This window comes from Burkholderia sp. BE17 (assembly GCF_009362305.1).
Taxonomy (GTDB): domain Bacteria; phylum Pseudomonadota; class Gammaproteobacteria; order Burkholderiales; family Burkholderiaceae; genus Burkholderia; species Burkholderia pyrrocinia_C.
Window position 1 is genome coordinate 1 of sequence record NZ_WHNU01000026.1, and the last position, 56,981, is coordinate 56,981.

The following is a 56,981-nucleotide window of genomic DNA, read 5'->3' on the forward strand; positions in this document are numbered from 1 at the left end:
GTTCAACGGGGGCTGGGGTGCGGTTGGGGCACCGTGTCGCCTGGGCGGGACGGCAGGGTAGGCCGGTTGCCGGCACAAAAAAGGGACGGTTAAACGTCCTTTGGCTGCCGTGTATGCCGAGGCGACGGGCATCCTACCAGTTCGGCGTTGTGGACGCAGTCAAGAATTGTCGGGGATAGGGAGCCGCAGGGGGAACGTCGGATGGCCCTTCCGTCGACCGTCGTGGCCTGCGGCCGGTCAGCTATCGACACAAACAGCATTCGAGTGTTTCCGCTGCGATCGACCTGTGCCCGGCGTACGCACCGGTTCGCTGTCGGTGGCTCGACAACCCGCGACGCTCGCCCGGCCGGAAACGAAAACACCGGCCGAGCGACAGCCGACGATCGTAAGGTATCCGTCGGCCGATTGCATTAATAAACGCCGTTACGCACCTGCGATTTTCCGGCGCCGGGTTTTTACGATTGCGTCGTAAATGGCCACGATCGTTTCTGAAAATTAAACGGATCAATCACCACTTCCGCTGCCGGATTTTTTTGATAATTCCGCTCGCCTTCTCCTTGCGAAAACCAATTCCATCTGCTTTATTTACTCATACCAAATCAGGATAAAACGCTATCGGGGTATCACGGCCACTTTGCCAGGCATTCGTGCCTGCCGAATCGGCATCGATTCACCACGGCATCCCTACGATCTGAAGGCGCAGCCCCTTTTCAGAGGGCGTGTTGCGCCTGTTGCGCGTGTCCACGCCACCCACGGAGGCGATCAGGTGACCACGCGGGCTCGCCTATGGCCCGCTGATTAATGCTTTCAAAATACCAGGCGATATTTGAATAAAGCGAATTCGATTGAACGCGAGTTTCAATGGTTTATGAATTACCTGCTTACGTTCAAAACATGGCGGCCAAACCGTAACGCTACCCACGAAGGAGGCTGGACACATCATGAATAACGCAGCTGGAGTCAGAGTTCGTCCGTCGATCGAATCGTTGCAAGTCGAATATCGGAAAGGCAACAAAAAGCCGCTGGAAGACCTGATGCGCGCGTGGAAAGGCATCAAGGAATTGCCGCCCGACGATCCGAACTCGTTCTTCATGATCGGCGGCTTCCACGGCGAACCGTTCCGCGGCGCCGGCTGGGGATCGGCGTCTTACTGGGGCGGCTATTGCAACCACGGAAACGTGCTGTTCCCTACCTGGCACCGTGCTTACCTGCTGCGGCTGGAGCAGGCGCTGCAGAGCATCCCCGGTTGCGGGCAGGTGATGCTGCCGTTCTGGGACGAAACCAGCGAAGAGTCGCTGACGAACGGCATTCCGTGGGCACTGACCGACCCGGACTTCGAGCTCGACGGAAAAAAGATTCCTAACCCGCTGGCCTCCTTCACGTTCAACCGGGCGATCACCGACAACATCAACGGCGACGATCCGAACTACAGCAAGCCGCTGCCCTACGTCACGGTTCGCTACCCGCTATCGGGGCTCGTGGGTACCGACAAGGACCGCGCCGCTACCGAGAAACACAACGCGAAGTTCCCCAACGCCCAGGAGAACGTCACGTTGCTGAACCGGAACATCGTGGACTGGCTCACGTCGTACATCATCGTGAAGGGCAAGGTGGTGCCTACCAACGTGAAGAGCAAGTACGAGCAGTGCCTGGACGCGCCGAACTACACGGTGTTTTCCAACACGACGTCCGCGGCCCAGTGGAACGAAAATCTTCCGGCCGGCGCGATTCCCGTCGTCCCGCTCGAGTCGCCGCACAACAAGATTCACCTTGCCGTCGGCGGGTTCGACGTGCCGCACGGCCCGAACAAGGGCGATTTCTCGCCCATTCCGGGCGCCAACGGCGACATGGGCGAAAACGACACGGCGGGCCTCGACCCGATCTTCTATTTCCACCACTGCTTCATCGATCGCGTGTTCTGGCTGTGGCAGAAGCGGCATGGCTTCACGCAGCACCTCGACGTCATCGCCGAGTATCCGGGCACCAACTCCGTCGACTCGCAGGGGCCGACGCCGGGCACGGTGCCGAACTCGTGGCTCACGCTCCAATCGCCGCTCGATCCGTTCAAGAAGAGCGAGAACGGCAAGGAACGCGCGTATACGTCGCTCGACTGCATCAACATCGAGGAGCAGCTCGGCTACACGTACGGCCCCGGTTCGCTGGACAACCTGCCGAAGGCCTCGCTGGCGGCGGCGACCGTGCCGGCCGGCAACAGCAGCAAGGTCGTGCGCGTCTCCGGGCTGAATCGTGCGCCGATTGCCGGGTCGTTCCTCGTGTCCGCGTACGTCAACGTGGACGGCGAGCGGCACCTGCTCGACACGGAGGCCGTGCTGAGCCGCTGGAGCGTGCAGTACTGCGCAAACTGCCAGACGCACCTCGAAGTGAAGGCGTTCTTTCCGCTGAGCCAGTTCGCGGAAAGTGCGGTGGAGGGTGCTCAGTACGAGGTCGAGGTTCATACGCGTGACGGCGTACGCCATCAGACGCAACCCGCTTCACCTCCCGCTTCGCAGGCCGTCGCCGGCGCGGTTCCGCAAGCCGCACCGAAACTGTTCCGGGTCGAGGTCCGGTAACCGCCGCGCGTGACGAACCGGCGCCATCGCCTGGCGCCGGTTCACCCCGGTACTTCGACAACGTGGACATGAAGGGGAGACGCGGGCATGAGCTACACACCCGAAACCGGGAGTCTGGTGGGCCGGTGGACCTATCGCAGTTTCCTGAACGATCCAGACCCGGCCACCGCATTCAACGATCTTGAATTCGGCCTCGGCACGATCGAGATCGCGCAAGCGCCGGCGGGCATTTTCCAGGGGCGCATTTTCGGCCCGGGATGGGAGCTGCAGCTCAACGGCTGGATCAGCTACGGGAATCCCGGCACCGTACGATTCCAGGGGCGCGGCGTGGTCGGCGGCGAGGAATGGGTATACGACTATGTCGGGTACGTGAGCGCACCCTGGCCCAATGGCATCGATCAGCGTCCGGCGCTGACCGGTTCGATCGTCCGTACGGTTCCGCATGCGAGCGGCAGCGGCGGCGTCGCGCCGGCCGGTGTGGTGTGCTCGTGGTATGCGGTGATGAGAGATCCCGCGTGAACGGCCATGACATCTCCGACTGCACCGCCGGCTGACACGGCCCGGCGTCCGGCAAGGGTGACGGACGCGATCCGCGCATGCGCCGGGATCGGGCCCGCGCGAACGGCCATTCTTTCGATATCCGAACGAGTGCGCGGCGGGATGGCGTTCGCGATCCTCGGTTACCTGGCCTGCGACTTGCCGACCAGGCTGCATGGCGCCCCTTCCAGCTGGACATGGAATGGCATCGGTGCGATCGCGTGCGGCATTGCCGGCTATTCGACGAGAAGCGGATCGCCGGGCAGGTGTGCGCGTCGGTCGATGCTCGGGTGCATGGCCGCCGTCGGCGCGGGATTGACGCTCGATGCGATGCGATCCCCCGTCGATGCCATTCTCGACATCTGCGGTGGAACGCTCGATGCCGGCGCCATGTGGAATACGCTCGTGCTCCATCTCCAATGGTTTCCGATGTCGATGCTGGCCATGCTGGCGCTGTTGATTCTGCGCGAGGCCGACCGCAAGGACAGGCATCGCCGCAGCACGGTACGCATGCTGGTTCGGGCTCCGGTTCGGGTCGCGCTTGGATTTGCGGGGATGTTGCTCGTCATGGCACTCGGCATGACCGCGATCAAGGCATCGGCGTTCAGTCTGGGGCTGCGTTGGGATACGAGCGGCGTGGCTGTTTCGATGCTCGTCAGCATGCTGGCGTTCTACGCACTGAGCGATCGGGCCGCGCTCGGAGAGGGGGCGCTGAAAGATCGCTTACGAAATAAAAACGGCCAGATTATTTAGGATGACCAAAATAGCTTGGAGAACGTATCGGGCGGAACATGATCGTGGCGTAGGTCGATTGCAATAAGAAAGACCACGCATTCGGCGGCGAGCGAATGGAGCGCAACGGCATCGGCCGGCATGCGCGGGGCAACTGCTTGCCCGCGCATTACCGCATCGGACGTTGCGTCGTACGCGTTGTGGCGTTCGCGCAGGCTCCAGGCAACGAGCGTGTACACGAGAGGAACGGCGCGCCGTCGTACCGGGCGCCGATTGCCGCACGGGCGGCGTCAAGATGTAACGGGGAACATCATGAGCATTTCAGCGCGCGACGAACAGAATCAACCGGTCGACATGTGGTTTGCCTACAAGGTGCCGAAACTCACCGGCGGCCAGAACAGCGCGGGCGCCACCGGCTACGAATACGCGTATTACGACCGCACGGTGGGCACGTTCACCAAATCGCCGAACCTGATGAACGACAAGCAGGGCGCACTGTTCTACACGCTCGATGCGGTGTTCGGCAACCCGGCCGCGACGTTTGGCTGGGTTCTCTACAACGACGAGATGCCGGCCGACGCCGATCGCAGCAACAACGATACGCTCGGCCACACGAAGGGCATCATCGCGTTCGACACGGCAACGGACTCCGCCTTCTGGCTGCTTCATTCCTGGCCGAAGTATGCGAGCCCGGCCGAACCCGGCGTGCCGACGCCGTTGTACGGACAGACGTTCATGTGCCTGAGCCTCGATCTCGGCACGGCCGGCAAGCTGGCCGCCCAGATGGCGCTGAACCAGCAGCCGCAGGTTTACCTGCCGCGTACCGCGAACCTGCCGGCGGACCATCCGCTGACCGTGCTGACCAAGCCGCTCAGCGTGTCGACGCCCAGCGATTCGAGCGTGGTGCCGCTGAGCACGCGCGGCGGCGCGTCGTTCAAGGTGATCGCGAAGAACCGCAAGTGGGGCAAGGATTTCTGGAACGATCTCGTCGGCCCCACGCTCGGCGCCGACATGGACGTCGAGACCTGGATCCGCGGCAAGATCCCGCCGATCCTCGACAGCGACGGCGTGCACAAGACCTTCGACGTCAAGTACATCGATCTGCGCAAGCTCGGCGCGCCATGGGCCTGGCCGGAAACCCAGGACCACGCGAAGTGGGGCATCACCACGACCGACAACTGGGTGTGCGTCGGCGACATCAACCGGATGGTGTCGCAGGAGAAGCGCGGCGGCGGCACGATCGCGCTCCAGGATCCGGTGCTGTGGAAAGCGCTGTCGCAGACGGACACGATCATTCCGCCGCCCGGCAAAACCAGCGCACAGGCGCTCGAGATGATCCAGGCAACGCATACCGCGCCGGCGTCGTAGCGCTCGTGCGCGTCGTCAGCCCCGATCGCCCCGTTCGGATCGACCCGCTTTCCCCTTCTTCCCGGAGTGTCGCCATGAATGCGAATGCCTTGCCGGATACGCTCGCTTCGACCCTGACCCGCCACACCGACATCGCACCGGAAGTCGTGCCGCGCACGAGTCCGAGCCTGCCGCCCGTCGACTGGCGGAAGATCGGCCAGTCGGCGCCGGTGCGCATCGCATCGGGCGCACGCACGCCGTACGATCCGCTGCCGCGCGCCGACATCGTGATCCTGACGTGGACGAGCGCCGAATGGTTCGCGCTCGATCACGTGTTCGTGAACAGCGACACCGTCGGCGATGCGTCGCAATACGGCTGGCGCGACGGCTGGCTGCCATACTGCCGCGGGGCGTCCGGCTATTCCGCCGACACGCAGTCGGGCACGCTATGGGGGCTGTTCCAGATGGTGCGGATCGTCGACCGGTCGGGGCGGCCCTGGAACGTGCTGCTGTTCAAGTCGAATGCGCATCTGGCGCATTCGCCGTGGCTGGACGGTCTCGCGGCGATGGTCCGCTGCATCGTCGAGGATGCGCGGCCGGATCGCATCTACACGATCGGCACGGCCGGCGGGGCGCGCACCGATCAGCGGCTCGGCGATACGGTCGTCGCCAACGCGACGTTGCTCGAGTTGCAACGGCCGCAGAACACGGCGAGCCCCGACGACGGCAACATGGCGCGCTGCCCGACCTGGTACCCGTCGACGGCGCTGCTCGGCGACGTGGAACGCGAACTGCTGTTCCGGATGGATCAGGTCGTGACGCAGCAGTCGCTGCAAGGCCTGTTCGACCAGTTGAAGGCACTGCATCCGAACGATCCGGGGTTGAGCGAACTGACGCTCGACGATCTGCTCAACGACGCGTTGCGGCCGGCGTGCCTGAATGCGCCGGCGGTCCTGCCGCTCAAGGACACGCCGCTGCTCACGACGGATTTCTATTACATCGCGGAGGGCCGGCGCGCCGACGCCTATGCGTGCCTGGAAATGGACGACGCCATCATCGCGCAGGAAGCGAACCGGCTCGGCGTGCGCTTTGCCTGCGTACGCAACATCTCGGACCCGGTCGTGCCGAAACACACCCGGCACGGCAAGACGATCGCCGATGCCACCCGCGCCGACTGGTCGGGGCTGATCTACACCACGTTCGGCATGCTGACCAGTTACAACGGCGCGCTCGCCACGTGGGCGACGATCGCGGGCGAAGGATCGGCGGTCTACAACCCGAGCCGCGACCATGTGCCGCACGACGCGCAGGATCCGCTCGAAGTCCAGCTGGCATTCCAGGTGCGCGCGTGCGGGACCTGCTCGTTCTTCTGGCCCGAGGATCTGAAGCAGCGCACCTACGGCCCGTATACGGCATTCGATTTCGACGTCAATGTGCCGTACGCGGCGAGCGCCGGCTACAACGGTGCGTCGCGCTGGGTGCAGGGGCGCACGCGGCCGCCCGCGTTTCCGAACGGCGAGGTGATCGACGGCTGCCGCAAGGCGCCGATCATGACGATCGGCATCAATCCGAACCTGACCGCGTTCCTGCCGGGCCAGACGGGGGCCGCATGGTGCTATCCGGATTTCTCGTCCGACGACGACACCAGCGCGTGGGCGAAGTATGCGTGGTACTACCGCTACCGGAGCGTCTACCAGGAAAAGCTGGATCTCGATTTCGTGCGGCGCTTCATGCTGCCCGAAGGCCAGGTCGTCGCACCGCGCGGCGGGGTGGTGACGGCGGCGACCCGCGTCGACGCGAGCGCGGCCTGGACCGTCACGGTGCGCTACGACGGCGATGCGGCCGATACGGTGGTCGCCGTGCCCGGCAAGCGGGGCGAGTTTCCGTACGTGCTGCTGTTCGATCCGTATCCGCCGCGCAACCGCTTCGACAAAGGCGACGTGCTGGTCGCGCAGGTGTCGGTGCCTGAAGGCATCCAGGTCGAGGTGCTGCAGCAGCCCCAGGGCTACTACATGCAGTTCGTCCCGGTGCTCGACCAGTTCGAGGGCGTGCTGCGGCATGCGGGGCATCCGACTGCGTCGCTGCGCGTCGGCGAGGATGTCTGCCAGCTGGACATGGTCGCGTGCGCGTCGCCGCACTGGAACGCCGGTTTTCTCGGCGGCAGCCCCGCGAGCATCGCGACCATCGTCGACAACTGCGTGAGCCGCAACGCGTGGGCGATCAAGCAGATGGTGCAGACGCGGCCAGCGGTGCTCTACGTGGTCAGCCAGTCGAGCTGGAACATGTTCTACTCGGCATTCGGCGCGCATGTGAAGCGCGACCCGCCGATCTCGACGCATCCGGTCGACAAGGATTTCACGCTGCTGCGCGAAACGACCGATCCCGAGCATCCGGCCTATATCGACTTCGACGTGACGATCGACGGCCAGCGTTACCAGAGCCGCACGCGGCTCGTCATCACGCCGCACTTCTCGTACAACAGCAATTTCCTGTCGCAGTACCGGCTGAGCCCGGGTGACTGGGCGGCGTTCGCGCAGGCGCAGCCGGCTTGCGTCGCCGCGCTGGTGCCGGCCAACGGCTTCACGGTCACGCCGCCCGATCCGCGCTACCCGGACGACTACGTCGCGATCCAACTGCCGGCCAACGCCGATGCGGCGGCAGCGGCGCGGGTCTGGCTCGCGCATCGGTATCCGGACGCCTACCGCACGCTCGCGCCGTACTACGTCGAACCGCATGCGCAGATGGCCTCGGTGCTGGCGGATCTGTACGCGCACGGCCAGCTCGCCTGGCAGGACACCGCGACCGGCGGTTACCTGGGGCGCACGCAAGGATCGTGTCAGTTCTGCGTGAACCGGCACTGGCAGTTCCCGAACGAATGCCGCTACGGCAAGAACCGTGAGACGCCGCCGCCGGCCGGCTGGCTCGCGAAGGTCGCCGACTCGATCGTCAGGACCGGCAAGCCGGAGGTGCCCTTCGCCGCCGCCGCGCTGCGCCCGGACGGGCCCGTCGCCGTTTGAGAATCAGGAGAACCGCTATGAGCGAACAGGATCTTGCCGCCCCCCGGATGGTCGCGCCCGACGCGGTGCGGGTATGGCGCGGCTTCCGGCTGCCGTCGCTGGCACTCGGCCAGTTCATGAACAAGCTCGGCACGGTGTTCGTGCCGGCCACCGTGAAGATGCAGATCGACGCGGGCCTGTGCTCGTACGCGCCGACCGTGCCGGCCGGGCTGCCGGGCAAACCCGATTCGGTGCCCGACGAGACCGCGATCCTGTTCTGGGAATCGCAGTCGACGTACTGGAACGGCTTCACCCGGCTCGCGGTGCGGACCTACACGCTCACGCACGGCGGGGTGTATCTGACACAGGACAACCAGAGCCGTGCCGACTTCCCGGTCCGGTTCGCCGGCTCGCTCACGGTCGACCAGCCGGTCTATCTGTTCGACCAGCCGGCCGACTGGATGCACGGCGCGGTCCGGCACGTGGTGGCGGCGCGCCCGGCCGCGGTCGATCCCGCATCGTTCCGTGCGTCGGTCGCGAAGGCGCTGGCCGAGATCGGCAAGAGCGTGCAGCTCGATGGGGCGATCGCGTGCGTCGGCACCGACTATCTCGTGTACTGGGAGCTGGGACCGGTGGCGGTGGGCGCCGCACAGGGCGCCACCGGCATACCGCTGCTGCAGCCGTTGCTGACCGGCTGGAACGAGACGTTTGCACCGGCGCCGACCTTCCTGCCGATCGGTTTGTGGGATGAATGGGCGGGCATGGACGTGCGCGCCGGCAGCAGTTTCAATCTCCAGTTCGAGCGGGAGGCGCGCGTATGAACACGCCCGAGGAAACCTTTCCGGTCGCGCCGGACGCGGTCTATGTGTGGCGCGGGTTCCGGTCTCCCGCGCTCGGCTACGCGCAGTTCGCGCAATTTCTCGGCAGCGTGTTCGTACCCGCATGCGCGCTGCTGCAACCGCCGGTCGGCCTGCGCGCCTACCTGCCGACGATGGTGCCGCAAGCCGGCAAACCGCCCGCCGTGCCCGACCAGACCGCGCTGATGTTCTGGGCCACCCCGCAATCGCACGATCGCGCGACGAAGGCGATCGCGGTGCGGATCTACCAGAACCTGCACGGCGACGTGTACGACATGGCGCGCAGCAAGCTGCCCGAGGTGCCGGCCGCATTGAGCGCCGCGAGCGGCGCATTGCAGGCCGAGCAGCCGTACTTCCTGCTCGACCGGCCGGCAGACTGGATGCTCGGGAGCGTCCAGCACCTGGTGGGCGCGCGGCGTGCGGACCTGAGCTCCGCGGACTTCCTCGCGGCGGCGTATGCGTGGGCGGCGGCATTGCATGCGCATCCGCCCGAAGGCATCGACGGCGCGCTGGTGTGCTGCGGCAACGATTACGCGGTTGCCTGGGTGCATGGCCCGGGTGCGCACGTGGAGCCCGGTGCGGCACTCGACGGGCTCGCCGCGCTGACGACGCCGGTGCTGCGGACAGCCGCACGGCCGCTCGCGCTGCCGGCGGGGCTGTGGGACGACTGGCCGGGCCTGGATCTGACGCAGGACAGCAGCATCAACCTGCAGTTTGCGCGGCCGCGCGCATCGCGCGCCGCGCCGCGCGAACCGGAGGCGTGATGAAGCCGATCGAGCATTTCGAGGCGCCGCATCTCGCGCTGTGGAAGTCGTGCGTGGCCGAGGTGCTCGCGAATGCGCCCGGCGCGGAACGCAATCGGGCCGCCGCGATCGATTGCGGGCATCCGCTCGTCGACGCCACCGACCGCTATTGCCGCGCGATGCACGACAACCTGCCGCTCGACCCGCCGGCGGCGGACAGCGACGACGAAGCGGCGGTGCAAACCTATCTGTCGTACCTGCATCACCGGCGTGCGCATGCGCGCATCGCCGGTGCGGCCGACATCGAGCGCGACCTGGAACGGCAGACGCAGCAGTACAAATTCGGCAATCCGCTGTGGCAGCAGATGTATGTGCAGTACTACAAGTACTACTGGCAATACCCGTTCCACAAGGGCGGCGAGCCGCAGTACCGGTCATGGCAGGCGCCCGGTCCCGGCAACGGCGACCTCGGCTACGGCGTGATCGAGTGGCGGCTGCCGCCGCGCGCGCGGATCGCGATCGTCGGCGACATCGGCACCGGTACGGATGTCGCCGCCGCGGTGCTGGTCGCCGCGCTGAAGTTCGAGCCCGACGCGATCCTGCATCTCGGCGATGTCTATTTCTCCGGCACGCACTTCGAGACCGAGCACCGGCTGGTCGGCTTGGTGCGCGACGTGCTGCGCAGCGAAAAGCAGCGCGTGCCGTTCTTTACGGTGCCGGGCAACCACGAGTACTTCACCGGCGCGGTCGCGTACCTGCAGGCGCTCGATTCCGGTGCGTTGGTCGACCGGCCCTCGCAGCGGCAAGCCACCAGCTATTTCTGTCTGCGCAGCGCCGACGACGGCTGGCAGTTTCTCGGGCTCGACACCGGCTATCACGGGCACTACATGAACGTCGCGGCCTCGGCGCAGCAGGCGACGCTCGCGCGGCTGCACATCGGCCCGGTCGAGACCTCGGGCGCGTCGGCGAGCCCGCACTGGCCCGCCGACGTCAACCCGTATTTCCGTCACGCGTCGCTCGCCGACCTGCCGCGCCGGGACCCGACCGCGCCGGCCGATCAGGTGTTCGTGCGCCCCGACGAGCTCGCCTGGCATCTCGACAAGCTCGCGCATTTTCCCGGCCGCTCGATCCTGCTGTCGCATCACCAGCTGTATTCGGCGCTCGACGTATGCGGTATCGCGCAGCGGCCGCTGGCGGGATCGAATGCGCCGGATCCGGCCGACTTCAACCGCGCGTGGGTGGACACCGCGCTGTGGCGGCAGTTCGGCGCGACGTTCGGCGAACGGGTGGCCGCGTGGATCTGGGGCCACGAGCACAATCTCGGCATTTTCGCGGACGGCTATCGGCCGGCCGACTGGCCGACGGGCGAGGGCGATGCCACACGGATCTTCAAGCCGCTGCCCAAAGGGCGCTGCGCCGGACACAGCGCGATCCCCGTCCAGGCGAGCGAGGCGCCTTACGCGCAGAAATTCCCGGTTCCGCTGCAGCGGCCGGACCTGACGCTCGGCCTGACGGACGGCTGGTACAACCGCGGCTTCCAGCTGCTCGAACTGATGGGGGCCGGACAGCCGGCCCGGCTCAGCTATTTCCAGATCGAAGGCGCGGACCCCGCGCCCCTGCCGCTTTACGTCGAATCGATTGCCTGAGCCGGCGCGGCGCCGCTCGTCCGATCGTTCATTGCCAGAGGAGCGCATGCATATGAGCAGCATCTATTCGATCAGTCCGGTCAAGGGATCGGACCAGGTGGCGCTGGAACAGGTGTGGAGCAGCGCGCAGCTGCCTGCCGGCTACAGCAGCTTCACGGTGCTGCGGACCGGCGAGCGGACCCATTTGATCGCGTACGACAAGGCCACGCAGAGGACGGACGCCTACGCGTTGACCGGGCAGGCGCCGTGGGTGAGCGCCGTCGACGCGAAGCTCGACCTGTCGGGCGGGCCGTGGGACAACCTCGACACCTTCGTGCTGGGCAACGTTCACTACCTGCTCACGTACCGCGCCGACACCGGCACGTTCGGCTTCTTCACGGTCAAGGAGGGGCTCGCGACCTCGCCGCCGTATACGTTCGCACTGCCGCGCAACACGCCCACGCACAACTTCACCGACATCGCGCCGTATACGTCGCTCGGCCAGCAATATCTGCTCGGCTACGACGTGAACACCGGGCAGGTCGCCAACTTCAGCGTCGCCGTGACGCCGGTGTCGAAGGGCGGCGTGCCGCCGCTGCTCGCGCTTAACGTCTGGTATCACCAGTGGGCGAAAGGCTGGACGCAGTTCTCGTTCTTCCAGCTCGGCGGCGCCAACTTCTTCTTCAAGATCAACACGGCGAAGCTCAACGTCAACATCGATCACATCCAGGACAACCCCGCGCTCGGTACCGTCGAGGTCGGCAGTTATCTGCAGGATCAACTGCCCGACGCGCTGCGTATCAGCAGCGCGGCCTGCGTGCCGTGGGCGCATGGCGAGCCGTATCTGATCACGTACATCGCGCAGGACGGCACGACGGCCGTCTACCGGATCCACGCCGACTGCCTCGGCTGGACGCCGGTGGGCTCGACCGCGACACCGTCGGGCGCGGCCCGCGTCGTGCCGTACCGGCTCGGCGACACTTCCTACGCGCTGTTCTATTGACCATTGACGCCGACCGACAGGAGAAACGCCATGAACCCGAGCACCGTATCGCCGGCGGATCGCGATCTGGCCTGGATCAAGACCGCGCTACAGAGCGCCATCGAACTCGAATACTCGACCTTGCCGCTTTACCTGTCCGCGATGTTCTCGCTCGAAGTGCAGAACTATTCGGCGTACAACGCGATCCGCAGCGTCGTGATGGAAGAGATGGTGCACATGGCCATCGTGTCCAACCTGCTCGCCGCGCTGGGCGGCACGCCGCAATTTCGCGGCATCCGCATCGACTATCCGGTGCATGGCCTGCCGGGCGGCGCGGAGCCCGACCTGAAGGTCGGACTCGCGCAGTACTCGAAACCGCAACTGAAGAATTTCATGCGGATCGAGATGCCGGCGTTCCTGCTGAAGCAGCTCGGGCGGAGCGAGACCTATCCGACGATCGCGGCGTTCTACGCGGGCATCCGCGATGCGATCACCCGCAACGCCGACGCGGTGCGGGCCGCCGTGAAGGCGGGCGGCACGTCGAATCAGGTAGGCGACGATATCGGCTTCACGACGGTGAAGTACTCGCCCGATGCCGATCCCGTCGACGCGTTTTATGCGGGCATCGACGAAATCCTCCAGCAGGGCGAAGGGGCCTGCAAGGGCGACGTGCTGACGCCCGGCGCGTTCGAAGGAGAAAAGTCGCACTACGCCCGCTTCGCCGAGCTGTACTACGGCGCGTGCTATCAGGTGCCGGTGCCGCCGGTGCCGTTCGACCGGCAGACCGAGCCGCGATTCTTCGCCGGCACCGCGCTCGACGCGCCGGTGGTCGTCAACACGCTCGCGGTGCCGCGCGACGGCTACGCGGCACTGCTCGCGCTCGATCCGAACCAGGCTGCGGTGAGCGCCGACCTCGAGGCATTCGATACCGGGTTCTCGACGATTCTCGCGACGCTCGACGTCGTGTGGAACGGCCCCGCGGGCGGCTCGTGGAAGTCGCTCGGCGCGGCGGTGCACGGGATGGTGGATCTGCGGGTGTTGTCGTGCTTCAACATTCTGCGCCACCCGGTGCCGCCGGCCGCGCTCGCGCGGCTGGGCACGCTGTATCCGGACGAGTTCGCATTCCTGCGAAGCTATTCCGATCTGTCGAAGCCGGTGTTTTACGGCCCGCGTTTCCGTAACGTGAACCCGCCGGTGTAGGCGGTGGCGCGTGGCGCGGATCATGCGCGCCGTGCCGGCGGGCGTGGCTTGCCATCCGCGCAGCGGGTAAGGCGGGCGCCCGCCATGGTGGCCGGCCGGCGCCGCCAGTCGCCCCGTCCACACCCAGCTTTTTGCTCATCAACACCAACAAAAATCATCATTTCGCCGCCGGCGGTGTGTCAGCAGAATGTCTCCATTCCAACTCGTGCGACAGCAAGAACGTCGCATCGAGCCGCACTTCAGAAGGAGACAGCCGTGGCAGTCGAAACAACCTCAATCGATACGCTCGTCGTCGGCGCCGGGCAGGCCGGCGTGGCCATGAGCGAGCACCTGGGCAAGCTGGGCGTGCCGCATCTCGTGCTGGAGCGCAGCCGCATCGCCGAACGCTGGCGCACGGGGCGCTGGGATTCGCTGGTCGCGAACGGCCCCGCGTGGCACGACCGCTTCCCGGGGCTCGAATTCGACGGCCTCGATCCCGATGCGTTCGCATCGAAAGACCAGGTCGCGGACTACTTCGAAGCGTATGCGCGGAAATTCAACGCGCCGATCCGCACCGGCGTCGAGGTGAAGCGGGTCGTGCGCAATGCGGGCAAGCCGGGTTTCGTCGTCGAGACGTCCGACGGCACGATCGAGGCGAACCGCGTGGTCGTCGCGACGGGGCCGTTCCAGCGCCCGGTGATTCCGCCGATCGCGCCGGACGACGCGCGTCTCGTGCAGCTCCATTCCGCCGACTATCGCAACCCTGGCCAGCTCCCGCAGGGGGCGGTGCTGGTGGTCGGCGCGGGTTCGTCGGGCGTGCAGATCGCCGACGAACTGCAGCGCGCAGGCCGGCAGGTGTACCTGTCGGTCGGCCCGCACGATCGCCCGCCGCGCGCGTATCGCGGCCGTGACTTCTGCTGGTGGCTCGGCGTGCTCGGCGAATGGGACAAGGAAGTCGCGACGCCCGGCCGCGAACACGTGACGATCGCGGTGAGCGGCGCGCGCGGCGGCCATACGGTCGATTTCCGCAAGCTGGCGAACCAGGGCGTGACGCTCGTCGGGCTGACGAAGTCGTTCAACGGCGGTGTGGTCGCATTCGAACGCGACCTCGCACTCAATCTCGCGCGCGGCGACGAGAACTACCTGTCGCTGCTCGACGCGGCCGACGCCTATGCGGCACGCAACGGCCTCGACCTGCCGGAAGAACCCGAAGCCCGCCGCATCCTGCCGGACCCCGAATGCGTCGCGCATCCGATCCTCGCGCTCGACCTCGCCGGCGCAGGCATCACGTCGATTGTCTGGGCGACGGGCTATGCGGTCGACTACGGCTGGCTGAAGGTCGACGCGTTCGCCGATAACGGCAAGCCGCAGCACCAGCGCGGCGTGTCGAAGGAGCCGGGCATCTATTTCCTCGGGCTGCCGTGGCTGTCGCGGCGCGGCTCCAGCTTCATCTGGGGCGTGTGGCACGACGCGCGGCACATCGCCGATCACATCGCGACGCAGCGCACCTACCTCGAATACCACGACGCATCGCAGCGCCGCGCGACATCGCGCCCGGAGCAGGACGGCGCCGCGGCGCACGCCGACGCGCAGCCGCTTGCCGACGCGGTGAACTGACCGACACATGCTGCCTGCCGCGCCGCGTTCGCGTCCGGCGCGGCGGCGTGACCATTGACGACTGAAGGATTTCTATGAGCCAACCCACTCATACCCGTATCCGCATGTTCAACACCAAGGATACCTACCCGAATCAGACGCTCGACAACGACCTGTGCCAGGCCGTGCGGGCCGGCAATACCGTCTACGTGCGCGGCCAGGTCGGCACCGATTTCGACGGCAACCTGATCGGCCTCGGCGACGCGCGCGCGCAGGCCGGGCAGGCGATGAAGAACGTCAAGCAGTTGCTGGAGGAAGCCGGCAGCGACATCACGCACATCGTGAAGACGACGACTTACCTGATCGATCCGCGTTACCGCGAGCCCGTGTACCAGGAAGTCGGCAAGTGGCTGAAGGGCGTGTATCCGATTTCGACGGGGCTCGTCGTGTCGGCGCTCGGCCAGCCGCAGTGGCTGATGGAGATCGACGTGATCGCGGTGATCCCGGACAACTGGCAGCCGAACCGCGCACCGGAGACGACATGACTTTCTCCATCGTCGGGCGCTGCCCGGAGACGGGCCAGCTCGGGATCGCGATCAGCTCGTCGAGCATCGCGGTGGGCGCGCGCTGCCCGTGGGTGCACGCGGGCGTGGGTGCCGTCGCGACGCAGAACATCACGCTGCCGGCGCTCGGCCCGCAGATTCTCTATCTCATCGAGCATGAACAACTCGCGCCCGCCGCGGCGCTCGACCGCGCGCTCAGCGCGAACGGCTGGAGCCAGTACCGGCAGGTCACGGTGATCGACGGGCAAGGGCAGACGGCGTGCTTCACCGGCAAGGAAGCGCTCGGCACGCATCACGCGGTCAAGGGCGAGCAATGCGTGGCGGCCGGCAATCTGCTGGCCGCGCCGGCCGTGATCGACGCGATGGTGGAAGCGTTCGAACAGGCACCCGGCCTGCTCGCCGAGCGCCTGCTGGCCGCGATGCACGCGGCGGTGGCAGCCGGCGGCGAGGCGGGCCCGGTTCATTCGGCCGCGCTGAAGGTGGCCGGCGACGTGACCTGGCCGGTGGTCGACCTGCGCGTCGACTGGGTCGATGCCAACCCGATCGGGCAGCTCGACGCGCTGTGGCGCGCGTATCGGCCGCAGATGCAGGACTACCAGACCCGCGCGCTGAACCCGACCGCCGCGCCGAGCTACGGAGTGCCGGGCGATGAGTGAAACGTCGAGCCGCGCGCTGCTCGAACGGTTGATCGCGTTCGCGACGGTCAGCCGCGATTCGAATCTCGAGATGATCGAGTTCATCCGCGACTATCTCGCGGGCTTCGGCGTCGACAGCGAACTGTTCTACAACGCTGAACGCACGAAGGCGAGCCTGTACGCGACGATCGGGCCGTGCGATCGCGGCGGCATCGCGCTGTCGGGCCACACCGACGTGGTGCCGGTCGACGGGCAGGCGTGGACGGTCGAGCCGTTCCGGCTGACCGAGCGCGACGGCCGCCTGTACGGCCGCGGCACGGCCGACATGAAGGGCTTCATCGCGTCGGTGCTCGCGGCCGTGCCGGCGTTCGTCGCGCGGCCGCTGAGCGTGCCCGTGCATCTCGCGTTCTCGTACGACGAGGAAGTCGGCTGTCTCGGCGTGCGGCCGATGCTCGCGGAACTAGCCGCGCGCGAGCACCGGCCGCGCCTGTGCCTGATCGGCGAGCCGACCGAACTGAAGCCGGTGCTAGGTCACAAGGGCAAGCTCGCGATGCGCTGCCACGTGAAGGGCGCCGCGTGCCACTCGGCGTACGCGCCGTCGGGCGTCAACGCGATCGACTATGCGGCGAAGCTGATCGGCCGGCTCGGCGAGATCGGCGCGGCGCTCGCGCGGCCCGAACGGCACGACAGCCGCTTCGATCCGCCGTTCTCGACCGTGCAGACGGGGTTGATCAAGGGCGGCCGCGCGCTGAACATCGTGCCGGCCGAATGCGAGTTCGATTTCGAGGTGCGTGCGTTGCCGGATTTCGATGCGCACGACGTGCCGAGGAAGCTGCAGGACTATGCGGAATCCGAACTGTTGCCGAGGATGCGCGCGGTGCAGCCCGATACCGATATTCAACTGCGGCCGCTGGGTGCGTACCCAGGGCTCGCGACCGCGCCGGACAGCGAGGCCGCGCGCCTGCTCGCGATGCTGAGCGGGTCCGATGCGTTCGGCACGGTCGCGTTCGGCACCGAGGGCGGGCTGTTCGGGCAGGCCGGCATTCCGACCGTGGTGTGCGGGCCCGGCAGCATGGATCAGGGGCACAAGCCCGACGAGTTCGTCACGCTCGAACAGCTGCACGGATGCGACGCGATGCTCGGCCGTCTGGTCGCGCATCTTTCCGCGGGCGCCTGAGCGGGCTGCCTGAACGGGCTGCCGACACGCACGCGCCCGTCCCGCGGCGCGTGCGTTTTCCGCTTCGTTATCGCGCCGATTCCGCGACGATCTGCGCGAGCCGCTCGCGGCAGAAATCGACGAACGACTGCGCCTGCTTGGTGAGCTGCCCACGTTTCAGCCGCGCGCTCACGAGCCCCGACGGGCTCACCGTTTCGCTGAGGCCGATCGTCACGACGCGCCGGCCGTCGTACGTGTATTCGGAATACGGACGCGTGACGAGCAGCGAAAAGCCGAACCCCTGGCCGACCATCCCGCGCACCATCTCGATCGACGGCGAGCCGAACACGATGTTCGGCGTCAGCCCGAGCTCATGAAACAGGCTGACGAAATACGTGCGGCTCGGCTGCACGTCGAGCAGGATCATCGGCTCGACACAGAGGTCGCGCAGCGACACGTGCGGCTGGCCCGCGAACCGGTGGTTCTCCGGCAGCAGCACGTACGGCTGCTGCGGCGGCATCAGCGGTTCGGTTTCGATCGTGCCGTCGAGATCGTGGTCGTACATCAGCGCGAGATCGAAGGTGCCGGACGTCAGGCCCTGCACGAGTTCCTGCTGGTCGCCGTCGCGCAGCCGGATGTTGACGCCCGGGTAGCGCTCGCGAAACCCGGCGATCAGTTGCGGCAGATAGAGCGGCGCGACCGTCTCGAAGCAGCCGATGTCGATCTGCCCGGTGATCACGTCGTTGTCGGCGAGCGCGTTCTGTTCGAATTCGTGCGCGATGCGCAGCAGCTCCTGCGCTTTCCGGTAGAAGCGCGTGCCGCTCGGCGTCAGCGACACACCCTGCGCGTGATGTCGGATGAACAGCTTCACGCCGAAGCTTTCCTCGAGCCCCTTGATCGCGCTGGAGATCGACGGCTGCGCGATGAAGAGCTGGCGCGACGCCTCGGCGACGCTGCCGGATTCGACGGTCGTCACGAAGTATTTCAGTTGCCGCAAAGTGTAGTGAGCCACAAGCACCTCTGATGCCCGGCCCCCGGCGTGCCGCCGCGGGGCGCATTCTGTCCATGGTTTCGCGTAGCACCTTACCTGAAGACCGCCGGCGCCAGAATTTCCGCTGCAGAGCTTTTTCGTATGTCCCGGAAATATTTTTAGTATTTCTCCGTCGCTGCATCGGTGGCGCACCATCGTCTCCAATCTGGATCGCAACGAGGCCGCACACATGGCGGCGGGACATGTCATCCGTCCCCGCATGCCGCGCATGGTCCGCTTCGGCCGACACCGCCGCGCGTGCACGCGGCGCGGCGTCGCTCGCGTATCCGGACCCGATTGCCGGCGCGCACCCCAGCGCGCGCCGGCCGAAACGGCAAGCGCGCATCGCCGCGCAGGACAGGAGACTTCACCATGACGAACGTGGACCGCAACGCGTCCCCGATGATAGAGAAACACACGATCGGCTACGTGCCGCCCGCGGAACGCCACGGCAAGGTGCGCGATCTGTTCACGCTCTGGTTCGGCGGCAATATCGCGCCGCTGCCGATCGTGACCGGCGCGCTCGGCGTGCAGCTTTTCCACCTGAACCTGATGTGGGGCATCGTCGCGATCGTCGTCGGCCAGGCGGTCGGCGGCGTGCTGATGGCGCTGCATTCCGCGCAGGGGCCGCAGATGGGCATCCCGCAGATGATCCAGAGCCGTGCGCAGTTCGGTTCGTGGGGCGCGTTGCTCGTCACGGTGATCGCGGCCGTGATGTACGTCGGCTTCTTCGCGTCGAACATCGTGCTTGCGGGCAAGTCGGTGCACGGCATCGCGGCGTCGGTGCCGGTGCCCGTCGGCATCGTGATCGGCGCGGTGGGCTCCGGGCTGATCGGCATCGTCGGCTACCGCTTCATCCATATCCTGAACCGCATCGGTACATGGGTGCTCGGTATCGGGATCATGGTCGGCTTCTGGATGATCCTCACGCACGTGACGACCGACGATTTCCTGACGCGCGGCGGCTTCGACTTCGCGGGCTGGCTCGCGACGGTGTCGCTGTCGGCGCTGTGGCAGATCGCGTTCGCGCCGTACGTATCGGACTACTCACGCTATCTGCCGGAGGATGTCGGCGTCGCGTCGACGTTCTGGGCGACCTACCTCGGCTGCACGATCGGCTCGACGCTCGCGTTCATCTTCGGCTCGGTCGCGGTGCTCGCGGTGCCGGCCGGCGCGGATACGATGGATGCGGTCAAGCAGGCGACCGGCCCGCTCGGCACGCTGATGCTCGTGCTGTTCCTGCTGAGCGTGATCAGCCACAACGCGCTGAACCTGTACGGCGCGGTGCTCGCGGTGATCACGTCGGTGCAGACGTTCGCATACAAGTGGATTCCGACTGCGAAAACCCGCGCCGCGGTGTCGGTCGTGATCTTCGTTGCGTGCTGCTACGCGGCGATCGGCGCGTCGACGAACTTCGTCGGCAACCTCGTCGATCTCGTGCTCGCGCTGCTGGTCGTGCTCGTGCCGTGGACGGCGATCAACCTGATCGACTTCTACGTGATCCACAAGGGCAACTACGACATCAAGTCGATCTTCATGGCGGACGGCGGCGTCTACGGCCGTTTCAATCCGCAGGCGCTGCTCGCGTATGCGATCGGCATCCTCGTGCAGATTCCGTTCATGAACACGCCGATGTATGCGGGCCCGATTCCCGCGCATCTCGGCGGCGCGGACCTGTCGTGGCTCGTGGGGCTGGTGCTGACGTCGCCGCTGTACTACTGGCTTGCATCGCGCGACAGCGCATATCGGCGCCGGCAGGGCGGTGCGCATCTGCCGCCGACTGCAGCGCAGTAAGCGAGGCGTTGTTCGAAGCGGAGCAGGAAGGGCGGGGCCACCGCCTCGGTGGCGATGCGGCGGCCCGTGGAAGCGTTTCGATATGACGAAGGCAGGCCCGCGGCGTGTGATGCGCCGCAAGCCTGCCCGCGCATCAGACGACCGCCGAGCGCGCGACGCGCACCGGCACCGACTTGTACGACGGCGTGCCGCTTTCCTTGTCGATGTAGTCGAGCGGCACGAGCACGTTCGCCTCCGGGTAGTACGCGCCGACCGACCCCGGCGCGATGTCGTACTCGATCGCGGTGATCTTCTCGAGACGCAGCGTCCGGCCCGACGCGGTGATCGTCTCGATGTCGACGAGGTCGCCGTGTTCGAGCCCGTACTTCGCGAGGTCCGCCGGGTTCATGAACAGCACGTCGCGCCGCCCGAACACGCCGCGATAGCGGTCGTCGAGCCCGTAGATCGTCGTGTTGTACTGATCGTGGCTGCGCAGCGTGATCAGCCGCAGCACCTGCTCGCCGCCGAGCACTTCCGCGTCTTCCGCGACGCCCTTGTACACCGAGAACATCGCCTTGCCGGTCGCCGTGGGCCACACGCGCTCGGTGGGCGGCAGCGGCAGCCGGAAGCCACCCGGCGTGCGGATGCGTTCGTTGAACACCTCGAAGCCGGACACCGTGCGGTCGATCAGGTCGCGGATGCGGTCGTAGTCGGCGATCAGGTCGAGCCACGCGACCTTGCTGTTCGGCAGCGTCGCATGCGCGATGCCCGCGATGATCGCGGGCTCCGAGCGCAACTGGTCGGACGCGGGCTTGAGCTTGCCGGCCGATGCGTGGACCATCGACATCGAATCCTCGACCGTGATCGATTGCCGGCCGCTCGCCTGCATGTCGAGCTCGGTGCGGCCGAGCACGGGCAGGATGAAGGTTTCCTTCCCGACCAGCAGGTGCGAACGGTTCAGCTTCGTGCCGAGGTGCACGCTCAGGTCGAGCTTCGCCATCGCCGGGAACGACAGCTCCGGATCGGGCAGCGCGACCGCGAAGTTGCCGCCGAGGCACAGCAGCGCCTTCGCGCTGCCGTCGACCATCGCCTGCATCGCCTGCACGGCGTCATGCCCATGATGCGCGGGCGGCGTGAAGCCGCACACGTCCTCGATCTTCTTCAGGAACTCGGCCGACGGCTTCTCGGTGATGCCGACCGTGCGGTTGCCCTGCACGTTCGAATGGCCGCGCAGCGGGCAGATGCCGGCGCCGGGCTTGCCGATGTTGCCGCGCATCAGCAGCAGGTCGGCAATCAGGCGTACGGTTGCCGTGCCCTTGTTGTGCTGCGTGACGCCCATCCCGTACGTGACGATCGTCGCGTTCGACTTCGCGTAGGCGAGCGCGACCTGTTCGAGCTGCGCCTGGCTGAGGCCGCTCGCGCGCTCGATGTCGTCCCACGACGTGACCTGCAGGTCGGCCGAGAACGCGTCGAAGCCGTTGGTGTGCTGCGCGATGAAGTCGCGGTCGAGCACGTCGCCGCGCTCGGCTTCGAGCTGCAGCAGCGCCTTCATGATGCCCTTCAGCGCGGCCGCGTCGCCGCCCGCGTCGAGCTGGTAGTACGTCGACGCGATCCGCGTCGAGCCGAACGACGCCATCTCGATCATGTCCTGCGGGTCCGCGAAGCGTTCGAGCGCGCGCTCGCGCAGCGGATTGAACACGATGATCGGCACGTTGCGCCGCGAGCACTCGTGCAGCGTGCCCATCATCCGCGGGTGGTTCGTGCCGGGGTTGTGGCCGATCGAGATGATCAGCTCGCAGTGGTCGAAATCCTCCAGCGACACGGTGCCCTTGCCGATGCCGATCGACTGCGGCAGGCCGACGCTGGTCGGCTCGTGGCACATGTTCGAGCAATCGGGGAAGTTGTTGGTGCCGAGTTCGCGTGCGAACAACTGGTACAGGTAGGCGGCTTCGTTCGACGCGCGCCCCGACGTATAGAACTCGACCTGCTCGGGCGGCAGCGCGCGCAGCACTTCGCCGATGCGAGCGAACGCGTCGCCCCAGTCGATCGCGCGGAACGTGTCGGTCGCGCGATCGTAGACGAGCGGATGCGTGAGCCGGCCCATGTTCTCCAGTTCGTAGTCCGACATGCGCAGCAGCGACGACACCGTGTTCGCCGCGAAAAACCCGGGCGTCACGCGCTTGGTCGTCGCTTCCCACGTGACGGCCTTCGCGCCGTTCTCGCAGAACTGGAACGTCGACTTGTGCTCCTTGTCGGGCCATGCGCAGCCGGGGCAGTCGAAACCGTCGGGCTGGTTGGTCCGCATCAGCACGATCGGCGCCTCGATGGTTTCCATCTGCGTGCGCACGGCCTCGGCTGTCGCGCGAAGCGCGCCCCAACCGCCGGCGGGCCCATCGTACTTCCTGATGCCTGGCACTTCGCGTCGATTTGTCATGAGAATCTCCATGAGCCGGGCCCGGTGCGGGCGGCTCGGGTTGCGCCGTGTCGCGGCGTGGGGCGGCTCCGTCCGGTGGACGGAGCCGGTCATGCGTGCCCCGCGGTGCAGGGCAGGCGGGGTTTCAGTGCGTGTCCGTTATCGCGCCGGACGACTTCTTGCCGGACTGCCTTGCGGTGGGCGACGGCCGGCCGGGCGTGGCAGATATCGCAAAGTGCGGGCATGGTGGTCTGGCTCCTGTCGGTGAAGGCGGGTCGAACGGTGAAGTCCCGATGCGGTGCGACGCTCGCGCTTCCCGACCGCGAACACGCGACGCGCGACGCGGCGGTGCGCGGTCCGCGCCCACGCTGTCGCGCAGCGCACGCCGGCGTGTCGCACGGTCGCGGTCGGGGCGGGAAGCGCGCGTGTTGCGAGGAGCCCACGGCATCGCTTCGACTGCGTTCAAAATAGCGAATCGGCGGGGGCCATCCAAGACACAGTTCCACGCCGGACCGACCGCGAATTGCACTCTCACATGCGCTGGCGCACCGGGGGCAAGGAGTACAGACGGGCGCGCACGCGGCGGCACGGGCGTGCGCGGCGAGCACCGCGTGCGGTGACTGGAGGCGGGGAGGAGCGGAACGCGAACGGATCGCCGTGCGACATCGGCGCGCAGGGCGCCGGTCGTCGGCAAACGGAGGGTGATGCGGGTTGGCAAGCGCCGCGGAAATGCCGCAGTGCGAGCGCGCGCGAACCGGTAATGGCCGGCCCCGCGCGCACCGCCGCCGATGCGTGCGCGGCGGCCGAACGAGAGGACGGATTGCACGGTACGGGCCGGACATGGCGCCCACCGTGGCGAACCGCGATCAGTCGGACAGTTTCATCGCGAGCCGCTGCCGCGCGATCTGCTTCACGTCCGTCGACAGTGCCGCATTCGGCAGACCATCGGCCCAGACGGAGAACGAATCCTCGATCAGGTTGCGCGTGTCGGGCGGCAACTCGGCCAGCATCAGCGACACGACGGTAAACAGCACGGCGGTGTCGCCGGCCTGGTTGCCCGCGTTCGCATCGACCGTCTGCTTCAGGCTGTCGACCGACGCTTGCAGCGCCTGCAGTGCATCATTCGTATCGCTCATGACATCCTCCATGCAAGATGGGCTCGATCGGCGACGAACGTGCGGCCGCGGCGCGGCCGGTCGCGCGACCCCCGGCGGGGCGGACATCGCGCGCAGGCAACGCTGTCAGGCCGCCGGATTGCCCTGCGGAGCCACGGCCACCGATGCTTCGCTTGTCAGCATCAGGAACGTGAACGTTTCGCGCAGGTACAGGCGGACGACCTTGTCGGTGTGGCTCGTGTAGCCGATCGATACGTCTTCCCCGAGGTGCAGCGCGTAATCGCCGCCGCGCATCGACAGCACGCAGCCGCCGCTGAGCGCCGGCGCCCAGATGATCTCGCCGCTGACGATCCGCTTGATGTGGCCGAGGACCGGATAACCCTGGTCGCGCGCTTCGCTGAGCGCGGTATACGCGTCCGAGCCGAGCACCACCGAGTACGGGCCGTCGACACCGGCGAGCCGCAGCGCCTCGAGCGCGTCGCTGATCGCATCCGGGTACGCGCCGACGTCCGCCGGCAGCGTGAGCTTGCGGTTCGACGTGCCTTCGCGGATGCCGACGATGCCGGCGGCCGGGTAGCCGTCGAAAATCGCGTTGTCCTCGGCGAACGCGAGCCGCTGCGCGGCATCCTTCGCCGGTTGCCAGTCGGCGTCGCGCGCGCCGCGCTCGACGCTGTCGATCGCATCGCGGCTCAGCTCGAACGGCACCGTCAGCTCGACGATCGTGCGGACTTCGCGCAGCCGTGCGCTCACGAGCTCGCGCGGCGCGGTGACCTCCACCAGGTGCCCGGTGCCGACGGCCGACAGCTCGGGGCCCGCGGGGCCGTCGACGTCGACGACGCGGCGGCCGGCCACCGATCGTTTGAAGGTGCGCGCCACTTCCTCCTCGATTTGTTCCCACGCGGACGACGAGATCGGGGCGAGTTCGCGGTGCAGGTTATTCATGGGCTTGGGTTCCTTTCAGCGAGCCGATTTTCAGCGAGCCGTCGCGCTGCGGTGCGGACGACGAGGATTCCGGTTGCGCGGCGTCGGCGGCCAGCGCCGCGCGATCGGCGAGCGCTTCGAGCAGGTCGGCCGACGGCACGAAGAACAGCGAGCCGGTGACCGCGCGGCTGTAGTCGAGCAGGCGGTCGTAGTTGCCTGGCGGGCGGCCGACGAACATGTTCTCGAGCATCTGCTCGATCGGCGCCGGCGTGCGCGCATAGCCGATGAAATAGGTGCCGAATTCGCCGGCGCCCGGGCGCCCGAACGGCATGTTGTCGCGCAGGATCTTCACTTCCTGGCCGTTCTCGTCGAGCGTGGTCAGCGAGCTGTGCGACGACGACGGCTTCACGTCCGGCGCGAGCTCGATGTCGGACAGCTTGGTGCGGCCGATGATGCGCTCCTGCGTCTCGACCGCGAGCGCGTTCCAGCCGGCCATGTCGTGCAGGTACTTCTGCACGATCACGTAGCTGCCGCCGGCGAATTCCGCGTCTTCATCGCCGATCACCGTGAAGTCGACCGCCTCGCGGCCTTCGGGGTTCTCGGTGCCGTCGACGAAGCCGATCATCGCGCGCTGGTCGAAATTGCGGAAGCCGTGCACCTCGTCGACGACCGTGACGGCTGCGCCGAGTGCGCCGAGCAGTTGCGTCGCGAGTTCGAAGCACAGGTCCATCGCTTCGGCGCGGATGTGCAGCAGGATGTCGCCGGGCGTCGCGACCGCGACGCGCTGCCCGGCGCCGAATTCGCGGAACGGATGCAGCGACGCGGGGCGCGGGGCGCCGAACAGCGCATCCCACGCGTCGGCGCCGAAGCCGCATACACACGTCAGGTTGCCGCCCGGCACGCGCTTGCCGACCGAGCGCACGAGCGCGGCGATGTCGCCGCACCATGAACGGATCGTGTCGGCGTGATCGGCGCCGGGATTGATCGTCGCCACGAGGAAGATCGCGCTGCGCGTGATCGGGCTGTGAACGGCCTGGGAGAGCGGGGGAGGTGTCTGCATCGCGGCCTGCCGGTCAGTCATGTCGGGGCGGACGGGCCGCGGCTGCCGCGGCGCGCGAAGGCGAACGGTTGGACTGTGTCATGCGACTGTTCTCTTTGTGACATGCGGATGAAGGATGTTGCGCGGGCATCGCGCAACGGGCCGCAGCGGCGGCGGACGGCCGCCCGGCGCGTGACCTGCGCGCACCGCGTAACGTCGTCGAGCATGCAATCTAGCAGCTTCGGCGGGTCTTTGCACTCGTATCGCCGATCTGTCATTCGAATGCGTCAAACGGGGCTGGAATTTGCGCGCTGGCCGTGCAGCTGTACTCCTGGCATGCGCGTCGCGGTCGACCAGCTTCGCGCGTGCGGTGTCGAACAGGTATGCGCGCGCTTCATCCGCGCGATCATCGCCGCGTCGAGCAGATGCTCGGTCGACGGGTACAGCGGGATCTGCCGGTTGACGATTGCGCGATGACCGGAATCGCGTCGCGCACGTAGCGCGGCGGATAGCCGTCGACGGGAGCGGGGTGGAACACGCACAGGACGGTGGTCATCGGGAGCGCTCCTGGTGACGGAATGAAGGCGGGGCGGCATGCCGATTGCGCGGGCCGCACGCATGCACGATTACGCGGCGGCCGCGTGTTGCGCCGCAACGTCGATGACGTTCCATGCCGGTCATGGATCGCATACAAGCTCAAGATGGTGTTTGCGTGCGCTGCGGGGCGCCTGCACCTGTTCTTTTGATGAGGGACGCCGATAATGGGATCGTCCTGACTCTGCGGGAGCGACATCATGTCCGGAAGCGACTCCTCGTCTTCACACCCCGATCTCGCGCAGGGTATCGCGCTCGACGACCTCGCCGACGGCGCGATGATCGAGGGCCATGTCGGCGATGCAGCGGTGCTGCTCGTGCGCCGCGCCGACGAACTGTTTGCCGTGGGCGCGCAATGCCCGCACTACGGCGCGCCGCTGGCCGACGGCCTGCTGGTCGGCGACACGATCCACTGCCCGTGGCACCACGCGGCGTTCTGCCTGCGCACCGGCGAGATGCTGCGCGCGCCGGCGCTCGACGGGCTGCCGTGCTGGCGCGTCGAACGCCGCGACGGCCGCGCCGTCGTGCTCGATGCGCGGCCGGCCGCCGCGCCGCCTGCGCTGAATGCGGCCGGGTTGCCCGCATCGGTGGTGATCGTCGGCGGCGGCGCCGCGGCGATCGCTGCCGCCGTGACGCTGCGGCAGGAAGGTTATCCGCATCCGGTCACGCTGCTGAGTGCCGATCGCGATCCGCCGTACGACCGGCCGAATCTGTCGAAGGACTATCTCGCGGGCACGGCCGACGCCGACTGGCTGCCGCTGCGTGCGCCGTCGTTCTATACCGACCATCAAATCGACGTGCGATGCGGCACGCGCGTCGCACGGATCGATCCCGCGCAGCATGCGGTCGAGCTGGCCGACGGCAGCCGCGTCGGATACGGCGCGCTGCTGCTTGCGACGGGCGCCGAGCCGAACCGGCTGACCGTGCCCGGTGCCGACTTGCCGCACGTGTGCGTGCTCCGCTCGCGCGCCGATTGCGACGCGCTGATCGGCAAGCTGAAAACGGCACGCCGCTGTGTCGTGGTCGGCGCGAGCTTCATCGGACTCGAAGTGACTGCCGCGTTGCGCACGCGCGGGCTCGACGTGCATGTCGTCGCGCCCGAAGCGCAACCGATGGCGCGCGTGGTGGGCGAAGCGCTCGGCAACACGATCAAGGCGCTGCACGAAGCGCACGGCGTCGTGTTTCATCTCGGTGCGACGCCCACGCGGATCGCACCGGACAGCGTGACGCTGTCGACCGGCGACGTGCTGCCGGCCGATGTCGTGGTGGTCGGTATCGGCGTTCATCCGAACGTCGCGCTCGCGCAGGACGCGGGACTTGCCGTCGAGCGCGGCGTGACGGTCGACCGTTTCCTGCAGACGAATGGGCCCGACATCTACGCGGCCGGCGACATCGCGCGCTGGCCCGATCCGCTGACGGGCGAGCGCATTCGCGTCGAGCACTGGGTCGTCGCCGAGCGGCAGGGCATCGTCGCGGCGCGCAACCTGCTCGGGCAGCAGCGGCCGTTCGATGCGGTGCCGTTCTTCTGGAGCCAGCATTACGACATGACGGTCAACTATGTCGGGCATGCGGAGCAATGGGATCGCGTCGAGATCGACGGCGACCTCGGCGCGCACGACTGCTCGATCGCGTACTGGCGCGGCGACACGCGGCTCGCGGTCGCGACGATCGGCCGCGATCTCGACAGCCTGAAGGCGGAAGCGGCACTCGAGCGGCAGATTGCCGCCGCGTGATAGCGGCCCGGCGATGTGCCGCGCGATGGCATGAGCATGCGCGGTCGCGGAGCGTGCTGAACCCGGTGCGCGACGCGCTGCCGCGCTCACTGATTCGGTGTGCTCGGCGATGGGGCTGCGCTTGCGTTGGTGGAGACGGTGGCGGCGCCGGCGGCAGCGCGGTTCGGCGCCGAAGCGCCGTTCGCCGCGCTGCGCTCGTGCTCAGGCAGCATGGCGAGACGGTTGTACAGCGTCTTCAGGCTGATGCCGAGCGCCTTCGCGGTGCGCGGCTTGTCGCCGTTGAAATGCCGCAACGACGCGACGATGAAGCGCTGCTGCGTGTGCGCGAGCGTCGTGCCGATATGCAGCGTCATCGCGTTGTGTCGCAGTTCCTCGCGCGGCGGCTGGCGGTGCGGCAACTGCAACTCGATCTGCTCGTCCGCGAGGATGAACGCGCGCTCGAGCGCGTTGCGCAACTCGCGCACGTTGCCCGGCCACGTATACGCGCGCAGCGCCTTCATCGCCTGGATCGATAGTCGCTTGCGCGTGCGGTGCCGCGCATTCAACCGCTCGACGATCTGCAGCGCGATATCGCCGACGTCGTCCTCGCGCTGCCTGAGCGCGGGCACGTGCAGCGCGACCGTCGCGATCCGGAAGAACAGGTCTTCGCGAAGGCGCCCGCTGCGCACGGCCTCGACGGGATCGTGATGCGTGGCCGCGACGATCCGCACGTCGAGCGGAATCGATTCGTGGCCGCCGACCCGCACGATCGTGTTCGATTCGAGCGTGCGCAGCAGCTTGACCTGCAACTCGGCCGGCATTTCCGCGATCTCGTCGAGGAACAGCGTGCCGCCGCATGCGGCTTCGAACATGCCCACATGCTGCGCGACCGCACCGGTGAAGCTGCCTTTCTCATGACCGAACAGATGCGATTCCGCGATGTCGTGCGGGATCGCGCCACAGTTGACGGGGACAAAAGGCCCGCGCCGCCGCGGGCTCAGGTCGTGCAACAGCCGTGCGACGATGTCCTTGCCGGCGCCGCTTTCGCCGACGATCAGCACGCTGGCGTGCGTGGTCGCGACACGCGACACCTTCAGTAAAAGGGCCTGGATCGTACGCGAGCGGCCGAAGAGCCGCGCGCCGTCATCGCCGGTTTTCGCCATGGCGCGATATCGGATCGGGAAGATTTGACCGAATATTGTCGAGGTCTGATGAAAAAACGACGTGGCATGCGTCGTTTTCCCGTAAGGAGCTTAGCTTTTGTACCAACGGCGCGACATTGAATCTGGCAATGCGGGCCACCGCGACAGATAGATTTATTCGATGAGCGACGAATGCGCAACCGCGGTCTTCTATACTTCGAAGCAGCGTTTTTCATTTCAGGACGGGCCGGTCCGCTCATTGGCTTGCAGGGCGGAAGGCGTCGCCATGTGCCGGCCGCGCGTGCTGCACCGCATATCCGTCGCGGTTCCGGCCAGCGCCTGCGCCGGGCCGCCTCACCAGGAGCCTCGATGCCCTATGTCCTGATCGTCGAAGACGATGCCGATACGCGCACGATGCTCGCGACGCTCGCTCGCACGCATCAGCTCGCATGCGATACGGCCGCGACGCTTGAAGAAGCGCGCACGCTCGTCACGACGAATACCCCCGATCTCGTGCTGTGCGATCTCGTGCTGCCGGACGGCAACGGCATGGATCTGTTCGACGCGTTGCCGAAACGATCGCACTGCGAAATGGTATTGACCACCGGCCACGCGAGCCTCGAAACCGCGATCGACGCGTTGCGGCGCGGCGCGACCGACTATCTCGTGAAGCCGCTGAACATGCAGCGGCTGAACAGCATCTTCGCGCGCGTGCCGCGCACGACCGCGCTGCACGAAGAGATTGCCGAACTGCGCTCGGAGCTAAAGCGCCTCGGGCGCTTCGGCCGCATGCTCGGCAGCTCGCCCGCGATGCAGGCCGTCTACGACGCGATCGGCCGCGTCGCGCGCACCGAGGCTTCCGTGCTGCTGACGGGCGAATCGGGCACCGGCAAGGAACTCGCCGCGCAGACGGTGCACGACCTGAGCCTGCGCCGCCGCGGCCCGTTTCTCGCGGTGAACTGTGGCGCGATCGCCGCGAACCTCGTCGAGAGCGAGATGTTCGGGCACGACCGCGGCAGCTTCACGGGCGCCGAGCGCCAGCACAAGGGCTTTTTCGAACGCGCGGATGGCGGCACGCTGTTTCTCGACGAGATCACCGAGATGCCGGTCGAATCGCAGGTCAAGCTGCTGCGCGTGCTGGAGACGGGGCGGCTCACGCGGCTCGGCTCGACCCGCGAGATCGACGTCGACGTGCGCATCGTCGCCGCGACGAACCGCGATCCGGAAGCCGCGATGGCGGACGGCAAGCTGCGGCCCGACCTGTTTCACCGGATCAACGTGTTTCCGATTTTGTTGCCGCCGCTGCGCGAGCGCGGCGACGACATTCCGATGCTCGCCGACGCGTTCCTGCAGCACTTCAACGAAGAGAGCGGCCGGCATCTGCGTTTCGCGCCGGCCGCGCGCGAGGCGCTGAAGACCTACGAATGGCCGGGCAACGTGCGCGAACTGCGCAACTTCGTGCAGCGCGCGAGCATCTTCAGCGATGCGGACGTGATCGACACGCTGCCGCCGCCGATCATGGACGAGCTGTCGAACATGGTCGATTCGCACGAGGATCGCGTGACCGTGCCGTTCGGCACGCCGCTCGAGGAAGTCGACCGGCGGCTGATCCTCGGCACGATCGCGCAATGCGGCGGCGTGAAGGCGCAGGCGGCCGAAGTGCTCGACGTCAGCCTGAAGACGATCTACAACCGGCTCGCACAACTGGAAGACGACGCGAACAAGCCGGATTCCTGATGCTGCTGCAACCGCGCTCATGCCCTCGTTTCCGTGTGGCGCGGCGCATCGTCGTTGCGCGGCGGGAGCGTGCCCGATGATCGATTTCTCGCGAACGCACGCCGGGAATTACGTAACGGCCGTGATGCTGGTCGCGATCGCGACCGTGCTGCAGGCGCTCGCGATCCGCTTCGGCGGCGTGAACCTGCCGCTCGTCCTTTATTACCCGCTGCTCGCGGGCGTCGCATGGGCCACCTCGTTCCTGTTCGGGATGGTGGCGACCGTGATCAGCGGCATGCTCGTGTGGACGCTGTTCCTGTCCGATCCGGCTGCCTATACGGAGCCGCTGCCCGAGCGGCTTGTCCGGCTCGGGACGCTCGTGCTGGTCGGCGCGCTCGTATGCGCGATCGCGTCGATGCTGCGGCACGCGCGATTCACGAACGAATACGCGCGCCGGCGCGAAGCGGCCGCGCATCGTCGGCTCGAAGCCGTGTTGCGGGCGCTGCCGCATGGCGTGATCGCAACCGATACGAACGGACGGCTCACGTACATGAACGCGGCCGCGGCCGCACTCGTCGGCTGCGCGCCGAACGATGCGACGGGCCGCGCCGCGCGCGACGTGCTGCGGGTGTTTGACAGCGCCGGCCGCCGGGTGCCGGCGACGCCGCTCGAGCGCGCGCTCGGCGGCGCGTGCATCGTGTCCGACCGGCACTGGCTGCATGCGGACGGCCGCGAGCCGGTGCCGATCGTCGAGGTCGCGTCGCCGATCGCCGATGCCGACGGCAACGTCGACGGGGCCGTGCTGCTGTTGCGCGATGCCGGCGCGGAGCGTTCGCGCACCGAAGCGTCGCGGCTGCTGTGCGCGGTGATCGACGCCGCGCCGGACGCGATCGTCGGCATCGACGTCGACGGCCGCATCGTCAGCTGGAACCCGGCCGCGCGGCGCATGTTCGGCTACGACGAAGCCGACGCGCGCGGGCGCGCGTTCGAGACGCTGGTCGCGATGCGCTGGCTGAAACGCTGGCCGTTCTCCGAAGCGTTCGACGACGTGCACGAAGCGGTCGGCCCGATCGACCTGCTGTGCGTGCGACGCGACGGCCGGCGCTTTCGTGCGACCGTGGCGGCATGTCCGGTACGCGGCGACGCGCGTGCGCGCGTCGCACTGTCGCTCACGCTGCACGAAGCCGGCGTGCAGCGCCGGCGCGACCTGCGCGCGCTGCGCTCGCTGCAGGGCGCGCGCGATGAACGCGACCAGGCCGATACGTCGAACCGCCTGAAGGACGAACTGCTCGCAACGGTGTCGCACGAACTGCGTACGCCGCTGAACGTGATCTACGGCTGGATCGAGGTGCTGCGCAACTCGGGCGACAACGCGCTGCAGCAGCAGGCGATCGACGCGATCGACCGCAGCGCGCGCTCGCTCACGCGGATGGTCGGCGACATCCTCGACGCGTCGTCGCTCGCGACCGGCAAGCTGCGGCTCGACGCGATGCCGGTGGATGTCGTGCGGCTTTTCTCCGACTCGGTCGGCGCGTTCCAGACCGCGGCGGCGTCGGCCGGCATCGTGCTCGAGTTCGATTGCACGGCGTCCACCTGCATCGTGTCGGGCGATGCCGAGCGGCTGCGGCAGATGCTGTCGAACCTCGTGTCGAACGCGCTCAAGTTCACGCCGGCCGGCGGCGCCGTGACGGTTGCGCTCGCACGCGACGATGCGCATGCGGTGCTGACCGTGTCCGACACGGGGCAGGGTATCGCGGCGGAGTTCGTGCCGTTCGTGTTCGACATGTTCCGCCGCGCGGACGATTCGCCCGCGTCGCCGCGGCGCGGCCTCGGCCTGGGCCTGTCGATCGTGCGGCATATCGTCGAGCTGCACCGCGGCAGCGTGACCGTCGAGAGCCCCGGCCGCAATCGCGGCGCGACGTTTACGGTGACGCTGCCGGCCGGCTGGCAGCCGATGGGTGCGATGGCTTGGGGGATCACACCGGCAGGCGACCGTCGCGAGCCGCTTGTGCTGGACACGCAGCGCATCCTGATCGTCGACGACGATGCGACGACGCGCGCAAGCTTGACCGCCGCGTTGACCACGTTCGGCGCGACCGTCGCGATCGCGTCGTCGGGCCGGGAAGCGCTCGCGGTGGCCGCCGACATGCGGCCGACCGTCGTGCTGTCCGATCTCGCGATGCCGGCCGGCGACGGCTTCTGGCTGCTCGATGCGCTGCGGCGCAGCGCGATGAACGGCGACGGCGGGCTGCCTCACCTGCGCGTGCTGGCCGTGACCGCGCACGCGGGCCTCGCCGACGAACGCCGCGCGCTCAAGGCCGGGTTCGACGGCTATCTGTGCAAGCCCGTCGACGTACGCGAACTGGCGTACAAGATCGCGCAAGTGACGAAGCGCGACGGCTGATGGCGCGGATGCGGTAGCGCGCCGTCAGCCGAGGATTCTGCGGGTATCTCCTTTCCCGCGCCGGTGCGCGTTCGCCGATCGATGCGATTCCCTCATGATGTCGCCCCGATGCGGGCCGGCGAGCCGGTTCGCGCAGGCAGCCGCACGCGGTGCGCGACGCGTTCGCGCGGCCTGGCAGGAAAATCGGCATCCCGCGCATCGACGGCTCCCGTGTCGACGACACGGAACATGGAGCAACCGGCATGCCGCATGCAGTCGAGACGGGCGTGCAGTTTGCGACCGGCCCGCATCCGCTGGCAGGGAGAGACGCGATGCAACCCACCCCCGGCGAAGATCCGGCCGCCGACGACGCGCCGCGCCATGCGAGCGCGACGGCGATCGCCGCCAGGCATCGCGCGCGTTCTCCGTCGTGATCGATGCGCTGCGGCACCGCGCGTAACATGCGTCGGAGCCGGGCATCTCCCGGCTGGGTGCGCTTGCCCGAATCATGCAAAATACCCGGCATCTGAAATGCGGAGACGTGTCCCGTGGGAATCAACTTCGATTTGACCGATTTGCAGGCGTTTCGCGCGGTGGTGGAGCTGGGAAGCTTCCGAAAGGCCGCCGACGCGATCAGCATTTCGCAGCCCGCGCTGAGTCGCCGGATCGACAAACTCGAGGAAGCGCTCGGCGTGCGGTTGTTCGAGCGCACCACCCGCAGCGTTACGCTGACCACTGTCGGGCGGGTGTTCGCGCCGAGCGCCGAGCAACTGCTGGACGATCTCGACGTCGCGCTGCTCGGCATCCGCGACGTTTCGTCGAGCCGCCTCGGTCATGTGACGATCGCATGCGTGCCGTCGGTGGCGTACTACTTCCTGCCGAACGTGATCGCGAGCTATCATCGCCGCTTTCCGCGCATCAGGGTCAAGCTGCTGGATGCGAGCGCGAACGACGTGCTGGGCGCGGTCATCAGCGGCGAGGCGGATTTCGGCGTGAGTTTCATGGGCAGCCAGGAGCCGGAGATCGAGTTCAAAATGCTGCTGCAGGAACGGTTTGTTGCCGCGTGCCGGCGCGATCATCCGCTCGCGCGCAAGAAGCGCGTGACCTGGAACGAGCTTTACGAGTACGAGTATGTGTCGGTGGACAAGACTTCCGGCAACCGCCTGCTGCTCGACCAGGCATTGACGACCGTCGCGCCGCGGGCGCCGAGCGTATGCGAGACGCGCCACGTGACGACCCTGCTCGGGTTGATCGAAGCGGGGCTCGGCGTCGCCGCGGTACCGTCGATGGCGATGCCCGGACACGACCATCCCGTGCTCACGAGCGTGCCCCTCGTCGAACCGGTGGTCAAGCGCCGGGTGGGCATCGTGAAACGGCGCGGACGCGCGCTGACGCCGGCCGCGGAGGAGTTTCACCGGGCGATCGTCGACGCGAAACGCGGCGGTGCGGCAAGCGGCGACACATCCCGATGACGACGATCGGGCCTACGGCCGGAACATTGGGGAACACCGCATCGTGAAGCTGGCAAGACCGCTCCGTTCGCTCTACGTGCAGGTTCTGCTGGCGATGGTGCTCGGCGTGAGCGTCGGCCACTTCTGGCCGTCGGCGGGCGCGCTGCTCAAGCCGCTCAGCGACGCATTCGTCGGCCTCGTGCGGATGATGATCGCGCCGATCGTGTTTTGCACGATCGTCTCCGGCATCACGTCGCTGGCGAACGGCAAGGCCATCGGGCGCACGATCGTGCGCGCGCTGGCGCTGTTCTATCTGCTGACCGCCGCCGCACTCGCATTCGGGCTCGTCACCGCGTTCGTGCTGCGGCCCGGCGCCGGCATGCATGTCGACGTACGCCATCTCGATTCGAGCCTCCTCGTGCAATATGTACGGAATGCGCAACCGCACGGGCTCGTCGAGTTCGCGCTGAGCGTGATCCCGGACACGATGCTCGGCGCGTTCCGCACGGGCGAGGTGCTGCCGGTGCTGCTGCTGTCGCTGCTGTTCGGTTTTTCGCTGAACGCGTATCCGCAGGCCGGTCGGCCCGTGCTGGCGCTGATCGACGGCGTCGCGCAGATCGTCTTTCGCGTGCTCGCGATGATCATGCGGCTCGCTCCGCTCGGCGCATTCGGCGCGATGGCGTTCACGGTGGGCCGCTTCGGCATCGGCTCGGTCGGCTCGCTCGCGAGGCTGATCGCGTCTTTCTACGTAGCCTGTGCGCTGTTCGTCGCGCTGGTGCTTGCACCGCTCGCACGACTGCACGGTTTCGCGTTGTGGCGGCTGTTGCGCTACCTGCGCGAGGAATTGCTCATCGTCCTCGCGACCTCGTCCACGGAGCCGGTGTTGCCGCGGCTGATCGTCAAGCTGGAGTCGCTGGGGTGCGACAAGGGCGTCGTGGGGCTCGTGCTGCCGGCCGGCTACTCGTTCAATCTGGACGGCACCGCGATCTACCTGACGCTCGCGGCATTGTTCATCGCGCAGGCGTGCGACGTGCCGCTTTCCGCGCCGCAAATCGCGGCGATGCTCGCCGTCATGCTGCTTACGTCGAAGGGCGCGGCCGGCGTGTCCGGCAGCGGGCTCGTCGCGCTCGTCGCGACGCTCGCCGTGATGCCCGACCTGCCGGTTGCCGGGGTCGCGCTGCTGGTCGGCATCGATCGCTTCATGTCCGAGGCGCGCGCGCTGACGAGCGTGATCAGCAATGCGTGCGCGGTGATCTTCGTTTCGTCGTGGGAAGGCGCGTGCGATCGTGCGCGGCTCGCGCGGATGCTGAGCGCGGCCGAGCCGGTGAACCTGGACTGCGCCGATGATGCCGCGGACAACGCCGGGCGCGACGGGAAGGCTGTCTGATGCACGCCTTCCCGTGGTTCGTGCTCAATGTGCGGAGACGGAATCCAGTCCGGTCGACTTTACTTGCGCCTGCACGTCGGGCGACGCGAGATAGTCGAGGAGTGCCTTCGCTTCCTTTGGATGTTGGGCGCCGACGGGGATGCCGGCGGCGAAGCGTGTGACGGACTGCAACGATTCGGGAATCTTGCCGACGAAGGTCGCGCCCTGGACGGGCAGCAGTTCGCTCACCTGCTGGAAGCCGATTTCGTAGTCGCCGTTCGCGACCACGGACGCGACCGGAATCCGCGGGATCATCTTCGCCTTCGATTTCACCTGGTCGTCGATGCCGAGCTTCCTGAACAACTCCCGCTCGATGTAGACGCCGCTCGCGCTATCCGAGTAGGCGACCGACTTTGCATGCAGCAGAGCCTGCTTCAGGCCTTCGGCCGAGCTGATGTCGGGTTTCGCCGCGCCGTCGCGCACGACCATGCCGATGCGGGAATCGGCCAGCTCGACGCGCGACCCGGGGATCACCTTGCCTTGCTTGATCAGATCGTCGAGCGCGTAGCCGACCATGATCACCGCGTCGGCAGGCTCGCCGCGCGCGAGCCGGTTCGAAATCGCTTCGGGCGACTTGCCCATCGACGGGCCGAGCGCGGTGTCGAGCGTGTTGCCCGTGCGGGACGCGAACTGCGGGCCAAGGAGCTTGTAGGCCGCGGTGAAGCCGCCCGAGCTCATCACGTGCAGCTCGGCGGCCTGTACGTTCGCGGCGGCTGCGGAGGTGGCGACGAGCGCGGTCGCGCACAGTTTCAGGAGCAGGTTTTTCATGGTTGTCGTCGTGCGGAGTCGGGGTAGTTTGCTCGGTTTGGGGCTTCAGTGCGCGGGCGTCAGCGTCGGCGTCCGGCGGCGATAGAGGGCGAACGTCGCCAGCAGCGCGCACACCGCGGCGAGGCTCATCCAGTAGCCCGGTGCAGCCTTGTCGCCGGTCATGTGAATCAGCGCCGTCGAGATGGCGGGCGTGAAGCCGCCGAATACGGCCGTCGCGAGGCTGTAGGCGAGCGAGAAGCCTGCCACGCGCACCTCCACCGGCATCACTTCCGTCAGCGCGACGATCATCGCGCCGTTATAGATCCCGTACATGAACGACAGCCACAGGAGGACGAGCAGCATGTTGACGAACGACGGTGCATGAGCGAGCAGCGACAGCGCAGGATAGGCGGTCGCGATGGCGAGCACCGTCATGCCGACGAGCAGCGGCCGGCGGCCGATCCTGTCCGACAGCGCACCGCCGATCGGAAGCCAGACGAAATTCGACACGCCGACGCACAGCGTCACGAGCAGGCTGTCCGCGGTGCTCAGGTGCAGAACCGTCTTGCCGAAGGTCGGCGCGTAGACCGTGATCAAGTAGAAGCTCGTGGTCGTCATCGCGACCAGCATCATGCCTGCGAGAACCACGCCCCAGTTCTGGACCAGCGTCCCGAACACTTCCTTCATGCCGGGACGATGCCGGCGCGCCTTGAACTCCTGCGTTTCCTCCAGGTTGCGACGCAGCATGAAAATGAACGGCACGATCGTACAGCCGACGAAGAACGGCACGCGCCATCCCCATGCGGCGATGGCCGATGCGCTGAGCCATTGATTGAGCGCGAAGCCGAGGCCCGCCGCGACGACGATCGCGACCTGCTGGCTGGCGGACTGCCAGCTCGTGTAGAAGCCCTTGCGGCCGGGCGTGGCCATCTCGGCAAGATAGACCGACACGCCGCCCAGCTCGGCACCTGCCGAAAAGCCTTGCAGCAGCCGCCCGATCAGCACGAGCGCGGGTGCGAGCAGGCCGATCGTCGCGTAGCCCGGTACGAACGCGATCAGGATGGTGCCGCTTGCCATGATGGCCAGCGTGACGATGAGGCCCTTGCGGCGGCCGACGTCGTCGATGTACGCGCCCAGCACGATCGCGCCCAGCGGCCGCATCAGGAAGCCGGCGCCGAACACGGCGAACGTCATCATCAGCGAAGCGAACTCGCTCGCGGCGGGAAAGAACACGGCGGCGATCTGCGTCGCATAGAAGCCGAACAGGAAGAAGTCGAACTGCTCGAGGAAGTTGCCGGCCGTGACGCGGAATACCGCGGCGGCCTTCGAACGTCCGGTCGGAAGGCTGGGCGAGGGGTGCATCGGGGGTGTCTCCAGAAGAATTCAGGCAACGCGCGGAAGGCGATCGATTGTCGTTTTGGCAATGTTCGCCCGGAGACGGAGAAACGATAAGTGCGATTTTTGGATGGATTGATGTCGTATGGTTATCAATAGGGTCGATCGGCAGACGAAAAAAGCCCCGCATGCGCGGGGCGTGTCGGCCGGTCGCGAACGATCAATGAGGGTCGCGCGTGCGCGGATCGTTCAGTTCCTCGGTCGGATCGGTCAGCCCGAGCTCGTCGCCGGGCCTCCAGTACGGCGCGCTGCCGTAGTACTCGTGCAGCGGCTCGGCCCATTGCGGATCGGCCATTGCCGGCCAGTGGTCCTTGTCGAAGCCGGGGGCGTTCTTGATCCGCTCCGACGACACCGATAGCAGGAAGCACTTGCGTTCGGTGTCGAGCGTCAGCGCGCTCCGTCGTCGAAGCACCATTCGATCGGGCCCGACGCGACTTCGTGGATCCGCGTCCCCGGCGGCTTGCCGGCCGAGATCGCGCGCACCGTGAGATCGCGGTCCGTCACCATCCCGACCAGCCGGTCATTGTCGCACACGGGCAGCGCGCCGATGTCGTAGCGCTCCATCAGTTGCGCGGCATGACGGATCGAGTCGGTCGGCGCGATGCACACGACGTCCTGCGACATGATTTCGTTGACGCTATGCATGAAAGTCCTCCTTGCGGGTTGGGTGTCGGCGATGCTTCGGCACATTCAGCAAACCGCATGCCGTGCGGTGCACGCGGCCTGTCGTTCGTCGCCGTCATTCGTCGCGGCGTTCGCGCTTGTCCTGCCACGGCCCTTCGTCGTGCGTACCGGGCGGCGACCCGGTCGACGTCCCGCCGCCGGGCCCGAACGGCGTGCAGGGCGACCAGACGCTGCCGGGCACGCCGCCGCCGATGCAGTACTGACGCGTCGCATGTCGCACGGCATGCGCGCCGGGCATCGCGCCGCGCGGCATGCGCCGCATTCGTGATGCAGCGAAGGAACGCGATCGCGAAGATGAAATCCGCCGCGTGCTGCGAGCGAATCCTGCGGAAGGAGCGCGACAGGGTCGCACGGCGGCTGCGCCACCTGCAGGAGCTGACGATGGTATTTCCCGCTCACCCGGCTGTCGATCGCATCGATGCGAGCGGTGACGAAGCGGTAACGATGCGGTAACGATGCGGTAACGATGCGCGCGACCGGGCGCACTTCTTGCCGCGCGAAATGCGTGCCCCAAACTTGCCGCCGGCTTGTAAAAAAGCGGCCCCGTCAGGTTGAGTGATGGGGCACGAACCCGCGAAAGCCCCGGTACGACGTGCGTGGACGGATTGGCACGAAAGCTGCATGAACCCTGTCGACGAAATTCCGCGAACCGAACCGTCAGGAGGCTTTCGATGTCCGTCTCGCTTGCGCTGCAGATGCGGCAGCATCTCGCACTTACGCCGAGGCTTCAGCAGTCGCTGCGGCTGCTGCAGTTGTCCTCGCTCGAGTTTCAACAGGAATTGCGGCAGGCGCTCGACATGAACCCGTTTCTCGAAGACGGCCAGGGCGAAGGCGAAGAGGAAACCGCCGCCGGAACGCCCGAGCAGGCGGCCGAAGCCGCCGCGCCCGAAGCGGCGCCCGAACCCGACGACGTGCGCCCGCCGGACGGCGAGGTGTCGTATACGGCCGCACCCGCGCCGCGCGGTACGGGCCGCCAGGGCGACGACGTCGACGGCCTGTCGCCCGGCGAATGGATGGCCGCCGAGCCGTCGCTGCATCAGCAACTGCACGATGCGCTGCGGCTCTACCCGCTGAACAAACGCGACCGCGAAGCCGCGCGCATCGTGATCGACGCGCTTGACGACGACGGCTACTTGCGTCAGGAACTGCCCGAACTGCTGGTCGCGGCCGATCCGGCTTTGCTGCTGTCGCAACAGGATCTCGCGGTCGCGGTGCGGCTCGTGCAGATGCTCGACCGCCCGGGCATCGCCGCGCGCTCGCTGTCCGAATGCCTGGTACTGCAGCTCGACGCGATCCCGGCCGGCACGCCGGCGCTCGCGGAAGCGAAGGCGATCGCGCGCGAGCATCTCGAACGGCTCGCGCGCCGCGAGACGGCCGAGATCCAGCGGCGCATCGGCTGCAACCCGCAGACGCTGCACGCCGCATGCGCGCTCGTGCGCGGGCTCGATCCGCGCCCCGGCAATCACTACGGCAGCACGCGCGGCGACTACGTGGTGCCCGACGTGATCGTGCGCCAGGTGCGCGACGAATGGATCGTGACGATCAACCCGGCCGTGCTGCCGCGCGCGCGCCTGCACGAGCGTTATGCGACGCTGTTCGCGCAGTCGAGCGGCGAGCGCGATTCGCTGCTCGGCCAGCAGTTGCAGGAAGCGCGCTGGCTGATCCGCAACGTGCAGAAGCGTTTCGAGACGATCCAGCGCGTCGGCGAATGCATCGTCGCGCGGCAGCGCGATTTCTTCCGCTACGGTGAAATCGCGATGAAGCCGCTCGTGCTGCGCGACATCGCGGAAGCGCTCGACCTGCACGAATCGACCGTGTCGCGCGCGACGGGCAACAAGTACATGGCGACGCCGCACGGCACGTTCGAGTTCAAGCACTTCTTCCCGCGCAAGCTCGAGGCGGCGGGCAAGGGCGTGTGCTCGGCATCGGCCGCCAAGGTGCTGATCCGCGACATGATCGCGGCCGAGCGTCACACCGATCCGCTGTCCGACGTCACGCTCGCGCAGAACCTCGCGGGGCGCGGCATTCTTCTTGCGCGCCGCACGGTGACGAAGTATCGACAGGCGATGAAGATCCCGCCGGCCGACCTGCGGCGACGCGACGCCGCGTGACGGCTCGGGCGACCCAACCGCGCGCGCGCCGCCTGTCGCGTCGACATGGCGTCGTATTGCGCGCGCCAACGAGAGGAGCGCAACCATGTCAGCAAAATCCCAGGCCCAGCAACGTGCCGCCGGGGCCGCGCTGTCGGCCAAGCGCGGCGACACGAAGATGAAGGATCTCAAGCCGCCGGCGAAGTCGATGGCCAGGTCGATGAGCGAGAAGGAACTCGAGAACATGGCTTCCACGCCGGTCCGCGGCAAACCCAGGCACAAGCACGATGCGTGATCGACGACGACGTGTGTTCGCGACCGCTGTCATCCAGGAGGGCTCCATGCTTCGATACGCCGTCATTTTCTTCATCATCGCGCTCGTCGCGGCCGTGCTCGGCTTCGGCGGCATCGCGGCCGGCGCGGCCGAGATCGCGAAGATCCTGTTCTACATCTTCGTCGTGATCTTCCTGGTCACGCTGCTGCTGGGCGTCGTGCGACGATGAGCAACGCGCCCGACCGCTCGCAGCGCGTCGCGGAACTCGAGCACGCGCTCGCGAACGGCTTTCCGTCGGAGTCGACCGTCGTCGTGCATACGGACGACGCATCCGGGCGCTTGACGATCCAGGTGTCGTGGGTGCGCGTGCCGGCCGACGAAAGCGCGCGCGAATGGCGTTGCGCGGTCGACCTGCGATTCGATCCGCACGTGGTCGAGCGTTATGCGTGGCTCGATGAGGACGACCGGCTGCGCGTGCGCACGTATCTGTGCGACAGCGCGCGGCGCGCGGTGGACGAACGCAAGCCGCGCGTCGAGGATGCCGCGATCGAATGCAATGCGGCGCTCGATATTACGGATGCCGAACTCGACGCGGCGTTGCGCGCGCCCTGACGCTGGAGCCGATACGCACAGGTGCCGGCGGGTATGGACGGCGCCGCGCGGGCGCCGGAACCGGCACGCCGCCACCCCGCCACCCCGCAGGAGGACGTCATGCAATCGAATTCCAGGATCCGGCTGGAGAACGACGAGACCGACGGCGAGGCGATCGACACCGGCGCATGATGCGCCCAAGCGGCGTGCATGTGCTGCATCGTCACCGCCGACAGGCAAAGGAGGCCACCGTGCAACATCGACAGGACGCACAGATTCTCGACCCGTATCGCGGCCACGAGATCCGCGTGTGGGCGTGGCGCAACGACAGTGGCGCGTGGCGCGACGAGGTGCAGGTGTATGTCGGCGGCGCGCGCATCGAGCTGGTCGAGCCGGCGCCCGCCGGCGCCGAATGGCTGACCGAGAACGAAGCATTGCGCGCGGGCGTCGAGCGCGGCCGTTACCTGATCGACAAGCGCATCGACGACGACTGACCGGCATCGCGCTCGCGCGCCGGTGTTGCGTTTCTTGACCGCCTGACGCCTGACGCCTGACGCCTGACGCCCGACGCCCGACGCCCGACGCCCGACGCCCGACGGTTCCGGGCCGGTGGCGCGTCGCGCGTTACGCGCACCGGCCATTCATGGCTGCCGCTACGATCGCGATCGCGACGTGCACGCTCCGTGCAAGCCCGATTGCGGCATGACGACCTCGACGCGAATCCGGCGAACGAGATTGTGGAGAGCTGGACGCCTCAGGGCCGCGCGGCGATTTCATCCAGATGCCACAGCAGATCCGCCGGATCGTCGTACACGCGCAGCGCGCCCGCGCGTTCCAGTTCGTCGCTGCCGTAGCCGCCCGACAGCAGCCCGACGCCGAGCGCGCGGCAGCGGCTGGCGGCGAGCATGTCCCAGATGCTGTCGCCGACGACCACCGTGTGTTCTATCGGCACGTTCAGCTGCGCGGCCGCGGTCAGGAACAGGTCGGGGTCCGGTTTTGCATATTTCACCTGGTCGCGCGTGACGACGACGTTCTTTGCCGGATCGACGCCGAGCGCCTCGAGATTGATGGCGGCCGTTTCCATCCGCCCGCTGGTGGCGATCGCCCAGCGGATGCCCGCGTTCGACAGCGCGGCAAGCAGCTCGCGCGCGCCCGGCAGCGGCCGAACCTGCGCGCGCAGCCGCTGGTACGCGGCCGCATGCAGCCGGGCGAGCCGCTCGACGCGCTCGGCGTCGATGTCGCCCGCCGTCTCGCGCAGCAGCTGGTTCAGGAACAGGCCGCCGCTCATCCCGATCTTGCGGTGGATGCGCCACACCGACAATTCGATGCCCTCGGCATCGAGCGCTTCCTTCCACGCGAGCACGTGCTGATAGACGCTGTCGACGAGCGTGCCGTCGAGATCGAACAGAAAAGACGTTTCAATGCGCATGTAAATCTCCTGGCCCGATCGGGTTCGGGCGAATCGTCGGTAAAAATCCTGTCGACACATTATCAGCGCATGGCCATGTCATGGCGATGTCCCGTGGCCGCAACGTGCCGTGTCGTGCCGCGATGCGATGAGTCAAGCGCCGCTGGTACAATCGCGGCGATGCGCCGGGCCGGGTTTTCCGCGCCGTACGCGCCCCCAACCCTCGTCTCGTCGATTCCAGGTATGGCAACACCGGACGCCGTCAGTTCCAGTCAGTCGTGGTGGGGCGTATTGGCCCTCGCACTCACCGCCTTCATCTTCAATACCACCGAATTCGTGCCCGTCGCGCTGCTCAGCGCGATCGGCGACAGCCTGCACATGCAGCCGACCGACGTCGGCCTGATGCTGACGATCTACGCGTGGGCCGTCGCGGTCGTATCGCTGCCGCTGACGCTGGTCACGCGTCATGTCGAGCGCCGCAGGCTGCTGGTCTGGGCGCTGGCGGTGTTCATCGTCAGCCATATCGTCACCGGCGTCGCGTGGAATTTCGCGGTGCTGATGGTCGGCCGGCTGGGCATCGCGTGCGCGCACGCGGTGTTCTGGTCGATTTCCGTCCCGCTGGCCGTGCGGCTCGCGCCGAGCGACCGGAAAAGCCGCGCGCTCAGCCTGCTGGCGATGGGCACGTCGATCGCGATGGTCGCCGGCATCCCGCTCGGGCGCGTGATCGGCGAGGCGTTCGGCTGGCGCGTCACGTTCCTGATCATCGCGGGCGCGGCGGGCATTGCGTTGCTGCTGCTGCGCGCGACGTTGCCGGAACTCCCGAGCCAGGGCGCCGGATCCGTCGGCAGCATCGGCGTGTTTCTGCGCAAGCCGGCGCTGGTGGCGCTGTACGCGATCACCGTGCTCGTGGTGTCCGCGCACTTCACGTCGTACACGTACATCGAGCCCTTCGTCCAGAGCGTCAACCACGCGAGCAACAGCCGGATCACGTATGTGCTGATCCTGTTCGGCATCGCCGGCATGCCGGCCGCGATCTGCTTCAATCGCATCTATCCGCACCAGCCGGACAAGTTCCTGCTGGCGTCGATCGTCGCGTTGTCGGGCTGCCTGCTGGTCCTGTTCCCGTGCGCGCTGAACATCGTCACGCTGTCCGTGCATACGCTGGTCTGGGGCGGGGCGATCGTCTGTTTCGGCCTCGCGATGCAGGCGTGGGTGCTGAAGCTGGCGCCGGAGGGGACCGACCTGGCGGTGTCGATCTTCTCGGGCCTGTACAACGTCGGCATCGGCGCCGGCGCGCTGCTCGGCAACCATATCGCCGGCGACTTCGGGCTGCCGTGGGTCGGCACCTTCGGCGGCGTGGTCGGCGCGCTCGCGGTCGGGATCGCGTGGCTCGCGTTGCGCCTTCACGCGAAGCGGGCGACGGTGGACCCAACGGCGGCCACCGGCGTGCAGTGAAGGCGACAGCGGCCCGATGCATTCGTTTCCCTTGCAGACCGGGATGCGCAAACCGACAGCGCGCAGTAAGTTCGTGCCGTCGGTTCGCGTTGACAGTCCGGTGACGCAACGATGAACGGCCACCGCATTTCGGATCGCGCTTCAGGCGTCATGCAATCGAATAACCGCCGTCGGCCACGAGCGCATGCCCCGACACATAGCTGGAATCGTCCGATGCGAGGAACGCGACGATCGTCGCCATTTCCTCGGCGGACCCCCACCGTCCTGCCGGTGTCGCCGCGGCAAAGCTCTGCCGTGCATCGTCCGACGGCCAGATGCCGCGATGATGGAACGGCGTTTCGATCAGCCCGGGGCACAGTACGTTGACGCGCACGCCTCGCCTGAACCACTCGATCGATGCCGTCTTCGTCATCCCGATCACCGCGTGCTTGCTCGCGATATAGACCGACGCATTCTCGAAGCCGATGAGGCCGCCCATCGACGCGTTGTTGATGATGCTGCCCGAACCCTGGCGCAGCATGATCTCGGCCGCGTATTTCATCGAATTGAACACGCCGCGCACGTTCGGTTCGAACACCATGTCGAATCGTTCGGCATCCTGCTCGAGCAGCGGCGCGAACACGCCTTCCGTGCCGGCATTGTTGAACGCGATGTCGAGGCGTCCGTAGGTCGAAACCGTGAAATCGAAGAGCTTGCGGAGATCGTCTTCGTTCGCGACGTCCGCGACGAAGGCCTTTGCTTCGCCGCCGGCAGCCGTGATTTCCTCGACCAGTCGATCCAGTTCGGTCTTGCGCCGTGCGGAAACGACGACCTTCGCGCCGCGACGCGCGAGTTCGAGCGCGGATGCGCGGCCGATGCCGGAACTGGCGCCCGTCACCAGTGCGATGCGGTCCTCGAGTCGAGCCGGATGTGTGCTTGCGTTCATGATGAGATTCCCCAGAGTGGTTGACCATTCACGTCGAAACGACGTCTGACGCTCATTGTGGTCGTTCGTCGGTCGCAAAAAAATGGAACAATGGCGCATTCAGAATTCCCGTTTCGGGAATTAAAATCGCTTCTTCGCGAGCTTCAAAGGGGTTCCTCATGCTCAACCGGCTCGACATCCTGAAGATCTTTTCCGCGGCGGCCGCGGCGCCCACGTTCCGCGAGGCAGCCGCGCGGCTCGGCGTGTCGCCGCAGGTCGTGACGCGCGCGGTGCGCGAACTGGAAGAGATGCTGGGCGAAACCCTGTTCCACCGGACGACCCGCAGTATCCGGATTACGGCCTTCGGCCAGTCGTTTGCGCTTGAAGCGCAGGCGGCGCTTTCTGCCGTCGACGGGCTGTTCGGGGCCGCGAACGGTCAGGTCGACGAACCGGTCGGCGTCGTCAGGATCACGGCCCCGTCAGGCATGGGGCGTCATTACGTGCAGCCGGTCCTGACCGATCTCATGCAGCGGTATCCGGGGCTCGTGCCTGACCTGCGGCTGTCGGATGTGCCGTCGCCGGTGGTCGACGAACAGATCGACATCGGCGTGCGGGTCGGGGCGATCGGAGATAACCGCTTTGTCGCGCGTATGGTCGGGCCGTTGCCGATGTGGGTCGTTGGCGCACCGTCGCTGATCAAACGGCTGGGTGAGCCGAAAAACCTCAAGGCGCTCGAATCGATGCCGGTGACATGCCTGATCGACCGTGCGAGCGGTCGGGCGTGGCCGTGGATTTTTCGCGGGGAGCAGCAATTCAAGCCCGCGTCGCCGGCCTATCTGACGGACGATGCGGAAGGCGAGATCGACGCCGTGTGCGCAGGGCTGGGATTCGGCCAGTGCTCGGAATATCTCGTGCGGCAATACATCAAGAAGGGGCGCCTGGTGCGGTTGCTGCCGAGCCTCGAACCCGAACCGTGGAAGTTGCACGTCTATCGGCCGCGGCGTGGACCGATGCCCCGGCGTATCAGGGTGGTGTACGACGAACTGGTGGCGAAGCTGGCGCAGGCAACGTGGCGAGGATAGTCGCTGCCGCCGCGTTTCCCGGCGATGAATCAAATTGTGGCGAAGCGGAGTGAATTTCCGGTTCCGCCATAAACCTGCAATAACCATCCGGATTGTTTCTGTTTGATCGAGTGTTTCTCCAAAGATTGGATTTTTCCTATTAATTATTCAAATCATCAACGAGAAAACATTCCAGATCAGAAAAACCATTATCTCCCAATATTTGACCGAATGCTGCAAAGATTGAAACAGGGAAAGAAACGTCATTAATCTGCGTACGCGTGCGAAACGAGCCGCGCGCGTCATTCACAACAACCGGGAGACGGAGATGAAGGGCATGAATCATTTAGGAATATTGATGATGTGCTTCGTTGCAGCGGCGATAGGCTTGTCCGCATGTGGCGGCGACGATGTCGGTTCGTCGCCGGCAACGGGTACATCGGCGACAGGGGCGAAGTCGACTGCGGGAACGATGCCGATGACCGGAGGCAGCGGAACCACGGCGATGCAGCAGATCGCGGTGAATCCGCCGCCGATGGGCTGGTCGTCGTGGAACAGCCTCGAGGAAAACGTCAGCTTCGATACGATCAAGGCCCAGGCCGACGGGCTGGCCGCGCTGAATGCGAACCTCGCGACGGGCAACAAGTACCAGTATGTGAATATCGACGAAGGCTGGTGGACGTCCAGAAAGCGTGACGCGAACGGCAACTTCATCCTCAACGTCGACATGAACGGCAATCGCACCAACCAATGGCCGGGCGGGATGAAGGCGATGGCCAATTACATTCACGGCAAGGGGTTGAAGGCCGGCATCTATATCGACTCGGGTCCGCAGGGCTGCGGAAACACGAATGGCACGCATTTTGTCGGCAGCGATTACGCGCACTACGATCACGATTTCCTGCAGTTCGCGCAATGGGGCTACGACTTCGTCAAGGTCGACTGGTGCGGCGGCAGCGCGGCCGGATACGATCCCCAGCAAGCCTATACGGCGATCTCGCAGGCGATTCAGAAAGCCTATGCCGCCACCGGAAAACTGCTGGTGCTGAACATGTGCGACTGGGGCACGCTCGGCAAAAGCGGATATCCGGACGCCGGCCTCGGGCCGTGGGACTGGGCGGCCGGCATCGCAACGTCGTGGCGGACGACGGGCGACATCTACGGGCCGGGAAGCGGTGTCCCGAACTTCGGCTCCGTGCTGGGCAACTTCAACGGCAACTATCATCCCGAAGGCCAGCACACCGGTTACTACAACGATCCGGACATGATGGTGGCCGGCATGGGCATGACGGCGGCGAACGACCTCGCGCACGTGAATCTATGGGCCATTGCCGGCGCGCCGATGATTCTCGGCAACGATCTGTCGAAGACACTCTCGGGCGATACGGTGAGTCTGCTCACCAATCCCGAGCTGATCGCGATCGACCAGGACATGCTGGGCCTGCAGGGATTGAAGGTCGCGGATGCCAATGGGCGGCAGGTCTGGGCGAAGCTGCTGGCCGGTGCAGGGAAGCGCGCCGTTCTGCTGTTCAACAACGGTACGGCGGCAAGCGACATGACCGTTACGTGGCAGCAACTGGGTTTCGCCGCGGGTACTTCGGCCACCGTCCGCGATATCTGGGCGCACAAGGATCTCGGCACGGCCACCGGTTCCTATACGGTCGCGAGCGTGCCCGCCGGCGGAACCGCGATGCTGGTGCTGGGCGGCACGGACCTTCCGTCGACGACATACCTGCCGGGCACGTTGACGGGCGGCGCGTCGTATTCGGACTGCCCTGCCTGCGCAAGCGGGAAGAAGGTCACCGGGTTGGGTGCGGTGACGTTCAATAACGTGACCTCGCAAACGGCAGGCGGCTACATCCAGATCGCCTACCAGAACACCGGAACGGAAACCGTCAAGGCACAGCTCGGTGCGAACGGCGGAAACGGAACGACGCTCGCGTTTCCGCCCACGGGCAGTGCGATCGGCACGGTGACGGCCTTCGTCAACCTGCGGTCGGGGCAGAACACGTTGACCTTGTCGAGCCTCGACGGTACGACTGCGTCGCCCGCGATCACGTCGATCGCCGTGGTGGCCGGGCCGGTGAAGGTGCCGCCGCCGCCGCCGTTGGCCTATGAGGCCGAGGCCGCCGGCAACACGCTCGGCGGTGCGGCGCGCGTGTCGTCGTGCGGCGCCTGCTCCGGCGGACAGGACGTCGGCTATATCGGGAACGGTGACGGCACCAGCAACGGAACGCTGACGATCAACGGCATCTCGGTTGCGGCGGACGGCACGTACAGCGTCGCGATCGCTTACGTGAACGGCGATTCGACACCGCGGAACGCGCAGCTCAGTTTCGACGGTGCAGCGCCGATCACCGTGGCGTTCCCGTCGACCGGCGGGTGGGGGAACGTATCGACGCTGACGGTGACGGGCGCGTTCAAACAAGGCGGCGCCAACACGCTGAAGTTCTCCAACCCGACGGGCTGGGCACCCGACATCGACGGAATCGCCGCACCGACGAGGCAATAACGTGCGCGTGGCGCGGCCAACCGGTCACGGGTGGTCGCGCCATCTCCGGGTGCGAACCTGACGAGATTCGTCACCCCGCGTCGGCAGGCACGTGGAAAGCCGACATATTGCGGCATCATCATGGGGCCGACGCACCCGCACCCGGTGCCCGACAATCGACTGGAGACCCTGCATGCCGATACCCCGGATTGAAACGCGCGACGCCCTGGGCGACCCCGATGTCGTCTATTTGAACCCGGATCACGTGCTCTGGGTGTCAAAGCCGACCGCCGCGCAGCGGCGGCCGGACAGCATGGCCATTCGCGTGGACGATCGCGTCAAGGGCGGCACGCTGCTGATGGCCGACCATCCGCCGGCCACCCAGCTCCTGCATGATCTCGGCCCGTTCGTGACGGTGACGCTGGCGAACCCGTCGTCCGACTATCCGGACGGTCTCGTGCATATTCGTGCGCATGCGATCGTCAAGATCGCGACGGACGAGCACGACAAGCCGCTGGCCGACCGGACGCTGGGCTGGGTCCATGTCCAGGACGGTTCGGCTTTCAAGGCCAAGGATTACGCCGGCGTGGCCGCGCAATGGCAGGCGTCGGTCGCAGCGGCTGGCCGCTGACCGGATATTCACGCCGGCGGGAGGGTGCAGCGGCCCGTCGCGCCGCCGCTGTCCGGCCACGTTTCCCCTCAGGAAAACCCTGACCTTCCCATGACGACCGCTGATTCCGGCGGTCGTTGCCCGCCTGCAGGCGGCCGGAGCGCAATGCTCGGGCCGCCGCATCCCGCATCCGTCCCATCCCGTTCCAGCAAGGCTCCGCGCATCGATAACCAGCCAAAAAAGGTATGGTGCGACGCAGTAAAACGCGCATATTCCTGGATTTCGATACCTGTCAGGTATGAAAACCCGAGTCCAAAAGTATTGGACGGTGCATTTGCCCGGCGCGTATAAATCCGTCCCATGAACTCCCCACACGCAGCGCACCCCATGTCCTCCGTCACCATCGAACGCATCGAAACCCGTCTCGTCGACCTGCCGACGATCCGCCCGCACAAGCTGTCGGTCGCGACGATGCACGGCCAGACGCTGATGCTCGTGAAGGTGTTCTGCAGCGACGGCGTGACGGGCATCGGCGAAGGCACCACGATCGCAGGCATGGCCTACGGCCCGGAAAGCCCCGAGGCGATGAAGCTCGCGATCGACACGTACCTCGCACCGGCGATCGTCGGCAAGGACGCGACTCGCGTCCAGACGCTGATGGCATTCGTCGGCAAGCTCGCGAAGGTCAACCACTTCGCGAAGAGCGCGCTCGAGACCGCGCTGCTCGACGCGCACGGCAAGCGGCTCGGCGTGTCGGTCGGCGAACTGCTCGGCGGCCGCCGGCGCGACCGCTTGCCGGTCGCATGGACGCTCGCTTCCGGCGACACGGCCACCGACATCGCCGAAGCCGAGCGGATGCTCGACTTGCGCCGCCACAACGTGTTCAAGCTGAAGATCGGCGCGAAGTCGCCGGACGCGGATATCCGGCACGTGGCCGAGATCAAGAAGGCCGTCGGCGATCGCGCGTCGGTGCGCGTCGACGTGAACATGGCGTGGAGCGAAACGCAGGCCGCGCGCGCGATTCCGGCGCTGGCCGATGTCGGCTGCGAGCTGGTCGAGCAGCCGGTCGCGTCGGCCGCGGCGCTCGCGCGCCTGATGCGCCGCTTCCCGGTCGCGCTGATGGCCGATGAAATCCTGCAGGGCCCCGACAGCGCATTCGACATCGCGAAGCATCACGGCGCGGACGTGTTCGCGATCAAGATCGAGCAGAGCGGCGGGCTGTTCGCGGCACAACGCGTGGCCGCGATCGCGGACGCGGCCGGCATCGAGCTGTACGGCGGCACGATGCTCGAAGGCGCGTTCGGCACGGTCGCTTCCGCGCACCTGTTCGCGAGTTTCGCGAACCTGCAGTGGGGCACCGAACTGTTCGGGCCGCTGCTGATCACCGAAGAGATCCTGACGCAGCCGCTGGATTACAGCGAATTCGAACTGACCGTGCCGGACGGCCCCGGTCTCGGCATCGAACTCGACGAGGACAAGGTCAGGCGTTTCACCCGCGACGGGCTCACGAAAGCCGCGCGGTAACCCGAGTCACGCAAAGTCGTCATACCCCCAAAACCACGTGGAGACACCATCATGAGCGTCAAAGTTTTCGATAGCCGGGAAGTGCAGGATCTGCTGAAGGCCGCGTCGAACGCCGGCGGCAACGGCGGCAACGGCGGCAACGCGCGCACGCAGCGGATCGTGCTGCGCCTGCTCGGCGACCTGTTCAAGGCGATCGACGATCTCGACATCACGCCCGACGAAGTGTGGGCCGGCGTCAACTACCTGAACAAGCTTGGTCAGGATGGCGAAGCAGCGCTGCTCGCGGCCGGCCTCGGCCTCGAGAAGTATCTCGACATCCGGATGGACGCCGAGGACAAGGCGGTCGGCCTCGACGGCGGCACGCCGCGCACGATCGAAGGGCCGCTGTATGTGGCGGGCGCGCCGGTGCGCGACGGCGTATCGAAGATCGACCTCGACGCGGACGACGGCGCGGGCCCGCTCGTGATCCACGGCACGGTGACCGGCCTCGACGGCAAGCCGGTCGCGGGCGCGGTGGTCGAATGCTGGCACGCGAACTCGAAGGGCTTCTATTCGCACTTCGACCCGACCGGCGCGCAGACCGAATTCAACCTGCGCGGCGCGGTGAAGACGGGCGCCGACGGCAAGTACGAATTCCGCACGCTGATGCCGGTCGGCTATGGCTGCCCGCCGCAGGGCGCGACCCAGCAACTGCTGAACGGCCTCGGCCGCCACGGCAACCGCCCGGCGCACGTGCACTTCTTCGTCGACAGCAACGACCACCGCAAGCTGACGACGCAGTTCAACATCGCCGGCGATCCGCTGATCTGGGATGACTTCGCGTATGCGACGCGCGAGGAACTGATCCCGCCGGTGGTCGACAAGACCGGTGGCACGGCGCTCGGCATGAAGGCCGATGCGTACCAGGACATCGAGTTCAACTTCGTGCTGACGCCGCTGGTACAGGGCAAGGACAACCAGATCGTCCACCGCCTGCGCGCAGCCGCGACGGCCTGACCGCCCGACGGCGCGGCGCGGATGCGCCGCCGCCGGCCGGGTCCCCGCGAGATTCAACCGAAACCGATGCGAGCGTGCTTGCAGGACGCGGCACGCGCATGGGAGGAGCCAACATGTCCGCCACCATCGACCAAGCCAACGAACTGGATCACCTGCTCGCCACCGCCGTGCAGGATGACAAGGAGGCCGGCGTATTCCGCTGCCGCCGCGACATCTTCACCAACGCCGAGCTGTACGAACTCGAGATGAAACACATCTTCGAGAGCAACTGGGTGTATCTGGCGCACGAAAGCCAGATCCCGGACAACAACGACTACTACACGACGTGGATCGGCCGTCAGCCGGTGGTTGTCACGCGCGACAAGAGCGGCGAGCTGCACGCGGTGATCAATGCGTGCGCACACAAGGGTGCGATGCTGTGCCGCCGCAAGCACGGCAACAAGGGCAGCTTCACGTGCCCGTTTCACGGCTGGACGTTCTCGAACACCGGCAAGCTGCTGAAGGTGAAGGACGAGAAGACGACCGAGTATCCGGTGCAGTTCAACACGAACGGGTCGCACGACCTGAAGAAGGTCGCGCGCTTCGCGAACTATCGCGGCTTCCTGTTCGGCAGCCTCAGCGCCGACGTGCTGCCGCTCGAGGACTACCTCGGCGAAACGCGCGTGATCATCGACCAGATCGTCGACCAGGCGCCGAACGGGCTCGAAGTGCTGCGCGGCAACTCGTCCTACATCTACGAAGGCAACTGGAAGATGCAGATGGAGAACGGTTGCGACGGCTACCACGTCAGCACCGTGCACTGGAACTACGCGGCGACGATGGGCCGCCGCAAGGAAGACGGCACCAAGGCCGTCGACGCGAACAGCTGGAGCAAGTCGGTGGCCGGCGTGTACGGGTTCGACAACGGCCACATCCTGCTGTGGACGAAAACGATGAACCCGGAAGTGCGGCCCGTGTACCAGCACCGTGACGAGATCAAGGCGCGCGTGGGCGACGTGCAGGCCGATTTCATCGTCAACCAGACGCGCAACCTGTGCGTGTACCCGAACGTGTTCCTGATGGACCAGTTCAGCACGCAGATTCGCGTCGTGCGGCCGCTCGGCGTCGACAAGACCGAAGTCACGATCTTCTGTTTCGCGCCGAAGGGCGAAAGCGAAGCCGACCGCACGCTCCGCATTCGCCAGTACGAGGATTTCTTCAACGTGACGGGCATGGGCACCGCCGACGACCTCGAGGAGTTCCGTGCATGCCAGGCCGGCTACGCGGGCATCACGGCGATGTGGAACGACCTGTCGCGCGGCGCGCCGCTGTGGGTCGACGGCCCGGACGAGAACGCGAGGAAGATGGGGCTGAACCCGCGCATTTCCGGCGAGCGCAGCGAGGACGAAGGGCTGTTCGTGTGCCAGCACGAACACTGGGTGAATGTGATGCGCGATGCGCTGAAGAAGGAACGCGGGGAGGTGGCGGCATGAACTTCGATTACCGGACCATCTGCGCCGCGCTGTATCGCGAAGCGCGCCTGCTCGACGATCGCCAGTGGGACGAGTGGCTGACCTGCTACACGGAAGACGTCACGTACTGGATGCCCGCGTGGGACGACGACGATCGGCCGACCGACGACCACCAGAGCCAGATCTCGCTGATGTACTACCCGGATCGCGGCGGCCTCGAGGATCGCGTGTTCCGGATCAAGACCGAGCGCAGCGGCGCGTCGACGCCCGAGCCGCGTACCAGCCACAACGTGACGAACGTCGAGGTGCTGTCCGAACGCGAGAACGAAGTGGACGTGCGCTACAACTTTCACACGCTGAACCATCGTTACCGCGTGACCGATCACTTCTTCGGCACGATGTTCGTCACGTTGCGCAAGTCGGGCGGCGAGTGGCTGATCTCGTACAAGAAGATCGTGCTGAAGAACGACTACATCCGGCAGGTGCTCGACGTCTATCACGTCTGACGCCGTTGTTTTGTCATGAAGGGAAGTGGAGGTGATGCCATGTCCAGCTACAAGATTGCACTGAATTTCGAGGACGGGGTGACCCGCTTCATCGACTGCAAGGCCGGCGAGAAAGTCCTCGACGCGGCTTTCCGCGCGAAGATCAACCTGCCGATGGACTGTTCCGACGGCGTGTGCGGCACCTGCAAGTGCCGCGCCGAAAGCGGCAGCTACGACCTCGGCGACGACTATATCGACGACGCGCTCACCGAAGACGAAAAGGACAGCGGCCTCGTGCTGACCTGCCAGATGGTGCCGCAAGGCGATTGCGTGATCGCGGTGCCGACGTCGTCGGTCGCATGCAAGACCGGCCAGAGCGGGTTCGCCGCGACGGTGACCAAGGTCGAGCAGCACAACGATGCGGCCGTCGTGCTCGAACTCGACGTCGGCGCGGCCGCGCCCGTGTTCCTGCCGGGCCAGTACGTGAACATCGACGTGCCCGCGAGCGGCCAGCACCGTTCCTATTCGTTCTCGTCGGCGCCGGCCGACGCGAAGGTCAGCTTCCTGATCAAGAAGATTCCCGGCGGCGTGATGAGCACGTGGCTCGACTCGGCGCGGCCGGGCGACAAGCTGGAACTGCACGGGCCGCTCGGCAGCTTCTACCTGCGCGACGTGCAGCGCCCGCTGCTGCTCCTCGCGGGCGGCACGGGCCTCGCGCCGTTCCTGTCGATGCTCGAGGTGCTCGCGCGCGCCGGTTCGCGGCAGAAGGTGCATCTGATCTACGGCGTGACGCGCGATCTCGATCTCGTGCTGGTCGACGCGATCGAGGCGTATGCGGCGAAACTGCCGAACTTCAGCTTCGCGACCGTCGTCGCGGACGCCGGGTCGAGCCATCCGCGCAAGGGTTGGGTCACGCAGCACATTCCGGCCGATGCGCTGAACGACGGCGACGTCGACGTGTATCTGTGCGGGCCGCCGCCGATGGTCGACGCGGTGCGCACGTACTTCGACGACGAAGGCGTGAAGCCGAACAGCTTCCACTACGAGAAGTTCACTCCCAACGTCACGGCAAAGGCGGCATGATCATGCAACGATTCTCCGGCAAGGTCGTCGTCGTCACCGGCGCGGCACAGGGCATCGGCCGCGGCGTCGCGCTGCGCGCGGCGGCCGAAGGCGGCAAGGTGCTGTTCGTCGATCGCGCGGATTTCGTCGCCGAGGTGGCGGCCGAAGCGACGGATGGCGAGACGGCGGGATTCGTCGCGGATCTCGAAACCTACGAAGGCGCGCACGCGGCGATCGCGTGTGCGGTGCAGACGTTCGGCGGCATCGACATCCTGATCAACGGCGTCGGCGGTGCGATCCGCATGCGACCGTTCGCCGAATTCGAGCCGGCGCAGATCGACGCGGAAATCCGTCGCTCGCTGATGCCGACGCTCTATACGTGCCACGCGGCGCTGCCGCACCTGCTCGCGCGCGGCGGCGGCACGATCGTCAACATCTCGTCGAACGCGACACGCGGCATCCGCCGCGTGCCGTATTCGGCGGCGAAAGGCGGCGTCAACGCGCTGACGCAGGCGCTCGCGATGGAATACGCGGAGCACAACATCCGCGTCGTCGCGACCGCGCCGGGCGGCACCAGTGCGCCGCCGCGCCGCGTGCCGCGCAATGCGGCCGGCGACAGCGAGCAGGAGCAGGCGTGGATGAGCGAAGCCGTGCGGCAGGTGACCGATTCGACGTTCTTCAAGCGTTACGGCAGCCTCGACGAGCAGATCGCGCCGATCCTGTTCCTGGCATCTGACGAAGCGAGCTACATCACCGGCACGGTGCTGCCGGTCGCGGGCGGCGATACGGGTTGAGCGGCGCGCTGTGCAGCCGCTTGCAGGTGTTGATCGACAACCAACCGGCCGGCGCCGAGACGCCGGCCACGGAGACATTCATGGGTGATCGCAAAGCCATCGTTCCGGCCGGAATGGAAGCGGTGTACGAAAAAATCGGCTACGCGCCGGGCCTGCAGGTCGGCGATACGCTTTACGTGTCCGGCCAGATCGGCCGCGACGCGGCGCTGCAACTGGTCGAAGGCCGCGAAGCGCAGATCGTGCAGGCGTTCGAGAACCTGAAACGCGTGCTGGAGGCGGCCGGCGCATCGTTCAACGACGTGGTCGACCTGACGACGTTCCATACCGACATGCGCGACCTGCCGCTGTTCATGCAGGTTCGCGACCGTTACGTCGATGCGCATCCGAAGCCGGCGTGGACGGCGGTCGGCGCGCACATGCTGGGCGGGTCGCCCGGTTATATCGTCGAGATCAAGGCGGTGGCGGTGCTGCGGGGATGACGCGTTGTCGGCGTGGTTGATCTGGCCGTGCATCGACGAAGCCGAATGCGTGTCCGATATTGGCGATTGCTGCATTCGACGCGGCGGCTGCGCCGATGCTTTGGCCGCGTTGCGTATCGGCCGCGCGAGTGCGCTGCCTTTCGCTCACCGGCTCGCGCGTGAAAACAGCAACGAATCGGCGTCGTTGAAGCGGATGCGCACCGGATCGCCGTAACCGGCTTTCTCCGCCACGCGGATCGACGCGACG

Annotated in this window: 52 protein-coding genes and 3 pseudogenes (1 of these 55 running past the window's edge); 38 read left to right on the plus strand and 17 right to left on the minus strand. The window is 66.8% G+C overall.

Translation table 11 applies throughout. The features are described from left to right. The first annotated feature begins 941 nt into the window (after positions 1–941). The 3 genes from GD429_RS22125 (at position 942) to GD429_RS22135 (ending at position 3,860) form a co-directional block, all read left to right on the plus strand. Positions 942–2,570: a tyrosinase family protein gene (locus tag GD429_RS22125; protein WP_152859933.1), complete on the plus strand. Its 1,629-nt coding sequence runs from the start codon at positions 942–944 to the stop codon at positions 2,568–2,570. A gap of 87 nt (positions 2,571–2,657) precedes the next feature. Beyond that, complete coding sequence (locus tag GD429_RS22130; RefSeq protein ID WP_152859935.1) at positions 2,658–3,089, plus strand: hypothetical protein; 432 nt, start codon at positions 2,658–2,660, stop codon at positions 3,087–3,089. Between the two features lie 141 nt (positions 3,090–3,230). Beyond that, a complete protein-coding gene (locus GD429_RS22135; RefSeq protein ID WP_152859937.1) occupies positions 3,231–3,860 on the plus strand; it encodes a hypothetical protein in 630 nt (209 codons plus the stop codon). Here GD429_RS22135 and GD429_RS22140 read toward each other — a convergent pair. Next, complete coding sequence (locus GD429_RS22140) at positions 3,857–4,078, minus strand: hypothetical protein (RefSeq protein WP_152859939.1); 222 nt, start codon at positions 4,076–4,078, stop codon at positions 3,857–3,859. The two genes, GD429_RS22135 and GD429_RS22140, sit on opposite strands and share 4 nt — an antisense overlap. Before the next feature lie 73 nt (positions 4,079–4,151). Between GD429_RS22140 and GD429_RS22145 the strand changes: the two genes are divergently transcribed. The 11 genes from GD429_RS22145 to argE all read left to right on the plus strand — a co-directional run bounded on the left by GD429_RS22145 (position 4,152) and on the right by argE (position 17,539). Continuing rightward, entirely contained in the window at positions 4,152–5,207 is a 1,056-nt protein-coding gene (locus GD429_RS22145; protein ID WP_152859941.1) for a deoxyribonuclease II family protein, read from the plus strand. A 74-nt stretch (positions 5,208–5,281) separates the two neighbouring features. Beyond that, on the plus strand, positions 5,282–8,203 hold the full coding sequence (locus GD429_RS22150; RefSeq protein ID WP_152859943.1) for a GTPase: 2,922 nt from the start codon (positions 5,282–5,284) through the stop codon (positions 8,201–8,203). 17 nt (positions 8,204–8,220) lie between these two features. Further along, a complete protein-coding gene (locus GD429_RS22155) occupies positions 8,221–9,003 on the plus strand; it encodes a hypothetical protein (RefSeq protein WP_152859945.1) in 783 nt (260 codons plus the stop codon). Further along, the gene (locus tag GD429_RS22160; protein WP_152859947.1) at positions 9,000–9,803 is read left to right on the plus strand and encodes a hypothetical protein; all 804 of its coding nucleotides are present in this window, start codon (positions 9,000–9,002) and stop codon (positions 9,801–9,803) included. Before GD429_RS22155 ends, GD429_RS22160 begins: the two co-directional genes overlap by 4 nt. Next, positions 9,803–11,428: a metallophosphoesterase family protein gene (locus tag GD429_RS22165; RefSeq protein ID WP_152859949.1), complete on the plus strand. Its 1,626-nt coding sequence runs from the start codon at positions 9,803–9,805 to the stop codon at positions 11,426–11,428. Before GD429_RS22160 ends, GD429_RS22165 begins: the two co-directional genes overlap by 1 nt. A 52-nt stretch (positions 11,429–11,480) precedes the next feature. Further along, positions 11,481–12,410 carry a hypothetical protein gene (locus GD429_RS22170; RefSeq protein ID WP_152859951.1) on the plus strand — a complete coding sequence of 310 codons (930 nt, stop codon included), beginning with the start codon at positions 11,481–11,483 and terminating at the stop codon, positions 12,408–12,410. A gap of 30 nt (positions 12,411–12,440) precedes the next feature. Then, positions 12,441–13,589: a ferritin-like domain-containing protein gene (locus GD429_RS22175; protein WP_152859953.1), complete on the plus strand. Its 1,149-nt coding sequence runs from the start codon at positions 12,441–12,443 to the stop codon at positions 13,587–13,589. A gap of 255 nt (positions 13,590–13,844) precedes the next feature. Continuing rightward, positions 13,845–15,185, plus strand: a complete 1,341-nt coding sequence (locus GD429_RS22180) for an NAD(P)/FAD-dependent oxidoreductase (protein ID WP_321574783.1) — start codon at positions 13,845–13,847, stop codon at positions 15,183–15,185. Between the two features lie 74 nt (positions 15,186–15,259). Continuing rightward, positions 15,260–15,709 carry a RidA family protein gene (locus GD429_RS22185; protein WP_152859955.1) on the plus strand — a complete coding sequence of 150 codons (450 nt, stop codon included), beginning with the start codon at positions 15,260–15,262 and terminating at the stop codon, positions 15,707–15,709. Beyond that, complete coding sequence (locus tag GD429_RS22190; RefSeq protein WP_152859957.1) at positions 15,706–16,383, plus strand: DUF1028 domain-containing protein; 678 nt, start codon at positions 15,706–15,708, stop codon at positions 16,381–16,383. The genes GD429_RS22185 and GD429_RS22190 overlap by 4 nt, the downstream gene beginning before the upstream one ends. Continuing rightward, positions 16,376–17,539 (plus strand): acetylornithine deacetylase, encoded by a 1,164-nt coding sequence (gene argE / locus GD429_RS22195; protein WP_152859959.1) that lies wholly within the window; start codon positions 16,376–16,378, stop codon positions 17,537–17,539. Before GD429_RS22190 ends, argE begins: the two co-directional genes overlap by 8 nt. Before the next feature lie 67 nt (positions 17,540–17,606). On the opposite strand, the gene GD429_RS22200 is transcribed toward argE, so the two are convergent. Next, a complete protein-coding gene (locus tag GD429_RS22200) occupies positions 17,607–18,530 on the minus strand; it encodes a LysR substrate-binding domain-containing protein (protein ID WP_111021319.1) in 924 nt (307 codons plus the stop codon). Between the two features lie 390 nt (positions 18,531–18,920). Here GD429_RS22200 and GD429_RS22205 point away from each other — a divergent pair, with 390 nt between their 5' ends. Further along, positions 18,921–20,342, plus strand: a complete 1,422-nt coding sequence (locus GD429_RS22205) for a purine-cytosine permease family protein (protein WP_152859961.1) — start codon at positions 18,921–18,923, stop codon at positions 20,340–20,342. A gap of 133 nt (positions 20,343–20,475) precedes the next feature. Here the strand turns inward: GD429_RS22205 and GD429_RS22210 are convergent, their stop codons facing one another. The 6 genes and pseudogenes from GD429_RS22210 to GD429_RS40565 form a co-directional block, all read right to left on the minus strand. After that, positions 20,476–22,755: an FdhF/YdeP family oxidoreductase gene (locus tag GD429_RS22210; protein WP_152859963.1), complete on the minus strand. Its 2,280-nt coding sequence runs from the start codon at positions 22,753–22,755 to the stop codon at positions 20,476–20,478. 845 nt (positions 22,756–23,600) lie between these two features. Then, a complete protein-coding gene (locus GD429_RS22215; protein ID WP_152859965.1) occupies positions 23,601–23,870 on the minus strand; it encodes a hypothetical protein in 270 nt (89 codons plus the stop codon). 105 nt (positions 23,871–23,975) lie between these two features. Then, positions 23,976–24,791: a family 1 encapsulin nanocompartment shell protein gene (locus tag GD429_RS22220; protein ID WP_152859967.1), complete on the minus strand. Its 816-nt coding sequence runs from the start codon at positions 24,789–24,791 to the stop codon at positions 23,976–23,978. Then, positions 24,784–25,851: a Dyp-type peroxidase gene (locus tag GD429_RS22225; protein ID WP_152859969.1), complete on the minus strand. Its 1,068-nt coding sequence runs from the start codon at positions 25,849–25,851 to the stop codon at positions 24,784–24,786. The genes GD429_RS22220 and GD429_RS22225 overlap by 8 nt, the downstream gene beginning before the upstream one ends. A gap of 297 nt (positions 25,852–26,148) precedes the next feature. Continuing rightward, positions 26,149–26,276: pseudogene (locus GD429_RS41865) on the minus strand (NAD(P)-dependent oxidoreductase); the annotation flags it as partial. Beyond that, entirely contained in the window at positions 26,216–26,365 is a 150-nt protein-coding gene (locus tag GD429_RS40565) for a hypothetical protein (protein ID WP_193727165.1), read from the minus strand. The pseudogene GD429_RS41865 and the gene GD429_RS40565, both read right to left, overlap by 61 nt. 238 nt (positions 26,366–26,603) lie before the next feature. Between GD429_RS40565 and GD429_RS22235 the strand changes: the two genes are divergently transcribed. Beyond that, positions 26,604–28,136, plus strand: coding sequence for an FAD-dependent oxidoreductase (locus GD429_RS22235; RefSeq protein WP_152859971.1), 1,533 nt, complete (start codon positions 26,604–26,606; stop codon positions 28,134–28,136). Between the two features lie 86 nt (positions 28,137–28,222). Here the strand turns inward: GD429_RS22235 and GD429_RS22240 are convergent, their stop codons facing one another. Beyond that, positions 28,223–29,278: a sigma-54 interaction domain-containing protein gene (locus tag GD429_RS22240; RefSeq protein ID WP_152859973.1), complete on the minus strand. Its 1,056-nt coding sequence runs from the start codon at positions 29,276–29,278 to the stop codon at positions 28,223–28,225. A 348-nt stretch (positions 29,279–29,626) separates the two neighbouring features. On the opposite strand from GD429_RS22240, the gene GD429_RS22245 reads away from it, so the two are divergent. The 5 genes from GD429_RS22245 to dctA all read left to right on the plus strand — a co-directional run bounded on the left by GD429_RS22245 (position 29,627) and on the right by dctA (position 36,194). Continuing rightward, entirely contained in the window at positions 29,627–30,994 is a 1,368-nt protein-coding gene (locus GD429_RS22245) for a sigma-54-dependent transcriptional regulator (protein ID WP_152859975.1), read from the plus strand. Between the two features lie 76 nt (positions 30,995–31,070). Further along, positions 31,071–33,377, plus strand: a complete 2,307-nt coding sequence (locus GD429_RS22250; protein WP_152859977.1) for an ATP-binding protein — start codon at positions 31,071–31,073, stop codon at positions 33,375–33,377. A gap of 242 nt (positions 33,378–33,619) precedes the next feature. Further along, the gene (locus tag GD429_RS40570; protein ID WP_193727166.1) at positions 33,620–33,790 is read left to right on the plus strand and encodes a hypothetical protein; all 171 of its coding nucleotides are present in this window, start codon (positions 33,620–33,622) and stop codon (positions 33,788–33,790) included. Positions 33,791–33,904: 114 nt separating this feature from the next. Continuing rightward, positions 33,905–34,828 (plus strand): LysR family transcriptional regulator, encoded by a 924-nt coding sequence (locus GD429_RS22255; RefSeq protein WP_321574785.1) that lies wholly within the window; start codon positions 33,905–33,907, stop codon positions 34,826–34,828. Positions 34,829–34,871: 43 nt separating this feature from the next. Further along, a complete protein-coding gene (dctA, locus tag GD429_RS22260) occupies positions 34,872–36,194 on the plus strand; it encodes a C4-dicarboxylate transporter DctA (RefSeq protein WP_321574786.1) in 1,323 nt (440 codons plus the stop codon). A gap of 24 nt (positions 36,195–36,218) precedes the next feature. Here the strand turns inward: dctA and GD429_RS22265 are convergent, their stop codons facing one another. The 5 genes and pseudogenes from GD429_RS22265 to GD429_RS40575 all read right to left on the minus strand — a co-directional run bounded on the left by GD429_RS22265 (position 36,219) and on the right by GD429_RS40575 (position 39,312). Further along, the gene (locus GD429_RS22265; RefSeq protein WP_152859979.1) at positions 36,219–37,001 is read right to left on the minus strand and encodes a substrate-binding domain-containing protein; all 783 of its coding nucleotides are present in this window, start codon (positions 36,999–37,001) and stop codon (positions 36,219–36,221) included. A 45-nt stretch (positions 37,002–37,046) separates the two neighbouring features. After that, positions 37,047–38,342 carry an MFS transporter gene (locus GD429_RS22270; protein WP_034184471.1) on the minus strand — a complete coding sequence of 432 codons (1,296 nt, stop codon included), beginning with the start codon at positions 38,340–38,342 and terminating at the stop codon, positions 37,047–37,049. Positions 38,343–38,535: 193 nt separating this feature from the next. After that, positions 38,536–38,775 (minus strand): annotated as a pseudogene (locus GD429_RS22275) (PRC-barrel domain containing protein); the annotation flags it as partial. Further along, positions 38,775–39,020 (minus strand): annotated as a pseudogene (locus GD429_RS22280) (CBS domain-containing protein); the annotation flags it as partial. The pseudogenes GD429_RS22275 and GD429_RS22280, both read right to left, overlap by 1 nt. A 94-nt stretch (positions 39,021–39,114) precedes the next feature. Then, a complete protein-coding gene (locus GD429_RS40575; protein WP_193727167.1) occupies positions 39,115–39,312 on the minus strand; it encodes a hypothetical protein in 198 nt (65 codons plus the stop codon). A 418-nt stretch (positions 39,313–39,730) separates the two neighbouring features. Here GD429_RS40575 and GD429_RS22285 point away from each other — a divergent pair, with 418 nt between their 5' ends. The 6 genes from GD429_RS22285 (at position 39,731) to GD429_RS22305 (ending at position 42,508) form a co-directional block, all read left to right on the plus strand. Then, positions 39,731–41,170 (plus strand): RNA polymerase factor sigma-54, encoded by a 1,440-nt coding sequence (locus GD429_RS22285; RefSeq protein ID WP_152859981.1) that lies wholly within the window; start codon positions 39,731–39,733, stop codon positions 41,168–41,170. 85 nt (positions 41,171–41,255) lie between these two features. Then, a complete protein-coding gene (locus tag GD429_RS22290; RefSeq protein ID WP_152859983.1) occupies positions 41,256–41,444 on the plus strand; it encodes a DUF3008 family protein in 189 nt (62 codons plus the stop codon). Positions 41,445–41,490: 46 nt separating this feature from the next. Next, positions 41,491–41,652 carry a DUF1328 domain-containing protein gene (locus GD429_RS22295; RefSeq protein ID WP_152859985.1) on the plus strand — a complete coding sequence of 54 codons (162 nt, stop codon included), beginning with the start codon at positions 41,491–41,493 and terminating at the stop codon, positions 41,650–41,652. Beyond that, a complete protein-coding gene (locus GD429_RS22300) occupies positions 41,649–42,035 on the plus strand; it encodes a DUF3022 domain-containing protein (protein WP_152859987.1) in 387 nt (128 codons plus the stop codon). Before GD429_RS22295 ends, GD429_RS22300 begins: the two co-directional genes overlap by 4 nt. A gap of 33 nt (positions 42,036–42,068) precedes the next feature. Beyond that, a complete protein-coding gene (locus GD429_RS40580; RefSeq protein ID WP_193727168.1) occupies positions 42,069–42,206 on the plus strand; it encodes a hypothetical protein in 138 nt (45 codons plus the stop codon). Between the two features lie 59 nt (positions 42,207–42,265). Continuing rightward, entirely contained in the window at positions 42,266–42,508 is a 243-nt protein-coding gene (locus GD429_RS22305) for a DUF6566 family protein (protein WP_174418570.1), read from the plus strand. A gap of 260 nt (positions 42,509–42,768) precedes the next feature. On the opposite strand, the gene GD429_RS22310 is transcribed toward GD429_RS22305, so the two are convergent. Continuing rightward, positions 42,769–43,443 (minus strand): HAD family hydrolase, encoded by a 675-nt coding sequence (locus tag GD429_RS22310; RefSeq protein WP_096475937.1) that lies wholly within the window; start codon positions 43,441–43,443, stop codon positions 42,769–42,771. Positions 43,444–43,665: 222 nt separating this feature from the next. On the opposite strand from GD429_RS22310, the gene GD429_RS22315 reads away from it, so the two are divergent. Continuing rightward, on the plus strand, positions 43,666–44,877 hold the full coding sequence (locus GD429_RS22315) for a sugar transporter (protein ID WP_152859989.1): 1,212 nt from the start codon (positions 43,666–43,668) through the stop codon (positions 44,875–44,877). A gap of 148 nt (positions 44,878–45,025) precedes the next feature. On the opposite strand, the gene GD429_RS22320 is transcribed toward GD429_RS22315, so the two are convergent. Beyond that, positions 45,026–45,802, minus strand: coding sequence for an SDR family NAD(P)-dependent oxidoreductase (locus GD429_RS22320; protein WP_152859991.1), 777 nt, complete (start codon positions 45,800–45,802; stop codon positions 45,026–45,028). 158 nt (positions 45,803–45,960) lie between these two features. On the opposite strand from GD429_RS22320, the gene GD429_RS22325 reads away from it, so the two are divergent. The 10 genes from GD429_RS22325 to GD429_RS22370 all read left to right on the plus strand — a co-directional run bounded on the left by GD429_RS22325 (position 45,961) and on the right by GD429_RS22370 (position 56,734). After that, positions 45,961–46,863, plus strand: coding sequence for a LysR family transcriptional regulator (locus GD429_RS22325; RefSeq protein ID WP_152859993.1), 903 nt, complete (start codon positions 45,961–45,963; stop codon positions 46,861–46,863). Between the two features lie 457 nt (positions 46,864–47,320). After that, positions 47,321–49,354, plus strand: a complete 2,034-nt coding sequence (locus GD429_RS22330) for an alpha-galactosidase (protein WP_227791715.1) — start codon at positions 47,321–47,323, stop codon at positions 49,352–49,354. A 172-nt stretch (positions 49,355–49,526) separates the two neighbouring features. Next, positions 49,527–49,964: a hypothetical protein gene (locus GD429_RS22335; protein ID WP_152859995.1), complete on the plus strand. Its 438-nt coding sequence runs from the start codon at positions 49,527–49,529 to the stop codon at positions 49,962–49,964. Positions 49,965–50,330: 366 nt separating this feature from the next. After that, on the plus strand, positions 50,331–51,467 hold the full coding sequence (locus tag GD429_RS22340) for a muconate/chloromuconate family cycloisomerase (RefSeq protein WP_152859997.1): 1,137 nt from the start codon (positions 50,331–50,333) through the stop codon (positions 51,465–51,467). Positions 51,468–51,518: 51 nt separating this feature from the next. After that, positions 51,519–52,463 (plus strand): catechol 1,2-dioxygenase, encoded by a 945-nt coding sequence (catA, locus tag GD429_RS22345; protein ID WP_152859999.1) that lies wholly within the window; start codon positions 51,519–51,521, stop codon positions 52,461–52,463. A gap of 113 nt (positions 52,464–52,576) precedes the next feature. Then, positions 52,577–53,935 carry a Rieske 2Fe-2S domain-containing protein gene (locus tag GD429_RS22350; protein WP_152860001.1) on the plus strand — a complete coding sequence of 453 codons (1,359 nt, stop codon included), beginning with the start codon at positions 52,577–52,579 and terminating at the stop codon, positions 53,933–53,935. Continuing rightward, positions 53,932–54,420, plus strand: coding sequence for a benzoate 1,2-dioxygenase small subunit (gene benB / locus GD429_RS22355; protein ID WP_152860003.1), 489 nt, complete (start codon positions 53,932–53,934; stop codon positions 54,418–54,420). The genes GD429_RS22350 and benB overlap by 4 nt, the downstream gene beginning before the upstream one ends. A 39-nt stretch (positions 54,421–54,459) precedes the next feature. Next, entirely contained in the window at positions 54,460–55,482 is a 1,023-nt protein-coding gene (gene benC / locus GD429_RS22360; protein ID WP_152860005.1) for a benzoate 1,2-dioxygenase electron transfer component BenC, read from the plus strand. Beyond that, the gene (gene benD / locus GD429_RS22365) at positions 55,479–56,255 is read left to right on the plus strand and encodes a benzoate diol dehydrogenase BenD (protein ID WP_152860007.1); all 777 of its coding nucleotides are present in this window, start codon (positions 55,479–55,481) and stop codon (positions 56,253–56,255) included. The genes benC and benD overlap by 4 nt, the downstream gene beginning before the upstream one ends. A gap of 80 nt (positions 56,256–56,335) precedes the next feature. After that, positions 56,336–56,734 carry a RidA family protein gene (locus GD429_RS22370; protein ID WP_152860008.1) on the plus strand — a complete coding sequence of 133 codons (399 nt, stop codon included), beginning with the start codon at positions 56,336–56,338 and terminating at the stop codon, positions 56,732–56,734. A 144-nt stretch (positions 56,735–56,878) separates the two neighbouring features. On the opposite strand, the gene GD429_RS22375 is transcribed toward GD429_RS22370, so the two are convergent. After that, positions 56,879–56,981, minus strand: the 3' portion of a protein-coding gene (locus tag GD429_RS22375; RefSeq protein WP_227791716.1) for a GNAT family N-acetyltransferase. Its footprint extends 452 nt past the window's final position; 103 of the gene's 555 nt are visible here — the last part of the coding sequence; its start codon lies beyond the right edge, outside the window; the stop codon is at positions 56,879–56,881.

What these genes read in the sequence shown, in the direction of transcription:
- GD429_RS22125 (WP_152859933.1), top strand. Translation starts at nt 942, where the DNA reads ATGAATAACGCAGCTGGAGTCAGAGTTCGTCCGTCGATCGAATCGTTG.
- GD429_RS22130 (WP_152859935.1), top strand. Translation starts at nt 2,658, where the DNA reads ATGAGCTACACACCCGAAACCGGGAGTCTGGTGGGCCGGTGGACCTAT.
- GD429_RS22135 (WP_152859937.1), top strand. Translation starts at nt 3,231, where the DNA reads ATGGCGTTCGCGATCCTCGGTTACCTGGCCTGCGACTTGCCGACCAGG.
- GD429_RS22145 (WP_152859941.1), top strand. Translation starts at nt 4,152, where the DNA reads ATGAGCATTTCAGCGCGCGACGAACAGAATCAACCGGTCGACATGTGG.
- GD429_RS22150 (WP_152859943.1), top strand. Translation starts at nt 5,282, where the DNA reads ATGAATGCGAATGCCTTGCCGGATACGCTCGCTTCGACCCTGACCCGC.
- GD429_RS22155 (WP_152859945.1), top strand. Translation starts at nt 8,221, where the DNA reads ATGAGCGAACAGGATCTTGCCGCCCCCCGGATGGTCGCGCCCGACGCG.
- GD429_RS22160 (WP_152859947.1), top strand. Translation starts at nt 9,000, where the DNA reads ATGAACACGCCCGAGGAAACCTTTCCGGTCGCGCCGGACGCGGTCTAT.
- GD429_RS22165 (WP_152859949.1), top strand. Translation starts at nt 9,803, where the DNA reads ATGAAGCCGATCGAGCATTTCGAGGCGCCGCATCTCGCGCTGTGGAAG.
- GD429_RS22170 (WP_152859951.1), top strand. Translation starts at nt 11,481, where the DNA reads ATGAGCAGCATCTATTCGATCAGTCCGGTCAAGGGATCGGACCAGGTG.
- GD429_RS22175 (WP_152859953.1), top strand. Translation starts at nt 12,441, where the DNA reads ATGAACCCGAGCACCGTATCGCCGGCGGATCGCGATCTGGCCTGGATC.
- GD429_RS22185 (WP_152859955.1), top strand. Translation starts at nt 15,260, where the DNA reads ATGAGCCAACCCACTCATACCCGTATCCGCATGTTCAACACCAAGGAT.
- GD429_RS22190 (WP_152859957.1), top strand. Translation starts at nt 15,706, where the DNA reads ATGACTTTCTCCATCGTCGGGCGCTGCCCGGAGACGGGCCAGCTCGGG.
- argE (WP_152859959.1), top strand. Translation starts at nt 16,376, where the DNA reads ATGAGTGAAACGTCGAGCCGCGCGCTGCTCGAACGGTTGATCGCGTTC.
- GD429_RS22205 (WP_152859961.1), top strand. Translation starts at nt 18,921, where the DNA reads ATGACGAACGTGGACCGCAACGCGTCCCCGATGATAGAGAAACACACG.
- GD429_RS22210 (WP_152859963.1), bottom strand. Translation starts at nt 22,755, where the DNA reads ATGACAAATCGACGCGAAGTGCCAGGCATCAGGAAGTACGATGGGCCC.
- GD429_RS22215 (WP_152859965.1), bottom strand. Translation starts at nt 23,870, where the DNA reads ATGAGCGATACGAATGATGCACTGCAGGCGCTGCAAGCGTCGGTCGAC.
- GD429_RS22220 (WP_152859967.1), bottom strand. Translation starts at nt 24,791, where the DNA reads ATGAATAACCTGCACCGCGAACTCGCCCCGATCTCGTCGTCCGCGTGG.
- GD429_RS22225 (WP_152859969.1), bottom strand. Translation starts at nt 25,851, where the DNA reads ATGACTGACCGGCAGGCCGCGATGCAGACACCTCCCCCGCTCTCCCAG.
- GD429_RS40565 (WP_193727165.1), bottom strand. Translation starts at nt 26,365, where the DNA reads ATGACCACCGTCCTGTGCGTGTTCCACCCCGCTCCCGTCGACGGCTAT.
- GD429_RS22235 (WP_152859971.1), top strand. Translation starts at nt 26,604, where the DNA reads ATGTCCGGAAGCGACTCCTCGTCTTCACACCCCGATCTCGCGCAGGGT.
- GD429_RS22240 (WP_152859973.1), bottom strand. Translation starts at nt 29,278, where the DNA reads ATGGCGAAAACCGGCGATGACGGCGCGCGGCTCTTCGGCCGCTCGCGT.
- GD429_RS22245 (WP_152859975.1), top strand. Translation starts at nt 29,627, where the DNA reads ATGCCCTATGTCCTGATCGTCGAAGACGATGCCGATACGCGCACGATG.
- GD429_RS22250 (WP_152859977.1), top strand. Translation starts at nt 31,071, where the DNA reads ATGATCGATTTCTCGCGAACGCACGCCGGGAATTACGTAACGGCCGTG.
- GD429_RS40570 (WP_193727166.1), top strand. Translation starts at nt 33,620, where the DNA reads ATGCCGCATGCAGTCGAGACGGGCGTGCAGTTTGCGACCGGCCCGCAT.
- GD429_RS22265 (WP_152859979.1), bottom strand. Translation starts at nt 37,001, where the DNA reads ATGAAAAACCTGCTCCTGAAACTGTGCGCGACCGCGCTCGTCGCCACC.
- GD429_RS22270 (WP_034184471.1), bottom strand. Translation starts at nt 38,342, where the DNA reads ATGCACCCCTCGCCCAGCCTTCCGACCGGACGTTCGAAGGCCGCCGCG.
- GD429_RS40575 (WP_193727167.1), bottom strand. Translation starts at nt 39,312, where the DNA reads ATGCCGCGCGGCGCGATGCCCGGCGCGCATGCCGTGCGACATGCGACG.
- GD429_RS22285 (WP_152859981.1), top strand. Translation starts at nt 39,731, where the DNA reads ATGTCCGTCTCGCTTGCGCTGCAGATGCGGCAGCATCTCGCACTTACG.
- GD429_RS22290 (WP_152859983.1), top strand. Translation starts at nt 41,256, where the DNA reads ATGTCAGCAAAATCCCAGGCCCAGCAACGTGCCGCCGGGGCCGCGCTG.
- GD429_RS22295 (WP_152859985.1), top strand. Translation starts at nt 41,491, where the DNA reads ATGCTTCGATACGCCGTCATTTTCTTCATCATCGCGCTCGTCGCGGCC.
- GD429_RS22300 (WP_152859987.1), top strand. Translation starts at nt 41,649, where the DNA reads ATGAGCAACGCGCCCGACCGCTCGCAGCGCGTCGCGGAACTCGAGCAC.
- GD429_RS40580 (WP_193727168.1), top strand. Translation starts at nt 42,069, where the DNA reads ATGGACGGCGCCGCGCGGGCGCCGGAACCGGCACGCCGCCACCCCGCC.
- GD429_RS22310 (WP_096475937.1), bottom strand. Translation starts at nt 43,443, where the DNA reads ATGCGCATTGAAACGTCTTTTCTGTTCGATCTCGACGGCACGCTCGTC.
- GD429_RS22315 (WP_152859989.1), top strand. Translation starts at nt 43,666, where the DNA reads ATGGCAACACCGGACGCCGTCAGTTCCAGTCAGTCGTGGTGGGGCGTA.
- GD429_RS22320 (WP_152859991.1), bottom strand. Translation starts at nt 45,802, where the DNA reads ATGAACGCAAGCACACATCCGGCTCGACTCGAGGACCGCATCGCACTG.
- GD429_RS22325 (WP_152859993.1), top strand. Translation starts at nt 45,961, where the DNA reads ATGCTCAACCGGCTCGACATCCTGAAGATCTTTTCCGCGGCGGCCGCG.
- GD429_RS22330 (WP_227791715.1), top strand. Translation starts at nt 47,321, where the DNA reads ATGACCGGAGGCAGCGGAACCACGGCGATGCAGCAGATCGCGGTGAAT.
- GD429_RS22335 (WP_152859995.1), top strand. Translation starts at nt 49,527, where the DNA reads ATGCCGATACCCCGGATTGAAACGCGCGACGCCCTGGGCGACCCCGAT.
- GD429_RS22340 (WP_152859997.1), top strand. Translation starts at nt 50,331, where the DNA reads ATGTCCTCCGTCACCATCGAACGCATCGAAACCCGTCTCGTCGACCTG.
- catA (WP_152859999.1), top strand. Translation starts at nt 51,519, where the DNA reads ATGAGCGTCAAAGTTTTCGATAGCCGGGAAGTGCAGGATCTGCTGAAG.
- GD429_RS22350 (WP_152860001.1), top strand. Translation starts at nt 52,577, where the DNA reads ATGTCCGCCACCATCGACCAAGCCAACGAACTGGATCACCTGCTCGCC.
- benB (WP_152860003.1), top strand. Translation starts at nt 53,932, where the DNA reads ATGAACTTCGATTACCGGACCATCTGCGCCGCGCTGTATCGCGAAGCG.
- benC (WP_152860005.1), top strand. Translation starts at nt 54,460, where the DNA reads ATGTCCAGCTACAAGATTGCACTGAATTTCGAGGACGGGGTGACCCGC.
- benD (WP_152860007.1), top strand. Translation starts at nt 55,479, where the DNA reads ATGATCATGCAACGATTCTCCGGCAAGGTCGTCGTCGTCACCGGCGCG.
- GD429_RS22370 (WP_152860008.1), top strand. Translation starts at nt 56,336, where the DNA reads ATGGGTGATCGCAAAGCCATCGTTCCGGCCGGAATGGAAGCGGTGTAC.